Source organism: Candidatus Fusobacterium pullicola, from assembly GCA_018883725.1.
GTDB classification, from domain to species: domain Bacteria; phylum Fusobacteriota; class Fusobacteriia; order Fusobacteriales; family Fusobacteriaceae; genus Fusobacterium_A; species Fusobacterium_A pullicola.
In genome coordinates this window covers 1-50,554 of sequence record JAHLFN010000010.1, presented here as the reverse complement: position 1 = coordinate 50,554, position 50,554 = coordinate 1, and the positions used below count along the sequence as shown (strand labels likewise).

Sequence of the window (50,554 nt, the reverse complement as noted above, 5' to 3'; positions counted from 1 at the left end):
TGATAATACTACATCTTCAAAGGAAACTGAAGAAAGAACTGAAGAGGTTCTACTTGAAACTATCAACAATTAATTTTTACTTAATAAAGGAGTTTTTATGAACATAATTTTTAATGAAAAAACAAGAGAATTTCATATCTGTAACGATAATATCAGCTATATTATCAAAGTTTTAAGAAATGGACAACTTGGACAACTTTACTTTGGAAAAAAAATAAGACATAAAGATGATTTTGGTTACCTTATAGAAGCTAAAAATCGTCCTATGACTCAATACATTTATGAAAAAGACTATTCTTTCTCATTAGAGCATATTAAACAAGAGTATCCTTGCTATGGAACTACAGACTATAGATATCCAGCATTTGAGGTAAAACAAGAGAACGGAAGTACAATAACTGAATTTGAATATGTTTCTCACAACATATTTAAAGGTAAAAAAGCTTTAAAAGGTCTTCCAGCTACTTATGTTGAATCAGAAGATGAAGCTATGACATTAGAAGTTGTATTAGTAGATAAAGTTACACAAGTAGAGCTTACTCTATCTTATACAATTTTTAAAGATTTTGATGCTATCACTAGAAATGCAAGATTTAGAAACTTAGGTACTGAAGCTGTTGATTTAACAAGAGCTCTTAGCTTAAACTTAGATCTACCTGATTATGATTATGAATGGATACACCTTTCTGGAGCTTGGTCTAGAGAGCGTTACATAAAAACTCGTAAATTAGAGATGGGAATCCAAGCCATCAGCAGTACAAAAGGAATTTCAAGTAACAATCATAACCCATTTATAGCTTTAAAACGTCCTGAAACTACTGAAACTTTAGGAGAGGCTATTGGATTTAGCTTAGTTTATAGTGGTAACTTCTTAGCTCAAATAGAGGTTGATACTTATGATGTAACTCGTGTTTCTATGGGAATAAATCCTTTTGGATTCACTTGGCACTTAGCATCTAACGAAGAGTTTCAAACTCCAGAAGCTGTAATGGTTTACTCTACTTCTGGTCTTAATACAATGAGCCAAACTTTCCATAACCTGTTTGGAAAAAGACTTGCTAGAGGAGAATGGAGAGATAAAGTTAGACCTATACTTGTAAATAACTGGGAAGGTACATACTTTGATTTCGATGATGAAAAAATATTAAATATTGCTAAAGCAGCTAAAAATGATGGAATAGAATTATTCGTACTTGATGATGGTTGGTTTGGAACTAGAAATGATGACCACCAAGGACTTGGAGATTGGTTCTCAAATAGAGATAAATTACAAGATGGTGTTGAAGGGTTATCTCATAAAATAGAGGAACTTGGAATGAAATTCGGACTTTGGTTTGAGCCTGAAATGGTAAATAAAAATAGTGACCTTTTCCGTAAATATCCTGATTGGATTTTACATGTTCCTGGACGTCACCAATCTCACGGAAGAAACCAATTTGTTCTTGACTACTCTAGAAAAGAGGTTGTTGACTATATCTACAATATGATGGCTGAAGTTATTAGAAACTCTAAAATTTCATATATTAAATGGGATATGAACCGTTGCTTAACTGAGTGTTATTCTCCAGCTCTTCCTCCAGAAAGACAAGGAGAAGTTTTCCATAGATATGTATTAGGAGTTTATGATCTTTATGAAAGATTAACTACTGAATTCCCTCATATACTATTTGAATCTTGTTCAAGTGGAGGAGCTAGATTTGATGCAGCTATGCTTTACTATGCACCTCAATGTTGGACAAGTGATGATACAGATGCTGTAGAGAGATTAAAAATCCAATATGGAACTTCTATGGTTTACCCTGTTTCATCAATGGGAGCTCATGTTTCTGTAACACCTAACCACCAACTTCAACGTATGACTCCTATTGAAACTCGTGCTAATGTAGCTTTCTTTGGTGCTTTTGGATATGAGCTTGACATGAGTAAATTAAGTGAAGAGGAACATGCTAAAGTTCGTGAACAGGTAAAATTCTTTAAAGAATATAGAGAGATCTTCCAATTTGGTACTTTCTATCGTTTATTAAGTCCATTTAATAGTAATATCGTTTCTTGGATGGCTGTATCTAAAGATCAAAAAACAGCTCTAGTTGGATACTATAAAGTTCTTAATGATGTAAACTGTGCTTATAGAAGAGTTAAATTACAAGGTTTAAATCCTGAGTTTGAATACTCAATAGCTAACTTAAATAATCCAAATGAAGTTGCTACAAAACATGCTTTTGGAGATGAATTAATGAATTTAGGATTACTAACTACTGACCCTTCTTCTGGACAAGTATTAGATGGAACTAGAAAATCAAATGACTTTGATTCAACTATATTTATATTAAAAAGTAAATAATGAAAAACTAGAAATAGATATTGACTAAATTAAAACATATGTTATTGTGATTATTATGAATTAATTTATGCATAGGTATATTGTATTAGAAATTTGAAAAAATTTTAAGTACTCTATACCTTTTTTATTAAAAAAAAACGCCAAAAAGAAAAACTTTCTTTCCAGCATTTTTAATTACTTGAGCTATTAAAAAAATGTAACAATACCTTTTAATACTAAATACAAAAAACAGCATATAGAGGAATACTCTTTACTCCATTTTCAAAACCAAAATTTTTAGTTGAAATTTTAATAGCATATTCTGGCTGATATCTTTTTATATAGTAATCTAAGCTTTTAGACCTAGTATTATCAGCAGATTTTACCTCTATTGGAATTATTTTTCCCTCTCTCATAATAATAAAATCTATCTCGTATGCTCCCTTTGGTGCTTTCCAATAGTATTGAGTGTATTCTTTTACATTGAGTTGAATATTTACATAGTTCTCAGTCATTCCACCTTTAAAATCATTTAATTCATTTGAAAGATACAATATATCTTCTGGTATTATCTCTTTTTTAGCACATAAAAGTCCTATATCTGATACATAGATTTTAAAAGCTTCTGTATTCTTATAGTTCTCTAAAGGTTTCATAATATCTTCTAATCCATATATCCTAGAAGTTATCCCTGAAAATATTAGCCATTCAATAGCATTTTCAAATTCTGAAGCTCTTCCACCTGATTTTACTAATTTATATTGAAACTTTGTATTTTCCTTAGATAGTTGTACAGTAATATTATCATAAACTAATCTTGTCTTTTTTATCTCATTTGTAACATTGTATTTACTCATGTCATTTAAATAGCTTAGTAGTATCATATCTTGAGTGTGTCTAATCAAAGTATAGTTTTGTGTTTCTCTAAATTTACTTACACACTCTGGCATTCCGCCAACTACCAAGTATTTTCTATAATATTCTAAAGCAACATTATGTAGTACACTTGGCATGGGAATATTCTCTTCAAAGGATTTTTTAATAGATTTTATTAACTCCTCTTCTCCCATAGCTAATAAAAACTCCTCTAAATCCATCGGATATAAAGTTTTAATATCTACCTTCCCAACTGGAAATGAAAACTCTTGTCTATTTACAGTTATTCCAAGTAAACTGCCTGCCACAATAATATGATATTCCGGAGCTTGTTCATAGAAGTATTTTAATGATGTTAAAGCTTTTTCACAAAGTTGTATCTCATCAAAAAATATAAGGGTTTTATCTTTTATTATAGTTTGATTTGATAGTCTAGAAAGTATTGGAATTAAATAATCTGGATTTATATTTTCTTCAAATGTTTCTTTCAATCTAATATCAGTTTCAAAATTAAAGTATGCAACATTTTCATATTCATTTTTTCCAAAAGTTAGAACAGAGTGAGTTTTTCCTACTTGTCTTGCCCCTTGTAATATAAGCGGTTTCCTATATGGACTTTCTTTCCATTCTTTTAAATATTGAAAAATTTTTCTATACATCTTTAACCTCTTTTTTTAATATATTTAGTGTTAACTTTATTATAACATTTTTAGAAAAAAATGTAAAATTTTATATTTTTTTAACATTAAATACTGTGTTTTTTCAAAATAAAAATATATTTTTTAATATACTAAAAGGACAGGTTCAATTCGAAATTGCTACCTGTCCTTTCCACTATTTATCCCTATTTCCTATATAATCAGCTAAATCTAATAAAATTTGACTTCTCTCTTCTCCAAATTTATTTTTTACAATAGCTTTAGCCTCTTCTATTGTTTCATTTAATAATCTTTTACTCTCTTCCATTCCTAAAATAGATGGGTATGTTGATTTATCAAGTGCTAAATCACTTCCAACAGGCTTTCCTATTGTTTCAAAATCTCCTTCAATATCTAAGATATCATCTTTTATTTGGAAAGCAAGTCCTATCAATTCAGAGTATTTTATAAGAGTTGCTCTCTCCTCTTTAGAAGCTCCAGCTATTATACAAGCCACCTCTACAGGCAGTTTTATTAATTTTCCTGTCTTATTAGCATGTATATATTTTAAAGTTTCTAAATCAATCTTTTTTCCTTCACTAGCTATATCTACCATCTGTCCACCTATCATTCCATTGATTCCAGCATAACTAGATGTTAGCTTTACTATCTCAACTATCTTCTCTGGTGAAAGATGTGAATTTTTCTCTGTAAGTATATAGAAGGCATGTGTTAAAAGAGCATCTCCTATAAGTATCCCTTCAGCCTCTCCAAATTTTTTATGAGTAGTTAATTTTCCTCTTCTATAATCATCATTATCAAGAGCTGGTAAATCATCATGAACTAGAGAGTATGAGTGTATCATTTCAATAGTTGCAGCAGTTGCAAGCCCCTCTTCTTTTTTGCTTCCCAGTATATCTAAAGTCATAAATAGAAGTATTGGTCTTAATCTTTTTCCGCCATTTAGTACAGCATATCTCATACCTTCTGCTATTACCTCTGGATAAGTTAACTCCTCTAGATACTTATCAATTCCATCCTCTACCATTTTTTTTCCCATTCCAAGATACTCTTTAAATAACATCTTATACCTCCTCAAGTAGTATTTCATCATCTTTCTCTACTACTTTTAAAACCTTTCCCTCTGCCTTATTCAATAGATCAGAAGATTTTTTGAGTAACTTCATAGCTGTCTCATACTCTTTTATAGATTCAGCAAGGGATAGCTCCCCACTCTCTAATCTCTCTATTATCTCATCTATCTCTGCAAGATTTTCTTCAAATTTCATACTTCCTCCTATCTAGTATAGAAAGTTATACATTTTTTACCATATTTTCTCTCGTCAGCCTTCTTATACTCTCCAATATTATCAGCCATCTCTTCAAAAACATGGTGCTCACATATTATAAGTCCATCTTCAGCTAATATCTTATGTTTTTCTATAGCCTTCATAACCTTAGTACACACCTCATCTTTGTATGGTGGGTCCATAAAGATTATGTTGAACTTCTCTCCTTTTCTTCCTAAGATTTCAATAGCTCTTAAAACATCATTTTTATAAGCTCTACATCTATCTTCATATCCTAAGTTATTTACATTCTCTATTATATATTTTAAAGCTTCCGCATCTTTTTCTATCATTACAGCTCTTTTAGCTCCTCTACTTAAAGCCTCTAAAGATATGCTTCCACTTCCACTGAATAGATCTAAAAATACAGAATCAGGTACATAGGGAGCAATTATAGAAAAAAGTGACTCCTTCATACTTCCTAATGTAGGTCTTGTATCTGTTCCCTTTCTACTTTTTATTCTCTTATTTTTTGCATCTCCTGCAATTATTCTCATCACATCAACTCCATTAATAGATAAACATTGCATCTCCAAAACTGAAGAAATGATACTCCTCTTTTACAGCTGTCTCATATACATCTAACATAAACTCTCTACTTGAAAAAGCTGATACTAGCATAAGTAGAGTAGATTTTGGTAAGTGAAAGTTTGTAATAAGGGCATCTACCACTTTAAACTTATATCCTGGATATATAAATATCTCTGTACTTCCCTTTTGAGCTATAACCTTTCCATTTTCATCTACTGATGATTCTAAAGCCCTTGTACTAGTTGTTCCAACAGAGATAATTCTTCTTCCCTCTGCCTTTCCTCTATTAATTATATCAGCTGCCTCTTGAGGTATCTCAAAAACTTCCTCATGCATCTTATGGTCTAATACATCTTCAGTCTGTACAGGTCTAAATGTCCCTAGCCCAACTTCAAGGAATATATCAACAATCTTTATCCCTTTTTTCTCTATCTTCTCCAATAGCTCCTTAGTGAAATGAAGTCCAGCAGTTGGTGCTGCCACTGACTCTCCTCTTTGAGCATATACAGTTTGATATCTCTCTTTCTCTTTTAGAGCCTCTACTATATATGGTGGTAATGGCATATTTCCAAGTTTATCAAGTACCTCTTCAAAAGCTCCTTCATAAGTAAACTTTAAAACTCTATTTCCATCCTCTTTTCTCTCAATAAGTTCAGCTACTAGTTCATTATTTGGTCCAACATATAGTTTTTGACCTAGCTTCAATTTTTTAGCTGGTTTTAAAAGACACTCCCAAGTATCTAGATTTATTCTTTTAATAAGTAAAATCTCCAATACTCCACCAGTTTCTTTGTGTCCAAAAAGTCTAGCTGGGATTACCTTTGTAGAGTTCCTTACTAAGATATCTCCCTCTTGTAAATAATCTATTATATCATAAAAATGTTTATGTTCTATTTTTTTATTACTCTTATCTACTAACATAAGTTTTGAATGGTCTCTAGGCTCTCTTGGCTCTTGACCTATCAATTCCTCTGGTAGATGGTAATCATAATCACATAGTTTTGTAGACATTAGTTTTCCTCTCTTCTCTTTCCAATTACTACTCTATCTATTCCACCATAATCTTTTACTATTGATAGTACATCAAATCCATTATCTCTCATATATTCAGCTACCTTTTCAGCTTGATTATATCCCACTTCAAAGGCTAAATATCCATCCTTTGTTAAAAACTCCTTAGCCTCTTTAGATATTTTTTCATAGAAATAATAACCATCTCCTCCATCTGTAAGAGCATTCTTAGGCTCATATTTTAAAACCTCTGGCATCAGTTCTACATACTCTCCAGTAGGGATATATGGTGGATTTGAAACGATTAGATTAAATTTCACATTTTTGTATTTTTCATCTCTCAAAGTTGAAAATACATCTGATTTAAGAAATTTTACATTGGTAGCCTCATTCATATCTCTATTTTGAGTTGCTACTTCTAAAGCTCCCTCACTTATATCTAATCCCAATATATTGGCATTTGGTAACTCTTTTCCTAAAGATATAGCAATAGCTCCACTACCTGTTCCTATATCCATTATCTTAGGAGTTGGTAGCTCATTTACTAAGTATTTACACTGTTCTACCAATATCTCTGTATCAGCTCTTGGAATAAGAACCCTCTCATCAACCTTGAATGGATATCCGTAGAACTCCCATTCTCCAAGTAAATATTGTAAAGGTTTTCTCTCTTTTCCTCTAGCTACTAACATCTCTCTTATTCTATTTTTATCTTCATCTTCTATTTTTTTGTTCAGATTTAAAGTTAGTGTCACTCTGCTTACCTTCAAGATATGTGCAAAAATATACTCAGCATCAAGTCTTGCATTTGGCACTTGATACCTCTCTAGGTACTCAATAGATTTTTTTAGCAGCTCATAATTTTCCTCTTTATAACTTTTCATATCTAGCTCCATATCTCCCTTACTCTTCATAAGTTCATCAAAACCTATTCTACCTTTTGCCATCTCTCTAAGATATTTTTTTATTGTATCCTTCTGTTCTGTTGTAAGCTCCATATCAAAATATGCATAGAGAGTTATTCTATCCAATTTCAAAACTGTTGCTATTAGCTTTTCACTTTCAAGACGGGGTTTTGAAAAAGAGTATTTTTGCAAATACTCTTTTGAAAAATTTAATATTTCTAATAGATTCATCTTACTCTTCTGATGCACTAGCCAACATCTCAGCTTGGTTAAATGTGATAAGAGCATCTATCATCTCATCTATATCTCCATCTAAGAATGCATCTAATTGATATACAGTATACTTAATTCTGTGATCTGTAATTCTTCCTTGTGGGAAGTTGTATGTTCTGATCTTTTCAGATCTATCCCCTGTTCCTACTTGAAGTTTTCTTTCGCTTTCAACTTGGCTTCTTTGTTTTTCACATTCCATCTCATATAGTTTAGATGCTAAGTGTTTCATAGCTTTCTCTCTATTTTTTAACTGAGATCTTTCATCTTGACATTGTACTACTATTCCAGTTGGTAAGTGAGTAATTCTAACAGCTGAGTCAGTCATGTTTACGTGCTGACCTCCTGCTCCTCCAGATCTATATGTATCTATCTTAAGATCTTTTGGATCTATCTTAACTTCTTTTACGTCTTCTACTTCTGGTAATACAGCTACAGTTGCTGTAGAAGTATGTACTCTTCCTGCTGATTCTGTTTCAGGAACTCTTTGTACTCTGTGTACTCCAGATTCAAATTTTAATCTTGAGTAAGCTCCTAATCCATTGATACTGAATACTGCCTCTTTTAACCCTCCAATACCAATCTCTTGCTTCTCAATTATCTCTATCTTCCATTTTCTTCTTTCTGCATATCTGCAGTACATTCTGAATAGGTCTCCAGCAAATAGAGCAGCTTCATCTCCTCCTGCTCCTCCTCTGATCTCTACGATAACGTTTTTATCATCGTTCTCATCTTTTGGAAGTAAAAGAATTTTTAATTCTTTCTCATACTCAGGTAACTTCTCTTCAAGCTCCTTTTGCTCCTCATTCATCATTTCTCTCATATCAGGATCTTTTTCATTTCTGATATTCTCTTTTATGAACTGTAAATCTTCACTAAGAGTTTTATACTCTTTATATTTTTCTACAAGTGGAGTTATATCAGCTAAAGCTTTATTACATTCCATCATTTTTTTAGGGTCAGATAAAATCTCTGGAGACCCTAACATCTCATTAAGTTCATCAAATCTTCTTACAACCTCTTCTAACTTAGCGAACACTATCTTCTCATCTCCTTTTCTACACTATAACTTATTAATTATATCATATTTATATAAAAAAATCAATGTAAAGGGAGATTACTTGTCAAATAGGTTACTTTTCAAAAATAATTCTATTTTCTTTTAAAGGGATTTTAAATATGGATGGTAGAATAAATTTTGCTCATTTTAAAGATATTAACGAAATAATTATGGAAGAAGAGGAAGAGGATTTAAAAAAATTTAACTTTTTTTCATAAAAATAAGGGATTATTACACTTTTAAACACTTGTAATAATCCCTATTTACATTTTTTATTTATTCTCTTCTTTCATCATTTTTTCGATTCTTTTAACTCTTTTATCTATCTCATTCAATCTAAACTCTAATGAGTTAAGTATCCAAAATTGAAAGTGGTTTGCCCTTTGTGATTCATAGAACATCCAGATTATTTTAAATACACCTAAAAGAACAACTATTTCTAATGTTAAAGATAGTGTTATTTTCTGTAAAACAACTCCAAGTATCAATAAAACTCCTATCAATAGAACAAATATCATACTTATGATTTTGTGTTGTTTATTATTTTTTCCCCCTATCTCTCCTACTATGTTTCTTATTCTTTCTTTCTCTTTCTTAAATTCGTCGAGTTCCTGTCTTAAATGCTCATCTTTATTCATAATGCCAATCCCCTTCTTTTTAAATTTTCTATACTCCCCAATCTCTAGGGTATCTAAATCCAGCTCCTATCCCTCTTGGGAATACCTTTGCAATTACAGGCATAACTCTTTTATACTGCATCATTTTAGTTCTTCTTATAATTTTTTCTACTATCTCTTGAGAGTATCCCTCTTTCACTATCTCATCTGCACTCTTTCTCTCCTCAACAAATCTAAATAAGATCTCATCTGCCATCTTATATGAGTATCCCAGCTCTTGCTCATCTGTTTGTCCTTCCCAAAGGTCAGCACTTGGTTTTTTATCTATAAGCTCATTTGGTACACCCATATGTCTAGCTAAATCCCATACATGAGTCTTATAAAGATCTCCTATAGCATTTATAGCTGATGCAGAATCTCCAAATTGTGTTCCATATCCTAGTAACAGCTCAGTTTTATTAGATGTTCCTAAAACAAGAGCATTCTCTGCTGCAGAATGATCAAAGAGTATTGACATTCTTTCTCTTGCCATCTTATTTCCTTTTCTTAAGCTATTCATATCTGGATTCATAGCAAAGTAAGCATCTACCATCGGAGTTATCTCCACAAGTTTACTTCTCATTCCTGTTTTTTCTATAACTAATTGTGCATGTTCTACACTCTCTTTACTCGAACTCTTATAAGGCATCATTATTCCAAGAACATTCTCTGGACCAAAGGCCTTAACAGCTAAAAAAGCTACTAGAGCTGAATCTATTCCTCCAGAAAGTCCAAGTACAACCTTTTTAAATCCTACTTTTCCAGCTTCCTCTCTTAAAAAATTTACAAGCACCTCTTCTAAAACACTTAAATCTACATTCAGCTTTTCCATAAAATCCTCCACAACTATCTATCTAGTCCAAATTTTCCAAGTCTACATCCTCTATAATCTCTTAGTACAGTATAAGCTGCTTGCTGTACATTTAGACTCTCCCCTTTATTGAACATCTTACATCTAAGAGCTATCTTTTCTAAGATCTCTCCCATAATTTCACTCTTATCCTCATCTAAAAGTTTATATCTCTCTTTTAATGTATTCCACATCTCATATCTTATCATCTTAGAGATAAGTATTCCTGCTATCTCTTCTATTGGAAGTATCTCATCTTTTATAGCTCCTGTAATAGCTAAGTTTTGTCCTACTTCTTCACTTTCAAATTTTGGCCAAAGTATTCCAGGCATATCTAAAAGCTCCAATCCCTCTTTTATTCTTACCCATTGTTTTCCTTTAGTAAACCCAGGTTTATTTCCTACTCCAGCACTATTTTTTCCAACTATTCTATTGATCAATCTAGATTTTCCAACATTTGGAATACCTACTACCATAAGTCTTGTATTTACTTTTCTAAGACCTTTAGCCATCATTTTCTCTTTTTTCTCTGCTGATACCTTATCTATTATTGAGTATAATCCTTTTATATTAAATCCTGTTTCAGCACTTATCTCTAGCACTTCATCAGCAAAGTTATTCTCTTTAAAATATTTTTTCCAATAAGCTAACTCTTTTTTATCTACAAGGTCTGATTTATTTAAAACTATTACTCTCTTTTTATTCTTTGCAAAAACTGTAATATCCGGATTTTTACTTGATATAGGGATTCTAGCATCTACAACTTCAAGAACTATATCTATAAGTTGCATATTATCCTTTATCAAGTCTTTTGTTTTCTTCATATGTCCAGGATACCAGTTAATTTTTGTCATTGACATAACTTACTCCTTTTAACCTTTAAATTTTAATCTTCTAATCCTTTTATTAAAAGAACGATCTCTCCCTTTATAGGATTTTTAGATAATCTCTCTATAAGCTCAGTAGTAGTTCCTCTCATTATCTCTTCATAGATTTTAGTTATCTCTCTTATGATTACTACCTCTCTCACACCTATAAACTGCTCTATATCTCTTAAAGTTTTTTCAATTCTAAATGGAGATTCATATATGACTATTGTTCTTTCTTCTTCAGCTAAAGATTTTAAAAGAGTCTGTCTTCCCTTTTTCTTAGGTAAAAACCCTTCAAAACAAAATCTTCTCATACTTAATCCAGCTACTGAAGCAGAAGCAGTAAGAGCACTAGCTCCTGGAATTGGAACTACTTTTATTCCCTCTTTATGAGCCGCATCTACTAATTCATAACCTGGGTCAGATATACATGGTGTTCCAGCATCTGTAACTAATGCTATATCCTTTCCCTCTTTCAATAGATTGATTATATTTGTTATCTGATGCATCTTTGTAAACTCATCATATCTATATACAGTATTCTCTATCTCAAAATGATTTAATAATTTTTTTGTAACTCTCGTATCTTCAGCAAATATATAGTTTACCTCTTTTAGAATACGAATTCCTCTTAAAGTCATATCTTCAAGATTTCCAATAGGTGTTGCCACTATGTATAACATATCTCTTCTCTCCTATTTTTTCTCTAGTAGTATACCTTTTAAAATTCCTACAGCAGTATCAAGTTGAATATCCTTATGATTTTCAAACTCATTTGCCTCTTTCTCTCCTACTACTTCTTTTATTAACTCTTTTTTATTCTCTTTTGTTCCCTTTTCATCTATATTTGTAACTACACTATCAAATAGCATATATCCATTTTTTTCTTCCACTTTAACATCTGGCTCAATTCCTACTCCATGGATACACACCCCACTAGGTGTATAGTATTTAGCTATTGTAAGTTTTATTCCATCTCCATCAGGTAGAGTAACTAAAGTTTGTACACTTCCCTTTCCAAAACTCTTCTCTCCTACTAAGATACCTCTCTTATTATCTTTAATAGCTCCAGAAACAATTTCAGAAGCTGAAGCACTTCCACCATTGATAAGAATTACCAATGGAAAATCACCATAGTATTTTCCCTCTCTATTTGATACTTGTTCCTCTCCATCTTTAGATTTAACACTTACAACTCTTCCCTCTTCTAAGAACATAGATGAGATTTTTATAGCTTGATCTAAAGCTCCTCCTGGATTGCTTCTCAGATCAAATACCAATGCCTTCATTCCTTGTTTTTGTAGATTTTCTAAGGCCTTTGCTACATCTGGATATACATTTTCTCCAAATTGAGTAAGTCTTAAATATCCTATTTTATTATTTTCATCTATCATCTTACTCTTAACATATTTTAGCTCTACAACTGCTCTTGTTATCTCTATATCCTTAGATTCTTTGACTCCATCTCTTACTACAGTAACCTTAACCTTTGTATTCTCTTTTCCTTTTAACTTATCTACAGCTTCTTCACTTGTAAGATTATATGTAGATACACCATCTATTGCTATAATCTTATCTTTTGGTTTCATTCCAGCCTTGTATCCAGGACCATCTTCAATAGGAGATACTACTACTAATGGTTCATTTACTCTTTTTTGTACTACCATTCCAACTCCTACATATTTTCCTTTTATGTCCTCTTGGAAATTTTCTAACTGATCCTTTGTAAAATAGTTAGAGTGTGGATCTCCTAAAGAATCAATCATTCCTTTTAAAGCTCCCTGCATAAGAGATTTTTTATCTATCTCTTTATCTCCTACATAATTTTGATTTATTACATCCATAATATCAGAAAGCTCTTTTAACTGTCTGATATTTGATAAGAAACCTATTGACTCTTCACTTTTTTTATTAGCTGCCTTACTCTCATCTTTTCCAAAACAATTAGTAAAAATTAGAGCTGCTAATAATACCATTATAATTCTACTTTTTAGTATACCTCTCATACTGTACCTCCTAAATTTTTCCCTCTTCCCACTATCTCTTCTATCTCTATCTCTCTTTCTTTAGAAGAATCTCTTCCAAAAATAGATATATACTCTACATTACCTTTACTTCCTGTAATTGGTGAAAAGTCCAATCCTTCTAAATAAAGTCCTTCAGCTTTAGCATACTCTATTATATCTTTTATTACCTCTACATGTCTAGCATCATCTTTTACTATTCCACCCTTTGCTATATGCTCCTTATCCACTTCAAATTGTGGTTTTATAAGTGCCATAAGCTTAGTTTCTGGCTTAAAAAATTTAACTAAATCTCCAATTATCTTCTTTATAGATATAAAAGATACATCCATTACTATGTAATCAACTAGATTTCCATCTATATCATCTAAAGTCAAATCTTTTATATGCATATTCTCAATAGACTTTACCTGTGGATTATTTCTTAGTTTCCAATCCAACTGGTTAGTTCCAACATCTACGGAATAAACAAACTCCGCTCCATTTTGTAGAGCACAATCTGTAAATCCCCCTGTTGATGCTCCTACATCTAATACTTTTTTCCCATTAAAATCCATCTCAAAAACTGATACAGCTTTCTCTAGTTTCAATCCACCACGACTTACATATTTTAAAGACTCCCCTTTTATTCTAATATTAGGTTCTTTATCTAACTTTATCATTGTTCCACTTTTATCTATTTTTTTCTCATCTACTATTACAAGTCCAGCCATGATAGCTCCTTGAGCTTTTTCTTTATCTGGAAAAAAACCTCTCTTAACTAACAGAACATCTAACCTTTCTTTCATCGTACACCTCAGATTTTAAATATCTCCTCATCTATCATATATGGTAGTAGTGGGCTCTCTAGCATTATATTTTTAAACCCTTTTTTATCTACCACTCTTTTCAATTTCTCAGTCTCTCTCACTCTTTGAATAAAGAAATTATCTCCGATAGGAATCTTTTTATTCTTTTTATAATAGTTCAACAACTGTTTTGTTGTCTTTACTTTTAACTCCTGTTTTGCTCTTTTTAATCTATCCTTTACAACCCCTTGAGTGCAATTTAACTTCTCTGGAATATCATCTAATTGGACTCCCTTTGACATAAGTTCCAATATCTTATCTGCTCCTATAGGATTGATTCTATGATATTTAGCTGAATACATATCAGCTCTATGAACTATATGTGCCTCTTTACTATTAGGTTGTATCTTACCCCATTTCCCATGGTGAGATAATACTATATGGATAATATTTTTCTTAATATCGTCCTTTATCTCCGCTCCTATTTTTTCCTCTATCTCTTTTAAAACTTTTTCAGCCTCTTTTGTTATATATTCTGGCTTCTTTAACATCATTTGAGAATGGGAATACTTCTCCTCTGTCTTTCTTATACTCCCCTTACTCAAATCATGAATTATAATCCCAACTGTAAGAGCAAAAAAATCAACTCTCTCTTTAGCTTCTAAATATGTTCTATAATCTCTCTTTAGCTCATCTATCGAAATTTTTAAAACATCATATGTATGAGTAGAAACTTTTACTCCTTGGTCATCAAAAAGTTCTAAATCCTGTACCATCTCTAAATCCAAAAGAGAGGTGATAAAACCAAGTGCTCTCCTATTTTTTTCCTGCATCTATTTTTTCCTCAATTCTTCCTATTAAATTTTCGCCTCTCAAACCAAATTCTTCTAAAAGTTCACTTCTCTTTCCATGAGGAATAGCCCCCTCTTTTAGAGCTATCTTTTTTATCATAACATCTATATCTTTTTCATTGTAAAATTCCATTATACTGCTTCCAAAAGAATTTTTTTCATAGGCTTCTTCCAAAACAAATATATTCTTATACTCTTTTACACACTCTAAAAGATATTTCTCATCTAGGGGCTTTAAAGTTGAAGCATTTACTATGGTTCCCTCTATTCCTCTAGCTTTCAATCTATCCTCTATATCTAAAATCTCTTTTACCATACTTCCAGTGGCTATAAAAAGATTTTCTTTTCCCTTCTTTAATTCTCTCCATCTTCCAAACTCAAACTCTCTATCTCCCTCTATGTTATATTCTACCTCTCTTGGTATTCTTATAACAAGCGGACCATCTTGGAAATTTTTAGAAAACTCTAACATCTCTAGCAACTCTTTTGATGTAGCTGGTGCTAACACTGTATAATTTGGAATAGTTAAAAATATTGATAGATCATACAATCCATTGTGAGTTTTTCCATCCTCTCCTACTATTCCCGCTCTATCAACTATAAATCTAACTGGCAATTTCTGTAATGATATATCGTGAATAAGTTGACTATACGCCCTTTGTAAAAACGTAGAATAGATTACTACATACGGCTTTTTATCTTGAGTAGCAAGACCTCCTGCAAAGGTTACTGCATGTCCCTCTGCTATTCCAGTATCTATAGCTCTATCTGGGAATTTCTTAAAAAACTCCCCCAAGCCTGTTCCCTTAACCATACCAGAACATATAGCTACAATATCTTTATCCTCTTCTCCCAATTTTACAATCTCTTTTCCAAAGATTCCAGAATATATCTTTCCACTTAAATCTGTATCTCCAGTTTCCATATTAAATGGAGAAATTCCATGAAATTTCTCTTTATCTTGCTCAGCAAAAGAGTATCCTTTTCCCTTCTGAGTCTTTATATGAATAAATATTGGTCCCTCTATATTCTTTACTTTATTCAGTGTAGAAAGTAACTCTTCAACATTATGTCCATCTAATACTCCAAAAAACTTAAATCCAAAACTTTCTAACATATTTAGAGGTAAAAAGAAATTTTTTACAGAAAACTCCATTCTCTCTAGAGTATCTGAAACTCCTCCTGCAATCTTTATTTTCTTTATGAGACTTTTAACATCATCTCTAAAGTTCATATACTTCTCACTTACCATAAACTTCCCAAAAAATCTTGAAAGTGAGCCTACATTTTTTCCAATTGACATCTCATTATCATTTAAGATAATTATCATATTTTTTAACTTATGTCCACCAATATTGTTTAACGCTTCTAAAGAGTGACCATTGGATATAGAAGCATCTCCTACTACTACAATCACTTTCTTTTCTGGAGAAGCCATTGCTATTCCTGCTCCTGCAGAAAGAGCTGTTCCTGCATGTCCAGATATAAAAGGATCTGCACTACTCTCCTTTGGATCTGTAAATGGTCCTATTCCCCCTCTTTTTCTTAAGGTCGAGAAGTTCTTATCTCTTCCGGTAAGTAATTTGTGAACATAAGATTGATGCCCTACATCGAAAAGTAGTCTATCCTTTGAAAAATCAAATACCTTATGTAAGCATAGTGTTAATTCTACTATTCCAAGATTAGGGGCTAGATGTCCTCCATTTTTGCTTACTGTCTCTATCAATTTTTCTCTTATCTCTTGTGCTTTTTTATTTATATCTTCAATACTCATATCATGTATATTTTTCATCTATTCTACCCCTGTAAATAATCAGTAAAAATTAAACCTATAACTATCCCCACGATACAACCGATTAAAACTTCAAAAGGTGTATGTCCTAAAAGTTCTTTTAATTTTTCACCTTTCTCTTTTCCAAAATATCTCTCATATCTTTTTTCTCCTAACATAAGAGGTATCTTTTCAACAAATTGATTTATTACTCCTGCTTGTTTCCCAGCTGCTCTTCTTATCCCAGTGGCATCATACATCACTATCCCAGAAAGTATCATAGCAATAGCAAACATATCACTATTCATTCCATGACGAATTCCGATACAAGTAGTTAAACAAGACACAGTAGAGCTGTGGGAACTAGGCATTCCTCCCGTTTCCCACATTCTTTTTATATTTAATTTCTTATCTACAAAAATAGTTTTTAATACCTTATAGAATTGTGCTATAAACCAAGCTACAAATACTACATCTAATATCCTATTTCCTAGAATTATTCCGGGACTCATCACTCCATCCCCTTTCTTTTAATTAGATATTTTTTAACTCTAAAGATACAACTGGCTTATCTTTATTCTCTCTGAAAAGAATAATAGTTCTTCCAATTATTCCTACTACTTCAAACTCTTTACATTGTGATAATTGCTCCATTATCTCCATTTTTTCCTCTTCACAGTTTTGAAGTATCTTTACTTTTAATAACTCTCTTGATTCTATTGCATCTAAAATACTTTGAATTAAATTATCAGTTACTCCATCTTTTCCTATTCTTACTAGTGCATCTAAATCATGAGCCTTTTTTCTTAAATATGCTCTTCTTTTGCTTGTTAATTCCATTTTTTTCTCCTTACTATCTTTATTATATTTTTAATTTATTTAATCTTATTTAATTATACTTCCATAATTATCGGTAATATCATTGGATTTCTCTTAGTTTTATTATAGAAAAACTTAGCTGCTATATCTCTTGTTGTATTCTTTAATAATCCCCAATCCTTTGAATAATAATTAGAAGTATCATCTATCTTCTCTTTTATATTTTCAATAGCCTCTTTTATTATATCATCAGATTCTTTTGAGTAAACAAAACCTCTTGTTACAATATCTGGTCCTGCTACTATTTTACCTGTTTCTTTATCTAAAGTAAATACAATAACAACAACTCCATCTTGAGATAATTGCTGTCTATCTTTCAATACAATATTTCCTATATCTCCAACACCTAATCCATCTACTAAAGTGCATCCTGCATTTACCTTACCTTTTATCTTAGCCCCTGATTTTGTAACTTCTATTTTACTACCATTTTGAGCTATAATTATATTATTTTTAGGTATTCCAGTTTCCATAGCTGTGTCCTGATGTGCCTTTAACATTTTATGCTCTCCATGTACAGGCATAAAATATTTAGGTTTAATCAGATTTAGCATCAGCTTTTGTTCCTCTTTACTTCCATGTCCAGAAACATGAATTCCAGCTATCTTCTTAAAAACAACCTCTGCATCATATTTCAATAGATTGTTTATATTATTAGATACAGCTCTCTCATTTCCAGGTATTGGGGTAGCTGAAATTATAACAGTATCTCCCTCTTTTATTTTTATATGTTTATGCATATTTTTAGCTATTCTTGATAGAGCTGCCATTGGTTCTCCCTGTGTTCCTGTACAAAGAATTACAACCTTGTTATCCTTTAAAGTATCTACTTCAGAAAGTGGTACCATCATATCATTTGGAACTTTTAAATATCCTAAACTTCCAGCTATTTCAAAAACTTTAACTAAACTTCTACCATCAATAGCAATCTTTCTTCCATGCTCTTGAGCTACATTTACTATCTGTTGAAGTCTATGAACGTGGGAAGCAAAAGCGGCTACAATTATTCTTCCCTTAGCTTTAGAAAACTCTGCTCTAAAAGCCTCTCCAACACTTTTTTCAGATGGTGTAAATCCATCTACTTCAGAGTTAGTAGAATCTGATAACATCAGGTCTACCCCTTGCTCTCCTATTTGTGAAAGTCTAGCAAAATCTACTCCCTCTCCATCTACAGGTGTTAAATCTATTTTAAAGTCTCCAGTATGGAAAACTGTTCCTGCAGGTGTTGTTACAAGTATAGAGTAAGCATCAGTTATAGAATGAGTTATTTTTATAAACTCAACTGTGAAATATTTTCCTACCTTTATCTTACTTCTCCCTTTTACCTCTTTCATCTTAGGGATATCTCTACTAAATCCATTTTCAAATTTAGATTTAGCTAGTGCTAATGTAAGTTTTCCTCCAAACATAGGGACACTTTTATCTATTTTTTGATAAAGATATGGAATTGAACCTATATGATCCTCATGTCCATGAGTTACAAATAATCCTTTTATCTTATCTTTATTATTTTCTAAAAAGCTAAAATCTGGGATTACTAAATCTATTCCTAACAAATTCTCATCTGGAAATATTACTCCTGAATCAATTATTATAATCTCATCTCTATATTGGATTACAGTACTATTTTTTCCTACTTCTTCCATTCCACCTAGAGGTATTACATACATTTTTTCTTCTTTTTGAGCTTTAGCTTCCTTCGCCTCTTTTGTTTCAGTTAATACAGAGCTTTTCTCTTTTGCTACCTTCCCAGTAACTTTTTTTACCTTTTCAGTTTTTAACTCCTTTATTCCCTCTTTTATAGCTTTTATTTTCTCTTTTATTCCATCTACTTCACAAACAACATTTGCTGTTTTTAATTTTCTTTCAATTCTTTTTTTCTTCTCTTGACTGATACTCCCTTTTTCTGCTCTTAACATCGTCTCTCCTTTTTTTAATAAAATCTCCCTCCACCATTACAAACTCTCTTTATTACTCTCTATAATATTTTCACTTTTTGGATCATCTGTAGGTCTATTCTTAATCTCTAGATACTTATCTATAAATCTTCTCGTCATTCCTCCAGCTACAGCTCCCCCTCCGCCAGCTTCTTCTAGAATAGTAGCAAAAACTATCTCTGGATTATCAGCTGGGAAATATCCAGCAACCCATGCATGTGTTATCTTTGAGTGTGCATTCTGTGCCGAACCACTTTTAGCTGCGACCTTTATCCCATTTGTCCTCAACACTTTAGTAGTTCCATTATCTTGTGATACAGTTGCTACTAATGCATCGTTTAAAATATTGTAGTATGATTTTGGATATTTTCCAATCTCCTTTTCATGCAACTTTGTTGGAAAGATATTCCCATCTGAGTCATGAAATTCCTTAACTAGATGAGGTGTATATACTACCTCTCCTCTGTTGGCTATCGCTGCATATAAGTTTGCTATCTGTAATGGTGTTACTAAAAGATACCCCTGTCCTATTGATAACAATATAGTATCTCCCTTAAACCAACCACTTCCTATTACTTTCTTTTTCCATACTGTATCAGGAAGTAAACCTTTTTTTTCACCTGGAATATCTATTCCAGTTTTTTCACCTAGTCCAAAAGAAGCTGCTACATCTATAATTGGCTTATGACCAATTTTATCTGAATATCTATAGTAATATGGGTTAGCAGATTCAACAATAGATTTTTTCATATCTGTATATCCATGTCCTCCAGCTTTCCAAGCTCTCCACTTCCATTTTCCTATCTGATAGTATCCAGTTTTGTCATAGTACTGCTCTTTAGGATCTACACCATTTTCTAAAAAAGCAATAGCAGAAACCACCTTAAATACTGAACCAGGTGGGTACTCTCCAGCTATAGCCTTATTAGCAAGTGGCTTTCTAGGATCATTTATTATCTTATCCCATTCGTCATAGGATATTTGTGAACTAAACATATTCAATGAATAAGTTGGATAGCTTACCATTGTTAGAATCTCTCCATTTTTAGGGTTTAAGGCAATAAATGCCCCTGCTCTTCCATCTTCTTCAAATTGTTTCTCCATATATTCTTGAAGCTCCATATCCAGTGTCATGTACATATCTTTTCCTGGAACTGGATTCTTTTTTTCCTCTATCTTTCTTTGTAACTTATTTAGGGCATTTACTTCAATATACTCATACCCATCTTCCCCTTGAAGTTCCTTATCATATTCACTTTCAAGTCCATCTTTTCCAATAATATCTCTAGGTCCATATCCAGCATCTTTCAACCTTTCATACTCTTTTTCCGATATCTTTTTTACATATCCTATACTATGTGCAGCTACGTTATCATAAAGATATCTTCTCTTAGAATACGTTTGTACTTGAAGATATGGATAATCTATTAATTGCTCCATTAGCTTATGAGCTATCTCTGGTTTTAAATCATCTATTATAACATTTTCTCTTGTATATGGAAATATCTCTCCATATTTTATTTTTTTAGCAATATAATCCTCTGTATACCCAGTAACTTCACTAATCTCCTTCAATATCTCTGGGGTTTGTTTTCTCTCTTGAAGATAGACCAATCTATAACCTGAACCATTTGTTACTACAAGTCTACCCTTACTATCAAAGATCTTCCCTCTCGGTGCCTCTATCTCTTTTAATTTTATTCTATTTCTTTGAGAGAGATAGGAATATTTATCTCCCATTAAAACTTGTAGATAAAACATTCTCAACCCTACTAATAAAAAAACTATCAAAATAAAAGCTTTTAATATTATATCTCTAGTACTATTCTCTTCTCCAAGTTTTATGTTAATATTCCTTCTCTTCAATTTCTTCATACTTATCCTTTTATACTATCCTTTTTTCTTGAAATTCTCATATAAACATAATTTAAAATAATAAAAATACAAATATTTACAACAAAATATTCTCTTCGAAAATTATTGATTGAGAGTACATAATAAATGATTCCTTGTAAAAAAGTTATCAAAATTATACTAGTCTTTCCGTATGTTAGATGTGTAAATATGTAATAAAATATATAATAACTTACCAGTAGTATAATCAGTATTTCAAAAAAACTATTAGTCTGTAGAGAATGTAACAATGCTAATACTATCACTAAGAATACCTCTCTCTCTTTTTTCATACTCACTAGATAAGTTAAAAATGGTAGTGTTACCCCGTACATATTTCCAGCAAGAGGTAAACTTACCTCAATTATAATCATAAAAAAAGAGATTATATACAACATTTTTCTCACTACTTTGTTATTACTCTTATTTTATTTTTTAGGTTATTATTCTCTATAAAATTACTTATATTCAATTTTTTAGCTATTTTATAAGCTATAAAATAATCTTCTGAAGCATATTCCACGAAAGCATTATCTGCCTTTACCTTATCTTTTTCTATTTCAACCTTTTTATACCCTTCTCTTTTTAATTCATCACTTACATTTTGAATAGTTGTGCTATTCTCTCCAAGAACCTCTATCGTAAAATCTATATTTTTCTCCTGTCCTAAAATTACTACTACATTAGCTAAAGTTGGAATTGTTGGAACCTGTTGAATTTTGAAATATTTCTCATTAAGTTGCATAACTATCTCTTCAGCTTTTTCATTTGAGATATCATTTAATATGATATAACTTTCCTCTAAATTTTTCTCATAGTTAGCTGCATTATATTTCATTCCTAATTTATTTTTTATGTTTTCTCCAGTTCTTCTAGCATATCCATTTATACCATTAGCATTTAATACATCTACTATTATATTCTCATTTAATTCATTTTTATTCTTTTGTTCATTATATAAAGTTTCATACATTGAGTGTAAACTAGAAGTTACTATATATCTCTTATTATCAACAGTAGTTTCTGGAATATTTTTAGCATTTTTAACATTTAATTGAACTTGTCCGAACTTAACTCTCATATAGTTATTTAATGGAACTGGAAGAAGTTTATTTACAGTTTTTAAAATCTCCTCCTCATTCTTATTATCTACTAAATCTTTAAATGTTTTATCCTTATCTATATTGATTCCATAAGGTATTCTTACTGCTAACTTATCTTGATATACAGCTATTAGATTCTCTTTTCCTATTATCAAGTAACTGCTATTTTTATCTAATTCAGGATTCTTTCTCATAGAATTTATAAAAAGAAATCCACCTAATACAACTATTACAAAAATAACTGTAAATATTGCTCTTACCCTTCTATTCATCTGCTATCACCAACTCCTTCTCCAATGAGGTAATTTTTACTGTTATTATCTCATTAACTAATTTTTTATCCCCTTTTATTTTTACCCTTAAGTAATTCTCACTATATCCATACAGATACCCATCTATCTCTTCCTCTACTAAAACCTTTAGCTCTTTACCTATATAATTCTCCCTCGCCTTAGTAGACATCTCTTTTTTTAGCTCCTCTAATCTATCTGCTCTCTCTTTCTTTACTTTTGCATCAATCTTATTCTCTAATCTACTTGCAATAGTATTTTCTCTATCAGAGTATTGGAAAATATGAAGCCCTGAGAATCCTATTTTTCCTATCAGATTATAAGAATTTTGGAACATCTCTTCAGTTTCTCCAGGGAAACCAACAATTATATCAGCTGTGTACTCCATTCCTTTTACACTATTTTTTAACTTCAGAAGTCTCTCCTCTATTAAATCACTTCCGTATTTTCTCTTCATCATTTTTAAAACTGTATCATCACATGATTGAAGAGAGATATGAAGATGTGGCATAAGATTTTTATATTTAAATAGTTCTATAAATCTGTCTGATATCTTATCTGGATATACAGAACCTATTCTTACTCTTTCTAAACCTTTTACTTGTAAAATCTCCTCTAATAAATCTTCAAAGTCTATATCCTCTTCTAAATCTTCACCATAAGCTCCTAAATTTATTCCTATTAGGATTATTTCTTTAAATCCTTCACTTACAAGTTTCTCAATCTCTTTTAAGATATTCTCTCTCTTTCTTGATCTGCTTCTTCCTCTTGCAAATGGAATTTTACAATATGAACAGAAGTTATTACATCCATCTTGTATCTTTACATAAGCTCTTGACATCTCTCTCAAAGTAGCAAACTCATATTCAGTATACTCATACTCATCAAATATATTATCATTTTTTAATCTATCTAAAGTTCTATTTTCAATATCCTCTATGAAATTAACAATCCCTTTTTTATACTTATTCCCAATTACATAGTCTATATCTTCCATCTCTAATAGTTCTTTACTATTTGTTTGAGCATAACACCCTGTAACTATAACTTTACTATGAGGATTTACCTTCTTAGCTCTTCTCAACATATTTCTTGTTTTTCTATCTGCTACACTTGTTACAGTACATGAGTTTACAATATAAATATCTGCTTCCTCTTCAAAATCTTTCTCTGTATATCCCTTCTGAATAAGTTGATTCTTTATGCTCTCTGTCTCATATTGATTTACTTTACATCCTAAAGTATAAAAGGCTACTCTTTTATTGAAATTCATTGATTAAAACTCCTCCTACTACAATAGAAGCTGTTTCTGCCCTTAGAATCCTTTTACCCAGTGTAACTATATTAGCACCATTTTGTTTTAGATACTCTATCTCCTCTATATCAAAACCACCCTCTGGTCCTATTATATACAAAACTTTTTCTATCTCTTTAGTCTGTTTTTTTAAGAGATTTTTTAATGTATACTCCTCTTCACACTCATAAGGAACAATTACTAAGTCATAATCTTCCAGCTTCAATTTCTCAATTTTTGTTACCTCTTCGATAATTAAAGGCTTTACCCCTTGACACTGTTTCAAAGCCTCTTTTACAATTAAATCCCATTTATCTTTTTTTTCATTTACCTTTGCTATCCCTCTTTTTGTATTCAAAGGTATTATTCTATTTATCCCTATCTCAGTAAGTTTTTGAATAGTCAGATCCATTTTATCATTTTTTAAAATTCCAACGGCTGCATCTATTCTTACCTTTGTAGAAAATCTATCCTCAAAAATTTTATCAATAACAAGAGTCACACTCTTTTTTTCCAACTCTATAACTCTGCAAATATACTCTTTTTCACCATCTACAGCTCTTATTTTTTCATCTATTTTTACTCTAAAAACATTTTTTAGATGATTTACATCGCCCTTATCATCTATTATAATTTTATTATCTTGAATATTCTCTTCTGATATTATAACACTTATCACAGAATTCTCCTATATCATATCTTTATTTTTTATAAATTCATCTAAAGTTGTTTCCTCAAGTATCTTAGTCATTGCATTATCTAATTTTCCCCAGATACATTTTCCAGAACAAGTACCATCACTACACACTGCTTTATACTCTTCACTCTCGTTACAGTCTATTACCTTTTCCTCTTCATCTAATATTTTATAAAGTTGATGAAGTGTTATATCCTTTGGCTCCTTTGCTAATCTATATCCACCATTTGGACCTCTTTTTCCCTCTATTATATTTTCATTTTTCAATTTAAAAAGAATTTGCTCTAAATATTGAACTGATACTCCTTGCTCATCAGATATCTCTTTTATTCTAACTAATTTATTTTCACTACTTTTATCAGCTATATATGCTAATGCCTTTAGTCCATATCTAACTCTTGTACTTATCTTCATTACTTATCTTGCTCCTTCACTATCTTAAAATGTTCATAGGCTTTATCTGTAACGACTCTTCCTCTATTAGTTCTTTTGATATACCCAATTTTTACTAAAAACGGTTCATAGACCTCCTCTAAAGTTCTTCTATCCTCTCCTAATAAAAGAGATAGAGTCTCTATTCCTACAGGTCCTCCTCCATAATTATCAATTATTGCATTTATGATATCCCTATCTAAATCATCTAGACCTACAGAATCTATCCCTAGTATATCCAAAGCTTTCATAGAGATCTCCTTCGTAATTACTCCATTCCCTCTTATCTCACAATAATCTCTCACTCTTTTTAAAAGACGATTTGCTATTCTTGGTGTTCCACGACTTCTACTAGCAAGTTCTAAAGCTCCATCTTTTTCTACTCCAACTCCTAATATCTGTCCCCCTCTAAGAATTATCTGAGCTAACTCCTCATCTGTATAATACTCCATCCTATGAGTTACACCAAACCTGTCTCTAAGTGGTGAGCTCAAAAGTCCAGCCCTTGTAGTTGCCCCTATCAATGTGAAATTAGGTAACTCTATTCTTATAGAACGAGCTGATGGTCCCTTTCCTATTATAATATCTAGTTCTCCATCTTCCATTGCTGGATAAAGTATCTCCTCAACAGTATTATTCAGCCTATGTATCTCATCTATAAAAAGTATATCATTCTCCTCTAAAGAGGTAAGAATAGCAGCTAAATCCCCAGCTCTTTCAAGAACAGGGCCAGAAGTAATTTTTAAGTTTGCTCCCATCTCTGTGGCTATTACTCCAGCTAAAGTCGTTTTTCCCAACCCTGGAGGTCCATATAATAGTATATGATCTACAGATCCACCTCTTCTTTTAGCAGCTTCTATATATATTGACATCTTATCCTTTAATGATTCCTGCCCTATATACTCCTTAAAGCTCTTAGGTCTTAAGCTTTTTTGTACCTCTACCTCATTTTCAAACTCTTGATTAGTAATTACTCTATCCACTTAACTCTCCTTACATAATCATTCCAATAATAAACTGTGCAAATCCTATTATTGCTCCTAACACAGCTCCAACTACCTCTATGTGTTTAAACTCTTTCTTAGCTAAGCTATATGTTATCTCCTCTAGTTTCTCCAAGGAAAAAGCATCTACATTTCTAACTATGATACCTTTAAAATCTACATTCTCCTCTAAGTAATCTGAAAACATTGAGATTATTTTATCTTTATTCTCAAGAATTGAATTTTTTATTATCACTTTTATCTTATCTAACATATCACTACTTAAAAACATAGCTATCATTGGAAAGTTTTTAGTTATCTCTCTTTGAAGCTTCTCTTCTAAGATTTTATCTATAGCTTCACTCATCTTCTCTTCAAGTTTGTCTTTATCCATTGAAGAAACTATATCCTTTAAAGACACTAGTTCACTTTGAATTATCTCTGCTATACTCTCTCCTATCTCATGCTTTCTCTTAGGCAGTAACCCCTGTATCTTGAATAATCCAAAATTTATCTCTTTATATGGTCTAAATAGCATCTTTATTGCAACATAGTTTGTTATCCAACCAATTCCAGCTCCAATACCAACTATCAATACCAATTTAATCAATATATCTATATTCAATTTTTACTCCTTCTCTTCATTTTTAGCTCTTGATTTTCTTCTATTTTTTTACCATTACAGTAAACTATTTTATCATAAAAACGGGATTTTTTCAATTATATTATCCCCTAATCTATTCTAAACTAACTTTTTTCTAAGCAATATTTTTAATAAAAAAAGAGGAAAAATATCCAACTAATATCGCAAAGTATAGAGTTAAGATAATAATTTTTCCTCTTTCAATATCTATTTAATTTTAGTAAATCAAAACTATTTTTTCTCAGCTATTACTTTATTGATTTCAGCTATTACTGCATCAGCATCTAAACCATGAGCTGATATTCCTTCTCCTAAAGTCTCTCCAGCTGCGATCATACATCCTACACATCCAAGTCCATATTTTGCAAATACTTCTCTTATTACTGGATAGTTTTGAACTGCTACTAAAATATTTGTATCTCTTGTTACCATATCTTATCACTCCTACAATTTTTTAATATTTACACTAATATTATAATAAAATTTACTTATTATGTCAACTTTTATTCTTAGAATTATTTTTGTAGATTATCCTACTACATTCAATAGGTCATGCACTCTTACAATACCTACTAATTTATTATCATCTATAACTGGAAGTACTGTTATCTGACTTGGTCTGTTCTCCATAAGTTCTAAAGCATCTATTGCCATGCTCTCTGAATCTGTCTTTGTAAAGTTTCTCGTCATTATATCCTTTGCTTTAAAAGTAAAAAACTCTCCCTCTTTTGTTAAGGCTCTTCTTATATCTCCTTCGGTGATAATTCCAACCATCAGATCTCCATTCATAACACATACAGCTCCTAAACTCTTATCTGTCATTGTAAGTATTACATTTTTTATTGGAGTCTCCTTATCACATACTGGTATTTCTTCACCTTTTTTCATTATATCTCTAACTCTCATAAGAAGTCTTCTTCCTAAACTTCCTCCTGGATGATATACAGCAAAGTTTTCTGGTTTGAAATCTCTTCTCTTTATAAGTATAGCTGCTAAAGCATCTCCCATAACTAAAGTAGCTGTTGCTGATGACATTGGAGCTAGATTTAAAGGACATCCTTCTCTACTAACCCCTATATTTAATACATAATCTGCTACTCTTCCTAATTTCGAATTTCTATTTCCTGTCATAGCTACTAGTTTTGCTCCTATCTTTTGGATAGATGGAAGAAGAGAGACTATCTCATCACTATTCCCACTATTTGATATAGCTAGTACCACATCATCAGAAGCTATCATTCCCAAATCCCCATGAAGTCCCTCAGCTGAATTCATAAATATAGCTGTTGTTCCTGTTGAAGCTAGTGTAGCCGCTATCTTTTTACCTATCAATCCAGATTTACCTATTCCTGTAACTACTACTTTACCCTTAGATTCTAGTATTAAGTTTACAACTTTTTTAATATCTCCATCTAAAGAGTTTTTTACTCTTTGTAACTCCTCTATCTCTGCATCAAATACACTTCTTGCATAATCTACTTCATTAAATTCCATAATTATCCCCTATCTTCCTTTTACTAAATCATCTATCTTAATAGCTACCTTTAATATCTCTTCTAAGTCATCTAAGAATAGCATATTTGGTCCATCTGATTTAGCTTCATTTGGATTAGGGTGTACCTCTGCAAATATTGCATCTACTCCTATTGCAAGTCCAGCTCTCATAAGTGGAAATACATACTCTCTATCTCCAGAAGTTGCTGTTCCTAAACCTCCTGGTCTTTGTACCGCATGTGTTACATCAAATACCACAGGGTATCCAAATTTTCTCATTTCCATAAAACTTCTCATATCTACTACCATGTTGTTATATCCAAAAGTACTTCCTCTCTCACATAGTAATATATTTGGATTATTGCTCTCTTCCATCTTTGTTACAACATTTTTCATATCCCATGGAGCTAAAAATTGTCCCTTTTTAATATTTACTGGTAATCCTGTTTCTGCTGCTGCTAAAAGTAAATCTGTTTGTCTGCATAAGAAAGCTGGTATCTGTAATATATCCACTACCTCAGCTACTTTTTTACACTGCCAAGTTTCATGTACATCTGTTATTACGGGTAGATTGTATCTCTCTTTTACCTTCTTTAATATTTCTAATCCCTTTTCTAATCCAGGTCCTCTAAAAGAGTGGATTGATGATCTATTAGCCTTATCAAATGAAGCTTTAAAAATATATTGGATTCCTAGTCTATCACATATATCTTTAATTTTTCCAGCTATCTCCATCACTAACTCTTCTGATTCTATTACACATGGTCCAGCTATTAGAGCAAATCTTTTATTTCCTCCAATCTCTACCTTATCTCCTACTTTAACTACTTTTACCTTATCTATCATATTTCCCCCTTATCCTCTCATCTTTCTTCTTACTATCTCTCTTCTCGCTATCTCTCTATCATCAAAGTGAATCTTCTTTCTTCCAAGTATCTGGTAAGTCTCATGCCCCTTACCAGCAATTAGAATTATATCATTCTTTTGTGCTATCTCAATAGCTTTCATTATAGCTTTCTCTCTATCCTCTTCTACTAAATAATTATCTCCACTCATACCCTTCTTTACATCTTCTATTATTGAGTGCGGATCTTCAGTTCTTGGATTATCTGATGTAAGTATAGCTATATCACTCAATCTTTGAGCTATTCCTCCCATAATTGGTCTTTTAGTAGCATCTCTATCTCCACCACAACCAAAAACAGTTATAACTCTTCCTTTTTTTAATTCATTTATGCTATTTAAAATATTCTCTAAGGCATCTCCAGTATGAGCATAATCAACTACTACAATAAAATCCTGCCCACAGTTTACTAACTCAAATCTTCCAGGAGCTCCCTTTGTATCTCTTATTCTTTCTAAAATTCTCTCTTTCTCTATTCCTAATTGAAGAGCTATTCCTATTACTCCCAATACATTGTACAGATTGTATCTTCCTAATATAGATAGTTTCTCTTCAAATATATCTCCTAATAAATTCAATCTTACTAATTGGCCATCACTATGAAACTCTAGTATCTCTCCCGTTAAGTCTGCTGGCTTAGTCAATGAGTATGAATATCCTCCAAACTCTTTATAAAGCTTATCTCCATACTGATCATCTATATTTATAGAGTCACTTCCACTCTTTTTTAACATTGTAAAAAGTTTTCTCTTAGCTTCAAAGTAGTTATCCATATTTTTATGATAATCTAAATGGTCTAAAGTAAGGTTTGTAAATGAAGCTACATCAAACTCCAACATATCAACTCTTCCTAAAGATAGTGCATGTGAACTTACTTCCATAACTAAATATTCTAATCCTTTATCTACAGCTTTTTTACAAAGCTTAACTACATCTAGAGATTCTGGAGTTGTGTTTGGAGCTTCTATTATCTCATCTCCTATCTTATATTCAACCGTTCCAATTCTAGCAACCCTCTCTGCTCCTAAAATAGATTCTAAAAGATAAGTAGATGTTGTTTTTCCGTTTGTCCCTGTTATTCCTATAATCTTTAATTTCCTTTGGGGATAATTATAAAAATTTGAAGCTATCTTTCCTAGATTTTTTCTTAAATCTTTTACTAAAATGCATTCACAAGGAAAATCTGTTTGAACTTTTTTAGAAACTAATACTCCCTTTGCTCCTCTTGCTATTGCTTGGTTTATATAATCATGCCCATCAGATACAGCTCCCTCTAAAGCAACAAAAATATCTCCCTCTGTTACTTTTCTAGAGTCATACTCCATTCCACTATAATCTACCTTGCAACTTCCTTTTTGTAACACCTCATACTCTAATCCAAGCAGTAATTCTTCCATCTTTCTCCTCTCTAATTTACAATCTCTACATGTATATTTTGAACTTTCTCTTTATAATCAGACATTCCCTTATTCAATACATTTTGAATTGTAGAATACTCTTTATTTAATTTTTTAATCTCATTCCAATCTGGATTTTCTTTTCTCATCTCATTCTGAGTTTCTATCTTTATTGATACAAGCTTATTCTTCATCTCACTGAAACACTCTAAAAACTCCGTTCTCATCTTCACAACCTCTTCCTGTTGCTCAAAAGTCAAACATTGAATAAAAACAACTTCATCATTTTTACTTGTATCTTTTCCCCCAAAAATATTTAGTGTAGATATGAAAAACATTGTACACATACCTAAATATTTCATAGCAAGCCTCCACTTTACTCTATTTTTAACATTATTATATTAAAATAGTGTGGCATCTTTGTGGCATATCCTATAGAGAAAATTTATAGATTTTTTATTTGCCAATTTATCTCTACTTTCCCAATATTTTTTAAAATTTCATTTATTTTTTTAAAATGTCCACAACCAAAAAAACCTCTACTTGCAGAGAGTGGACTTGGATGTGGTCCCTCTAACACAAAATGTTGACTATTATTAATAAAAGCTTTCTTTTTCCTAGCATTATTTCCCCACAATACAAATATAACTGGGTCTTCTCTATCATTTAAATGTTTGATGATATTATCTGTAAATATCTCCCATCCCATTCCTGAATGAGAGTTAGCCTCTCCAGCTCTTACTGTTAAAGCTGTATTTAAAAGAAGTACCCCTTGCTCTGCCCAGGGTATTAAATATCCATTATTAGGAATATATAGTCCCAATTCATCTCTTAGCTCCTTATACATATTAAGAAGAGAGGGTGGTATCTTTACTCCCGGATTTACAGAAAAGGCAAGGCCATGAGCCTGATTTGGTCCATGGTATGGATCCTGCCCTAGAATTAATACCTTAGTATCTTTATAACTTGTAAGCTTTAATGCTGAGAAAATATTCTCCATTTTAGGATAAATAACTCTTGTTCTATACTCACTTATTAAAAACTTTCTTAAACTTTGATAATACTCCTTATCAAATTCTCCCTTTAGTATCTCATCCCAATCATTTCCCAAATTCACCATTGCTTTTCCTCCTATTTTGCAATTACCATACAATTAGGGAATCTCTTTCTTATACCACAGTTTGAACACTTAGTTCTACACTCTGGTGTAAGAGCTACATTTTCAGCTTGCTTCAACTCTCTCTTTAAGAAATCTTTGTCAACACTTATATCCACCATATCCCAAGGTAATTCTTCATCTAGTTCTCTAGCTCTTAGATACTCATTCTCTCCCATTCCTACCTCTTCCATAGCTCTTTTCCAAATATTGAAGTTATCCTTATAGTCATCTAGTTTTGCTCCACCTTTCCAAGCTAACTCTATTAGTTCTCCAGTTTTTTCATCTCCTCTTGATATAAATCCTTCTAAATAAGATTTTTTCATATCATGAATTTTTAGGTTACAATTTTTTTGTCCCTTAAATAGATCTCTCAATAGGGCATGTTTTCTTTTCATTTCTGCAAAATCCATCTGCTCTGTCCATTGGAAAGGAGTATGAGGTTTTGGAACAAAGTTTGATACACTGACAGTTACATTAAGTCTCTTATTTATTGGTCTACATCTATCCACAACTTTTTTAGCTAGATCATATATTCCTTTTACATCTTCATCTGTTTCAAAAGGAAGTCCTATCATAAAGTAGAATTTCAATGTTTCCCATCCACCTTTTACAGCTGCTTCTGCTGTTTCTAATACATCCTCTTCATTTACTCCCTTATTGATTATATCTCTCATTCTTTGAGAACCAGCCTCTGGAGCAAATGTAAACCCTGTTCTCTTTCCTCCACTTATATCCTCAGCTACTTCAACAGAGTGAGTATTCATTCTTAATGATGGAAGTGACACCCCTAAATTTCTATGGAAATCTTTACTTTTTACCCCTTTTATAAGTTCATCTATCTTGCTGTAATCACTACTACTTAATGATGATAGAGATACCTCTCCATATCCTGTATTTTTTATCATCTTCTCTATTAACTCAAGATTCTTTTCTAAACTTCTCTCTCTAACTGGTCTATACACTATTCCAGCTTGACAGAATCTACAACCTCTTGAACATCCTCTTTGAATCTCAACGGTTGCTCTATCATGAACTATATTTATATATGGTACTATTTGGTCTTCATAATACTCTGTATTATTTAAGTCAGAAACAATAGCTCTTCTAACTCTCTTTTTTCCTTTATGAAGTGCAGGAACATAAACACCATCTAGGCTTTCTATTAATTGTAATTTTTCCATTTTACTCTTATCTTTATGAGCTACTAAGATTTTGGCAATCTCTACCATTACCTCTTCTCCATCACCGATAACAATAAAATCTAAAAATCTTTCCATAGGTGTTGGGTTCATCATACATGTTCCCCCTGCCATTACAAGAGGATACTCCTCTCCTCTATCCTCTCTTCTCACTGGTATTCCAGCAAGGTCAAGAGCATTTAAAACATTTGGATAACACATCTCATAAGAAAGAGAAAATCCTACTACATCAAACTCTTTAAGTGGTGTTTTACTCTCTAGTGAAAACATTGGTATCCCATTCTCTCTCATCAATTTTTCCATGTCCTCCATTGGAGCAAATCCTCTCTCCAAAGAAAACCCTTCTACTCTATTCATAAGGCTATATAATATTCTAATTCCTAAGTTAGACATTCCTACTTCATAGATATCTGGGAAAAATAGACACATTCTAGCTTTATACTCATCTTTATGAATACTATTTATCTCATTTCCTAAATATTGTGCTGGCTTTTCTACTTTTAATAAATACTTATCTAAATTTACTCTCATTTTCTCCTCTTTCTATCTTAAATTTATTTATCGTCTAATTCTTGAAATCTCTGCATATAAATATCATCTGAATAGAAGTGGTGCTCTCCTGCTAGCCTAGCCAAATCCAAATTGATATCCTTTAATTTATTGTATGAGATTTCACTATGATTATTTAAAGTTTTCTCTCCTATTAAAACTTTTTTTACCCTTCTATATAGAGATGCATGGTACTTTCCACAATCATGTAATAGAGCTAATTTTTTGTATATCTCCTCTTTTCCTAAAAGCTCATCTTCTAATACAAGTTTATACAATCTATATGAGTGTATCCTATCATACTCACTCATCTCATTAAATACAGCAAACTCTCTCTCATCTAAAACTTGCTTAATCTCTTTATTCCACTCCTCTTTATATCTTCCAAAAAGAAAAGTGAGCCCCTGTCTTATTCTAGCTAACATATCTCTTTTACCACTATATCCCCATAAATTTTCTTTAAGGCTTTTATATTTTTACCATTCTTTCCTATCAATTCACCTTTTTTATCTTTAGAAGTATAGAATATGTATAAAGTTCTCTCAGGATTAGCCTCTACTCTCTCTACTCCCTCAACTTTGATATCATCAATCTGTTCAAATATACTAGCTTTTAACTCTTCACTTAAAACAATTTTAGATAAAGTCAGATATTTTCCCTCTAAAGCTTCCTTTTTTCCAGTAAGAATATATCCAGACATTATTCTCACTTGTTTTGGCATAAAAGAGTTTCCTGAAAAAAATAATTTTCCATTTTGGAATTTTATCTCTACCTCTCTTATATGCTCTTTTAATTCTAAACCTTTTTTATCAGTAAACTCACTTACATCATACTTTCCTGAAAGCTCTTTACAATATTTTTCAATCTCTTCTAAACTATTCTTTACTCTTTTTTTAGGATATTCATATATATACTCTCTTCTTGCTATCATTTCAGGAAATACTAAATTTGGAATAGTTTTCTTTATCATTGTTATCTTCAAACTATCATCAGATAAAAAGTTAAATCTCTCCTGTAACTTTTTTCTATCTCCATCAAATTTGCTACTTACATATAAAATATTCTCTGTGGCACTAACCTTGGCATCTGTTCTTCCACCTTGCTGTATTCCCTTTGCCCAAGTGAAACCTAATTCATTCATAATCTCTTTAAATCTTCCTTTAACACTTCTTTTTCCACTCATCTCATCAAAAGAGTGAAATTTAGTTCCATCATATTTTATATAGAACATATATCCCCATTTATCATTTCTCTCTATGGTTCTTATATCCATCTTATCTCCTTATATCTAATAACTATACTTTTTAGATTATACCACAAAAATCCTCTTTTATATATTACAATTTTATCTTTAATACCTATTTCATAAAATTTTTTATACAAAAAATCAAGAGACTATTGTAACTATCAATTACAACAATCTCTTGATTCTCCTAAATTTAATATGTTTTTTAATTAATATTTTGCAAAAGCAATTACTTCTTCTTTTGGAGCAAGTCCTACAGTTTTATTTACTACCTCTCCATCTTTGAATAGTAAAAGTGTAGGAATACTCATTACTCTGAATTGAGCTGCTAACTCTTCCTCTTCATCGATATTGATTTTTGCTACTTTTACTGTTCCAGCTAATTCAGCATCTACCTCTTCTAATATAGGTGCTAAAGCTTTACAAGGTCCACACCATGCTGCCCAGAAATCTACAACTACAGGCTCTTTAGATTGTAATACCTCTTTTTCAAAATTTTCTTTTGTTATATGTAAAATTGCCATGTTTCTTCCTCCTCTTATGGAATTGATATTCTTTCAAATTTATACTTCAATTATATACTATTTTTTCTATTTTGTCTACATTTTCTTTATCTTTTTACTCAACTTTATTTTCTCACTATTCTGTCAGCTACCATAGCTGCTCTTTTATTAGTAAGTACATCATGAACTCTTACTATATCTACACCTTTTTCTATACCTATCACAGTTGTAGCTATAGTTCCCTCCACTCTCTCTTGAGGTGGTAAGTCATTTAAAATAGTTCCTATAAATCTCTTTCTTGAAGCTCCTAAAAGGATTCTTCCTTCCTCTCTTAATTCCTCTAATCTAGAAAGAACCTCCAAGTTCTCATCTATTCCCTTTCCAAATCCTATTCCTGGATCCAGTATCACACTTTCTTTTAGAATACCATTTTTATGAGCAATTTCATAGGTTTTTTTAAAAAATTCTTTTATAGAAAATATTATATCTTTCTCATACTCTTTTTCCACTTGGTTATGCATAGCTATTACAGGCACATTATACTTTTTTACAACTTTAGCCATCTCTCCATTATCATATTGTAGCCCCCATATATCATTTAAAATATGAGCCCCAGCCTCAAAAGCTGCTTCAGCCACCCTGTATTTATATGTATCAACAGAAACAATAGCTCCCAATTCAACAACTTTTTTTATAACAGGAACAACTCTAGCTATCTCCTCATCATCACTTATCTGAGTATGTCCAGGTCTTGTTGATTCTCCACCAATATCTATGATATCTGCTCCCTCATCTATCATTTTTTGAGCATGTTTTATAGCTTCTTCCAAACCATTGTGCTCTCCACCGTCTGAAAAAGAGTCTGGAGTTACATTGAGTATTCCCATTATCAGAGTTCTCTTTCCTAACTCTAACTCTTTATCTCTACATTTTAAAATCTGTACCTCTTTCTTATCTCTTTCATATACCATAGGAATAATAACTATTCCATTTATATTTTGCTCACTATCAGTTGGAACAAAACCTAGATTTTTCATAACCTCTACAGAGCAAGGTGGAGCACTTACAGTAATCTCTTTTTCCTTGGTAATTTTTAAAACTTTTTCAAACAGTTTTCTTCCTAGTCCACGTTTTTGATAGGAGTTTTTTACAAAGAAAAAACAGATATGTTGCCCATCTTGAAGGGCAATTACTCCAATTAACTCCTTTTTATCATAAGTTCCATAGATATCAAAAGTATTTATCAAATCTCTATAATCTAAAAATTTTCTAAACTCCTCTACTCCTTTTCTATTGTAGTTAAAGGCCTCACTTTCAGAAAAAACATCCCATACTAATTTTAAAGCTTTATTTATCTCATTCTTCTCTAATTTTTTAATCTCCATTCCCTTTACCACTCTCTTTCAATTTTCTAGCTAACATCATTATAGTTTTTCTCTCTAATGGATGTACATAGTTAGGTGCTATTTCAGATAATGGTTCTAAGACAAATTCTCTTTCACATATCCAAGGATGAGGAACAGCTAAATTATCCTCTTGAATTATCTCAGCATCATAAAAAAGTATATCTATATCTATTACTCTAGGTCCCCATTTTATCTCTCTTACTCTTCCCATATCTAGCTCTATTTTTAATATAGAGCTAAGAAACTCTTGAGGTGTCAGTAGCGTTTTTACCTCTAGACATGCATTTAAAAAATTATCCTGTTCTATATATCCAAATGGCTCTGTTTCTAATATTGTACTACTCTTTACTACCTCTGTATTCTCTAGTTCTCCAACTCTTTTTATAGCTTCTAGAAGATTTTCTCTCTTATCTCCCATATTACTTCCAAGAGATAGATAAACTTTATGCCATTTTCTACTAATCTCTACAGCTACATTTTCAAAATGCATCTGTAGAGGAGCCCAAGGTTTTTTTACTGTAACCTTAACCTCCTTCACTAGCTCATATTTCTTTAATACCATCTCTGCTATATTTTCAGCACATGTCTCTATTAAATCTATACTCTTCTCTAAGAATACTCTCTCCACATCTTGAGCTACCAGTCCATAGTGAACTGATTTTGTTAAATCACCTGTTTTCCCAGCCTCTTTTGTATCTACAATAAGCTCTAAAGATACCAAAAATTTTTGCCCTAATTTTTTCTCCTCAGGAAATACTCCATGAAATCCTATAAACTCTAAATTATTTATATATATTTTATCCATTCTATCACCATTATTTTAACAAAGTTAGTATTTCAACTCTCTTAGCTGTATCTTTCTCCAAAATACCTCTATAAGCTGTAGTTACTATTTGAGTATTCTCTTTTTTAGCTCCTCTCATTGTCATACACAGATGTTTTGCCTTTATTATTACCATCACCCCTTGACAATCAAGAGCCTCATATATTGCATCTGCTAATTCACTACCTAATCTTTCCTGAATTTGAGGTCTTTTTGCAAGTATCTCTATACTTTTTATTATATCTCCAAAGCCTACTATTCTTCCATTTGGAATATATGCTACATCTATAGTTCCGAAAAAAGGTAGAAAATGGTGTTCACACATAGAATAAAAGTCTATTCCCTTTTCTATTATCAGGTCGTCTCTATCCACTGTAAAGTGACGAAGCAATGGTTCTTTTGGGTCCTTTCCTATCCCTGAAAAAAGCTCCTGATAACTTTGAGCTACTCTTTTAGGTGTATCTATTAATCCCTCTCTATCTCTATCCTCTCCAATACCTTCTAATATCTTTTCAAAAGCTTCTTCTATCTTTTTTAACTCCATTTTCTTTTCCTCTTTCTATATATTTACTATAAATCTAATTTTAAATCTCCATCTTTTATCCAACCATATTTTCTCATAATTTTTGCTACTATTAATGTAATTATAGCTGGTAGTAAAAAATGTAGTAAAAATATTCCCAAATAAAGTTTTATTCCATTAACACCTATGCTATTCATAGCTGTGATTGTTCCAAATTGTCCTACAAATCCACTTGTCCCCATTCCTGAAGCTATTGGGATATTTTGAAATTTGAAAACCATTGTTGAAACAGGACCTAAAATAGCTCCAGCAACTGTTGGTGGTATCCATATCTTCCAATTCTTAACTATATTTCCTATTTGAAGCATAGATGTTCCAACACCTTGAGCTACTAATCCTCCCCAACCATTCTCTTTAAAACTCATTACAGCAAAACCTACCATCTGAGCTGAACACCCTACTGTTGCAGCTCCTCCTGCAAGTCCACCTAGCCCTATCATCATACATAGAGCCGCACTACTAATTGGAAGAGTTAGTGCTATTCCTACTATAGTTGAAACAAGAATACCCATAGCAAAAGGTTGTAATTCTGTAGCATAAACTACCATAGCTCCAAAAGTTTGCATAACTTTAGCAACAAATGGTCCTACTAAATAAACTACTATAGACCCTGTTATTATAGTTGTAGCTGGAGCTACTATTATATCTACCTTTGTTTCCTTAGATACTATTTTTCCAAACTCTGCTCCCACTACTGCTCCTATAAAAGAACCTACAGGTCCTCCATACATAGCTCCTATCGCTCCTGTTATAGTTGAAGAAAAAAGTACTAGGTGAGGTGCCTTAAGTCCATAGGCTACAGCTAATCCTATTCCTGGTCCTGTCATATCCCTAGCTACCTTCCATACCACATCAGTTAGAAAAGCTATTCCCAATTTTTCTCCAATAGTGTTAAGTATCGTTCCTATCAGTAACGTAGAAAAAAGTCCCAATGCCATATAACTAGATGCATCTACTAAGTATCTTTTTACAGATAATTCCACACCTTTTCTTTTTAAAAACTCTCCCATTTATCTCTCCTCATTTTACACATACAAAATATTTATATAATATTAAATATCAGAAATAATAAATAAAGCAAGTCAGCAAAGACAACCGCTAAAAAACACAACTTTTTTAAGCGAAAGCATCTTTTGTGTTTTTAGTGAGCTAAGCCAGACTTGCTCTTTATTCTTAAATAAAAATATCCATTAAGTTATTAAAGTTTTACCCTTTATTATAATAATTCAACTATTATCTTTCTTCTATTTGATTTAAATCTGCCATCTTAGTAAAGATATCAGTTAAAAATCTCATTTGAGATAATCTATTATTTTTAATAGCCTCATCTTTATCCATTACTATTACTTTATCAAAATAGTTGTTGATTATATCTTTTCCAGCTGTTATCTCTTGTAGATATTTAGCATAATCTCTTTGCTCAATAGCTACATTTACTTTACTATTTAATTCAGTAGAGAATTGATATAACTCTTTTTCAATCTCTTCTTTGAATAACTCTGGATTAACTTTTGTATCTGTATGATCTTTAGAGATATTTCCAACTCTTTTTAATACTGGTAATAGTTTTCCAAACTCTTCCTCTTTTGCAAAAGCTTCTAATGTTTTTACTCTTTCTAATGCTTCTACTAAGTTGTCACAATCTTTATCTAATACAGCTCCAATAACATCTCTACTATATCCCATATCTCCAAAAATATTTATAGCTCTTTGTTTAAAGAACTCTAATACCTCTGCTTCTACAGTAGCTCTATCTCTTTTTAATACTCCATCAGCTACTAATGTATCCAGTGATTTATTAACTAGAGCTTTTAATGATATATTTAATTTAGAATTAACTATTATATTTGCTATTCCTAATGCTGCTCTTCTTAAAGCGAATGGATCTTTTGAACCACTAGGGATAACTCCTACTCCAAAGCATCCTACTAATGTATCTACTCTATCAGCAATACCAGCAATTATACCTTCCATCTCTGTTGGTAGTAAATCTCCTTGGAATCTTGGATAGTAGTGTTCTTTTATTCCTAGAGAAACTCTCTCATTTTCTCCAGATTTTAGAGCGTAGTCTGCTCCCATGAACCCTTGAAGTTTTGTAAACTCCTTCTCCCCTATCATATTTGATACTAAGTCAGCTTTAGCTAAATATACAGTTCTTAAAATATCATCTCTTCTATCTGTACATCCTAATACATCTATTAAATAACTAGCTAACTCTTTACTTCTCTCTATTTTTTGGTAGATAGTTCCTAAATCTTTTTGGAATACAACAGTTTTTAACTTTTCTACATTATCAACTAGTGGATGTTTTAAATCCTCTTGATAGAAGAATCTAGCATCTGCTAGTCTAGCTGATAGAACTTTTTCATTTCCTTTTCTTACGAAATCTGATGTTTCTACTCCATTTCTTACAACTACAAACTTAGGTAATAGTTTTCCATTTGTATCTAGAATAGGGAAATATCTTTGGTGAACTTGCATAGAGATTATTAATACATCTTGTGGTACTTCTAAGAAGTCAGCATTGAAGCTTCCAACTATTGGGCATGGATACTCTATTAGGTTAGTTACCTCATCTAGTAACTCATCTTCTATGTGCACTTGCTCTCCTGCTTCTGCACATTTAGCTACTAACTCTTTTACTAACTCTCTTCTCTCAGCTATATCTACTATTACATTATTTTCTCTTAATTTTGTAAAGTAATCTTGTGCATTTGATGCCTCAAACTCTTTTCCAAAGAATCTGTGACCTCTTGATCTATTTCCACTTACTATTCCCTCTATTTCAAATGGTACTACCTTTGAATCACATAGAGCTAAGAACCATTGTACTGGTCTTGCAAATCTTAATTTTTTATCTGCCCATCTCATAGATTTAGGGAAGTTTAACTCTAATACTAATGATTTTAATATCTCTGGTAAAAGCTCCTTTGTAGCTCTTCCTTTCATAAACTTTCTAGCTGCTATATATTCTCCCTTTGGAGTTGATATAATCTCTAATTGTTCTGGCTCTATTCCTTGAGATTTTGCAAATCCAAGACCTGCTCTTGAAATCTCTCCGTTTACATAGGCAACACTCTTAGCTGGTCCCATATTTACTAGGTCTAAATCCTCTTGATTTTCAGCTAAGTTTTGTACATCAAGTACAAGTCTTCTTGGTGTTCCATAAGTTTTTATCTCATCAAATTTTATTCTTTCATTGTTTAATTTTGTTTCTAAATTAGATTTTAAATCACTTAGTGCCTGATTAAGAAATCTTGCTGGCAACTCTTCCATTCCTATTTCAAATAGTAATCTCAATGTTCTTCCTCCTCTATTATTATCCAATAAGAAAACCTAAAATTATTTTTAACTCCAAGAAGTTGATTAACTTCTCTTTATAAATACTACAGTTCTTTAAGTTTTCCTCTCATCCTTTAAATTACTTCTTTAGTAGTGGATATCCTAAATCTTTTCTGTTTTGAACGTAAACTTCAGCACATCTTCTTGCTAAGTTTCTTACTCTTAATATGTATGCCATTCTCTCAGTTGTAGATATAGCACCTCTTGAGTCTAATACATTGAATACATGAGAACATTTTAAAACGTAGTCATAAGCTGGTAATACTAAACCTTCATCTAGTATTCTGCTAGCTTCCTTCTCAAATTCATCAAACCATTTGAAATGTTTATCTAAATCAGCTAATTCAAAAGAGTATTTTGAGTTTTCATATTCAAATTGGAATCTCATATCTCCATATTTTACTCCTGGAGCCCACTCTAAATCATAGATATTTTCTTTATTTTGAATATATAGAGCTATTCTTTCAAGTCCATAAGTTATCTCAACAGGAATAGGATCTAATTCAAGTCCTCCTACTTGTTGGAAATACGTGAATTGAGTTACCTCCATTCCATCTAACCATACTTCCCAACCAAGTCCCCAAGCTCCTAATGTTGGTGATTCCCAGTCATCTTCTACAAAACGAATATCATGCTTTTCTGGCTCTATTCCTAATACTCTTAAACTTTCTAAGTATAGTTCTTGAATATTTAATGGAGATGGTTTCATTATAACTTGGAATTGGTGATGTTGATAAACTCTATTTGGATTCTCTCCATATCTTCCATCTTTTGGTCTTCTTGATGGCTCAACATATGCCACACTCCATGGCTCTGGTCCCAATGACATAAGGAATGTATTTGGGTTAAATGTTCCAGCTCCCTTCTCAATATCATAAGGGTTTCCTAGTACACACCCTTTTGAACTCCAGTATTTTTGAAGAGCAAAAATTATCTCTTGAAATGTCATTATTTATCCTCCTCGGTTTCTCTCTTCTTTCTAAGAATTAATTGATCTAATAGTACAAATACTACTCCCATATTTATCCAGACATCTGCTAGATTAAATACATAACTCCAGATACCTCTAAAGTCTACCATATCTACTACATATCCTCTAAAAGCTCTGTCTATCATATTTCCAATAGCTCCTGCTAAGATATAGATAAATCCCATCTTCTCTACTACAGATAGTTTATTTCTCTCTCTATACAGGTAATAAGCAATAGCTACAATTGCTATAATTGTAGCTATACTTATTATATCTAGTTTTCCTTGAAACATTCCAAAGGCAATACCCCTATTTTTTACATAAGTAATGTGAAAAAAATTACTTATTAAAGGTATTGTCTCTCCCTCCAACATATGACTATCTATGAGGTATTTTGAAAGTTGGTCAGCACCAACAAGTATCAAGATTAAAACTATATATATCATAATATCTCCTAATTATTTTTTAATACAGAAGCACATCTTGGGCAAAGTGTAGGGTGTTCAGCATCTTGTCCAACCTCAGTTGAATATTTCCAACATCTTTCACACTTTTCTCCCTCTGCATGTACAACTTTTATGTAAAGCTCTTTTAACTCTTCACCCTCTACAAATGTCTCATCACAATTATCTACAATTTCAACATTTGAAACAATTAGAGCTAACTCTAATCTATCTCTATTTTCTACTAAGAATTTTTGCATCTCAGCATTTTTAGAGCATAACATAACCTTAGCATCAAGAGAGTTTCCAATTATTCTATTCTCTCCTTGTCTTGCTTTTTCTAATGATTTATTAGCTTCTTTTCTGATTTTTACTATATCTGCCCATTTAGCTTCTACTTCTGAGTTTAAGTACTCATCATTTTCTTCATACCAAGAAGTTAATAGTACTGATTCCTCATCTTTTAAAGCTTCTGGAAGTGTATCCCAAATCTCCTCAGCTGTGAATGAAAGGATTGGAGCTATCATCTTAGTTAAAGTTAATAGTATCTCTGTCATTACAGTTTGAGCTGATCTTCTATCTAATGAATCTGTTCCTTCTGTATATAATCTATCTTTTATAATATCTAGATAGAAAGCAGACATATCTACACCAGCAAAATAGTGAATATCTTGGAATAGGTTATAGAACTCATATTTTTCATAGTTTTCTGTAACTTTTCTCTTTAATATCTCTAATTTATTTAATGCCCATTTATCGATTTCCATTAAATCTTTATAAGCGACTTTATCAGTTGCTGGATTGAAATCATTGCTGTTTCCTAAAATATATCTAGCTGTATTTCTTACTCTTCTGTAAGCTTCTGCCATTTGTTTTAAGATATTATCAGAGATTTTTACATCCTCTCTGTAGTCTACTGAAGCACACCAAAGTCTTAAAATATCTGCTCCATATACTTTTATAACATCAGCTGGAACCACTACGTTTCCTACTGACTTAGACATTTTCTTACCTTCTCCATCATTTACAAATCCGTGAGTTAAGATTTTTTTGTATGGAGCATCATGTGTAGAACCTATTGAAGTAAGAAGTGATGTTTGGAACCATCCTCTATGTTGGTCAGATCCCTCTAAGTACATATCAGCTGGTCTATGTAGTAACTCTCCTCTAGTTTCTAAAACTGATCTATGAGATACTCCCGAGTCAAACCAAACGTCCATAATATTTGTTTCTTTTCTTAGAGTTACTCCTTTTAAGTTATATTTCTCTAATAACTCTTCTCCTATTAACTCTTCAGCTGTATAAGTTAGCCATGCAGCTGTTCCCTCTTTTTTAACTATCTCTATTACTCTTGCTAAAATCTCTTTATTATAGATCTCTTTTCCAGTTTCTTCGTTATAAAATACAGGAATTGGTACTCCCCATACTCTTTGTCTAGAGATACACCAGTCAGGTCTTGTTTCTAGCATAGAACCTATTCTATTTCTTCCCCATGCTGGTACAAACTCTACATTATCAAGAGCTCTTAATGCTTTCTCTCTTAAGTCTGAACCTTCAGCTTTTACGAACCATTGCTCTGTAGCTCTGAATATTACTGGAGTTTTTGATCTCCAATCGTGTGGATATGAGTGTTCTATATTTTTTAGTTTTAATAGGTGCCCTGTCTCTGTTAAGAAAGCAACTATCTCTTTATTTGCTTTTAAGTAGAATAGTCCGGCAAATTGTCCTGCTTCCTCTGTTAATACCCCTTTATTATTGATAGGAGAAACTACCTCTATTCCATATCTTGTTCCAACAACATAGTCGTCTTGCCCATGTCCTGGAGCTGTGTGTACACATCCTGTTCCTGCGTCAGCAGTTACATGTGTTCCTAGAATTATCATACCAGTTCTATCTAAGAATGGGTGCTTATAAGTTGCTCTCTCTAACTCACTTCCTACAAACTCTTTTACTAGTTCATATTCAGCTATTTCCATCTCAGCAAAAGCTTTTTCAGCTAACTCTTTAGCTAGGATTAAATTTCCTTTTTCAGTTCTATATACTCCATACTCAAAGTTAGGATTTAATGATATAGCCATATTTGCTGGTAATGTCCATGGAGTAGTTGTCCAAATTACTACCCAAGCTTGCTCTGTAAATCCAAGTCTCTCTAATAAATCAGCATTAGCTTCCATTTTTACATAGATAGATGGAGATGTTACATTTTTATACTCTATCTCTGCTTCTGCTAGAGCTGTTTCTGTAACTGGTGACCAGTAAATTGGTTTTAGTCCTTTGAAAATATATCCATTTTCATATAACTCTCCAAATACCTCTAATTGTTTTGCCTCATACTCAGGTTTTAAAGTTAGATAAGGATTTTCCCAATCTCCTAAAACTCCTAATCTCTTAAATCCTTCTCTTTGGATATCTACCCATTTTAGAGCATACTCTGTACAAAGTTTTCTTATCTCTAATGGAGACATATCCTTTGCCTTCTCTCCTAGTTGCTCTGTTACTTTTAACTCTATTGGTAGACCGTGTGTATCCCATCCAGGAACATATGGTGCATTATATCCTCTAAGTCTTTTATATTTTAAAATTATATCTTTTAAAATTTTATTTAAAGCATGTCCTATATGGATATCTCCATTTGCATAAGGTGGTCCATCATGTAATATAAATGACTTTGTTCCCTTTGTTAATCCTTTCTCATAAATCTTATCTTCTTCCCATTTTTGAATGATTTTAGGTTCCTTATTTGGAAGATTTGCTTTCATTTGAAAACTTGTCTTCGGAAGGTTTAGTGTAGCTCCGTAATCCTTTTCACTCATTATAAAATCTCCTCCTTATATATATTTAAAGTTATTTTTACCTCTGTTCCCTCACCTAATTGAGATGAGTATTTAATCACCCCATGATGATCCTTTATTATTCTTGATACTATTGAAAGTCCTAGTCCTGGAGCATTCTCATTATATCCTACAAAAGGTTCAAATATATTTTCCAACTGCTCCTGTGTCATTCCAATTCCATTATCAATTATATTTACTCTTATTTTATCGACATTTTTTTCCTTTGTCACTATTACATTTATTTTTTTATTATCATCATTCTTTTTTTCAAAAGATTCCTTAGCATTCTTTATTATCTCATAAAAAGCTCTTTTAAGCCTAGCTCTATTTCCTAAAACTTTGCCATTATAGTTTATAAAAACTGAGATATTAATCCCTAATTTTTCCAATTTTGGCTCAACTTCTGATATTATTTCTGCTAAAATTGTCTCTATCTCTATAATTTCAAGAGGATTATTTTTCTTAATATCTACATACTCATTTAAAATCTCTCTCTCTCTTCTAAGCTTATTTATCTCCTCTTTTATCTCTTGAATCTGAATTTTAAATAGAGTATTATTTGAATCATAGGCATGCATCTTTTCTGTAAACTCAAGCATTTTTTCAAAGGAAGTTTCACGACTTTTAAAAAATCTATCTACTAACTTTCCTATTGTTGCAGTTCTCTCTAAATCTATCTTCTCCTCTTCTAGATTTCTATTCTTTATCCTAATTGAAATATTTAGGAAAAGAAGTGTGAGTAACTCAACCTCTTCCTGTGTTACCAAATTATTTTTTCCAAAATAATCAACTACTATACACCCATAATTTCTCTTCTCTGTATATATTGGCATTATTAAGAAATTATTTATTCCCAAACTTTTAAATAGCTCGTTTCCCAATTCATGTTTATATCCTTTATCATTTTGAAAGATAATTCTCTTTTCAAGTAATGATTTGGCTATGAGATTACTATTTTTAAATGGTATCTTAATGAGTTTTATAAGTTTATTTAGCTCCTCTATCTGAAACTTAAAACCTCTACCATTCTCTATCACATTTGATATATCTCTTTTTATCTTATTATTTATAACAGCAAACTCTCCAACCATAGTATCAATTTCTCTACTATATCTAAAATACATTGCTCTACTAAACCCTAATCCCATCTCTGAGGTTAGTGCCGACATAATCTCTTTCACTGTTATATTCATATCATTCTCTATCTGAATATTCATTAGAATTTTTTCTACTGCATCTATTCTCTTTAAGGTACTCACTAATTTTCTATTTTTACTCTTAGCTTGCTCCTCATTGGCTCTGATATCCTCTGCCATTTTATTAAAGGTTCTAGAGAGAGTTCTCATCTCATCTACACCCTCTGGCTTTACAAAAATTCTATAATTTCCCTTACTTACCTCTTCCGCCGCTTCCATTATTCTCCCTAATGGTTCTAAAAGTTTACTAAACATTCTAGAGGATATAGTTGTACTTATTGCAATAAAAACTAATACAATTACTATTACCGAAAGAGAGATAACTAATTTTAATCTCTCTATATTCTCATAGTATATTGCTACTCCAAAACTTCCAATATACCTATTTTGGTAATCATATATATCTGATAGAGCTATATAATAAGCTTCATTATCAATATTTTTTCTTCTGTAGATATAATTATAACCTTTATTAGCCATTCTATTGACATCTCTTTTGCTCAAAAATTGAGTGTTTTTTTCTAAACTAAAATTACCCATCTTGTATTTTTCATCCACTATTAAGAAAATTTTATCATCTTCTCCTAAGCTTGATAGACTTGCTAAATTTTTAATAGTTTTTTCAGTAATTGGAAAGGTTAAAACTAAGTATAACTTTCTATTACTCTCATCATTATATCTCACAATTATTTTATTATAAATTCTATCATCTATTTTTGAGAAGTAGCTTGTTTTTATATCATTATCTGCATTAGATACATTAGCCTTAAAAGTCTCTCTATCTATTTTATTTGGAATTCCCTTTCTCTTGGTTTCACCTAAAATAAAACCATTTTCATCTACTATTGATAAGATAGAGTCAGAGTAAAGCTCATAATTCCTTCTAGTCAGTTGATTTCTTATTATAGCTACTTTTTCATTATAGCTAGCTATATTTTTTAAACTTCTATTACTTAATGTAGAGATATTTCTTAAAGTTTGATTTAAATCATCCTTCGCTCTTAAAATCTCTCCATTATATGCTCTATTCATTAAAACAATTTTATCTCTTGCCGAGTCTATAACTCTAGATTCTAGGTTTTGAAAAGCTATGAATGTCAAAAAAAGAGCTATTGTAGTAGAAGCCACTATTATAGCAATATCGTTATAAAATATCATTCTGACTAAAAGAGAATTTTTATTTACTCTCATTCTGACTATTTCTCCTTTTTAGTTAATCCTACTCTCTCTCTTTCTTTATCTATATCCTTAATTCTAACTTTAACAATTTGTCCTACAGATAATACCTTACTTGGATCATCTATAAATTTATCTGATATTTCAGAAATATGTAAAAGAGCATCATTTTTTAATCCTATATCTATAAAAGCTCCAAATTTTACAACATTTCTAACTGTTCCTTCTATCTCCATTCCTGGTTGTAAATTCTCTATATTTAAAATATCTGATTTTAGAAGAGGTTTTTCAAAGTTGTCTCTCGGATCTCTTCTATCCCTTATTAAAGCCTCATAAATATCCTTTACTGTCTCTTCTCCATAACCATTTTCCTTAGCAAAATTACTATAATTAAAATCCTTTAATCTCTCTCTAGCAGCATTTAAGTCCTTTCCATACTCTTCAACACTTAATCCAGCCTTTTGAAGTAACTCTTTTGCTATATGATATGATTCTGGGTGAATAATTGTATTATCTAATACATTTTCTCCATCTACAATTACTAGGAATCCAGCCATCTGTTCATAAGCCTTTGCTCCTATTCCTTTCACCTTTAAAAGCTCTTTTCTATTTTTAAAGTTTCCATTCTCTTTTCTATAATCAACTATATTTTTAGCTATATTTTTCTTTATACCAGAGATATGTGAAAGTAGTGCCCAAGAGGCAGTATTTAGATTAGCTCCAACACTATTTACAACATATGTAATAACAGCATCTAAAGACTCATCTAATTTACCTTGATTTACATCATGTTGATACATTCCTACACCTATTGATTTAGGATCTATCTTCACTAATTCAGCTAGTGGATCTTGTACTCTTCTTCCTATTGATATAGCTCCTCTAACTGTTACATCAAGATCTGGAAACTCTTCAGCTGCTATTTTTGAAGCAGAGTAAATTGAAGCTCCCGCTTCATTTGCAATAAGATACTTTGTATTTAGATTGTTTTTTCTTATAACTCCTGCCACAAAACTCTCCGTTTCTCTTGAGGCTGTTCCATTTCCTATTACAATTATATCTATATTATATTTTTTCACATAATCTATAATCTTCTTTTCAGCTGTCTCTAACTGTTTTGGAGTATGCATATCAGCAACCAAGAAAAATACATCATTTTCTCTATAAAAACCATTTTTATCTATAACAGCAACTTTACAACCAGTTCTATATCCTGGGTCTAAAGCTAAAATATTTTTCTCTTTTAATGGAGCTTGCATCAATAGATTTTTTAAGTTTTCCTTAAATACTCTAATAGCTTCCTCTTCTGCCTTATCTGTCAGAATATTTCTTACCTCTCTTTCAATAGACGGAAGAATTAATCTATCTAAAGCATCAACTACTATCTTTTTATAAGTTTCTTGTAAGTTTTTATTTTTAAAATCCTTTAAAATAATCCCTTCAACTCTTGCTCTTACATCATCTTCAAATCCGATAGATACAGATAGTATCTCCTCATTCTCTCCTCTATTTACAGCTAAGATTCTATGAGATGGCATCTTTGAAATTGGCTCACTATATTGATAATAATCTGAATAAACCTTCTTTGCATCTAGCTCTCTTGCTTTTTTAGTCTCCTTTGTTGTAATAACTCCCTTAGTCAACATTATCTCTCTGATTTTTTCTCTATATATCGGAGTTTCAGAGATATTTTGAGCTAGTATAAGCATAGCTCCTTCCACTGCTTCCTCTGAAGTTGTTACTTCTTCATTAAAAAACTCCTCAGCTTTTTTAATTATAGCTTCCTCTGAAGTTGCCTCTAATATATAGTTAGCTAAAGGCTCCAATCCTCTTTCTTTTGCTATGTCAGCCTTCGTTTTTCTCTTTTTTCTATATGGGAAATATATATCTTCTACCTCTTGAAGTTTTGTAGCTAGAGCAACCGCTTTGACTATTTCATCAGTCAGTTTCCCTTGCTCTTCAATAAGTCTTATTACTTCCTCTTTTCTCTTTTCTAAGTTTCTTTGATATGTAACTGTTTCTAATATCTTTCCTATCTCTATCTCATCTAGATTATTAGTAACTTCCTTTCTATATCTTGCTATAAAAGGCACTGTAGCCCCTTCATCTAAAAGTTGCATAGTATTTGTTACTTGAACTAGAGATAATCCCAATTCTTTAGCTACTTGTTCAAATATCTTTTCCATATTTCACCTTTATTTTTCTTTTAATATTTTCTGAACTTCTTTATATTATACCAAAACTTTACTAGCTTGTCTAACAAAAAAGAGTTTTATATTGGGTGTATAATTTTTGGTGTTGGTACCTATAGACATTTAGGTATTAACACCTTTTTTACTTTTTTCCCAAAAAAAATAGTGAGACAAGTAAATTTTCCTGCTAAAATTAAAGTTACCACACACTAATCTAA

46 protein-coding genes are annotated in these 50,554 nt (G+C 31.6%); 1 reads left to right on the top strand and 45 read right to left on the bottom strand.

The genetic code is table 11. From position 1 onward, the window contains the following. The first annotated feature begins 97 nt into the window (after positions 1 to 97). Positions 98 to 2,341 (top strand): alpha-galactosidase, encoded by a 2,244-nt coding sequence (locus IAA47_00700; GenBank protein ID MBU3841515.1) that lies wholly within the window; start codon positions 98 to 100, stop codon positions 2,339 to 2,341. A gap of 215 nt (positions 2,342 to 2,556) precedes the next feature. Here the strand turns inward: IAA47_00700 and IAA47_00695 are convergent, their stop codons facing one another. The 45 genes from IAA47_00695 to IAA47_00475 all read right to left on the bottom strand — a co-directional run bounded on the left by IAA47_00695 (position 2,557) and on the right by IAA47_00475 (position 50,330). Then, positions 2,557 to 3,855 (bottom strand): ATP-binding protein, encoded by a 1,299-nt coding sequence (locus tag IAA47_00695; GenBank protein ID MBU3841514.1) that lies wholly within the window; start codon positions 3,853 to 3,855, stop codon positions 2,557 to 2,559. 175 nt (positions 3,856 to 4,030) lie between these two features. Beyond that, complete coding sequence (locus IAA47_00690) at positions 4,031 to 4,918, bottom strand: polyprenyl synthetase family protein (GenBank protein MBU3841513.1); 888 nt, start codon at positions 4,916 to 4,918, stop codon at positions 4,031 to 4,033. A 1-nt stretch (position 4,919) separates the two neighbouring features. Next, positions 4,920 to 5,123, bottom strand: coding sequence for an exodeoxyribonuclease VII small subunit (xseB, locus tag IAA47_00685; protein ID MBU3841512.1), 204 nt, complete (start codon positions 5,121 to 5,123; stop codon positions 4,920 to 4,922). An 8-nt stretch (positions 5,124 to 5,131) separates the two neighbouring features. Next, the gene (gene rsmD, locus IAA47_00680) at positions 5,132 to 5,680 is read right to left on the bottom strand and encodes a 16S rRNA (guanine(966)-N(2))-methyltransferase RsmD (GenBank protein MBU3841511.1); all 549 of its coding nucleotides are present in this window, start codon (positions 5,678 to 5,680) and stop codon (positions 5,132 to 5,134) included. A 13-nt stretch (positions 5,681 to 5,693) separates the two neighbouring features. Then, positions 5,694 to 6,725, bottom strand: coding sequence for a tRNA preQ1(34) S-adenosylmethionine ribosyltransferase-isomerase QueA (queA, locus tag IAA47_00675; GenBank protein MBU3841510.1), 1,032 nt, complete (start codon positions 6,723 to 6,725; stop codon positions 5,694 to 5,696). Further along, on the bottom strand, positions 6,725 to 7,861 hold the full coding sequence (gene prmC, locus IAA47_00670) for a peptide chain release factor N(5)-glutamine methyltransferase (protein MBU3841509.1): 1,137 nt from the start codon (positions 7,859 to 7,861) through the stop codon (positions 6,725 to 6,727). Before prmC ends, queA begins: the two co-directional genes overlap by 1 nt. Before the next feature lies 1 nt (position 7,862). Beyond that, entirely contained in the window at positions 7,863 to 8,939 is a 1,077-nt protein-coding gene (gene prfA / locus IAA47_00665; protein ID MBU3841508.1) for a peptide chain release factor 1, read from the bottom strand. Positions 8,940 to 9,232: 293 nt separating this feature from the next. Beyond that, positions 9,233 to 9,598, bottom strand: coding sequence for a hypothetical protein (locus IAA47_00660; protein ID MBU3841507.1), 366 nt, complete (start codon positions 9,596 to 9,598; stop codon positions 9,233 to 9,235). A 28-nt stretch (positions 9,599 to 9,626) separates the two neighbouring features. Then, positions 9,627 to 10,448, bottom strand: a complete 822-nt coding sequence (locus IAA47_00655) for an NAD+ synthase (protein ID MBU3841506.1) — start codon at positions 10,446 to 10,448, stop codon at positions 9,627 to 9,629. A gap of 14 nt (positions 10,449 to 10,462) precedes the next feature. After that, the gene (gene ylqF / locus IAA47_00650; protein MBU3841505.1) at positions 10,463 to 11,326 is read right to left on the bottom strand and encodes a ribosome biogenesis GTPase YlqF; all 864 of its coding nucleotides are present in this window, start codon (positions 11,324 to 11,326) and stop codon (positions 10,463 to 10,465) included. A gap of 26 nt (positions 11,327 to 11,352) precedes the next feature. After that, a complete protein-coding gene (gene rsmI, locus IAA47_00645; GenBank protein MBU3841504.1) occupies positions 11,353 to 12,018 on the bottom strand; it encodes a 16S rRNA (cytidine(1402)-2'-O)-methyltransferase in 666 nt (221 codons plus the stop codon). Between the two features lie 12 nt (positions 12,019 to 12,030). After that, positions 12,031 to 13,341: a S41 family peptidase gene (locus IAA47_00640; GenBank protein ID MBU3841503.1), complete on the bottom strand. Its 1,311-nt coding sequence runs from the start codon at positions 13,339 to 13,341 to the stop codon at positions 12,031 to 12,033. Then, positions 13,338 to 14,147, bottom strand: coding sequence for a TlyA family RNA methyltransferase (locus IAA47_00635; protein ID MBU3841502.1), 810 nt, complete (start codon positions 14,145 to 14,147; stop codon positions 13,338 to 13,340). Before IAA47_00635 ends, IAA47_00640 begins: the two co-directional genes overlap by 4 nt. 8 nt (positions 14,148 to 14,155) lie before the next feature. Continuing rightward, complete coding sequence (locus tag IAA47_00630; protein ID MBU3841501.1) at positions 14,156 to 14,980, bottom strand: HD domain-containing protein; 825 nt, start codon at positions 14,978 to 14,980, stop codon at positions 14,156 to 14,158. Continuing rightward, on the bottom strand, positions 14,964 to 16,790 hold the full coding sequence (gene dxs, locus IAA47_00625; protein MBU3841500.1) for a 1-deoxy-D-xylulose-5-phosphate synthase: 1,827 nt from the start codon (positions 16,788 to 16,790) through the stop codon (positions 14,964 to 14,966). The genes IAA47_00630 and dxs overlap by 17 nt, the downstream gene beginning before the upstream one ends. A 5-nt stretch (positions 16,791 to 16,795) precedes the next feature. Beyond that, entirely contained in the window at positions 16,796 to 17,281 is a 486-nt protein-coding gene (locus IAA47_00620; protein MBU3841499.1) for a divergent PAP2 family protein, read from the bottom strand. Positions 17,282 to 17,303: 22 nt separating this feature from the next. Further along, entirely contained in the window at positions 17,304 to 17,609 is a 306-nt protein-coding gene (yhbY, locus tag IAA47_00615) for a ribosome assembly RNA-binding protein YhbY (GenBank protein MBU3841498.1), read from the bottom strand. Positions 17,610 to 17,662: 53 nt separating this feature from the next. Continuing rightward, positions 17,663 to 19,567: a ribonuclease J gene (locus IAA47_00610; GenBank protein MBU3841497.1), complete on the bottom strand. Its 1,905-nt coding sequence runs from the start codon at positions 19,565 to 19,567 to the stop codon at positions 17,663 to 17,665. 36 nt (positions 19,568 to 19,603) lie between these two features. After that, positions 19,604 to 21,460 carry a penicillin-binding protein 2 gene (gene mrdA / locus IAA47_00605; GenBank protein MBU3841496.1) on the bottom strand — a complete coding sequence of 619 codons (1,857 nt, stop codon included), beginning with the start codon at positions 21,458 to 21,460 and terminating at the stop codon, positions 19,604 to 19,606. A gap of 424 nt (positions 21,461 to 21,884) precedes the next feature. Continuing rightward, the gene (locus tag IAA47_00600) at positions 21,885 to 22,853 is read right to left on the bottom strand and encodes a LytR C-terminal domain-containing protein (GenBank protein ID MBU3841495.1); all 969 of its coding nucleotides are present in this window, start codon (positions 22,851 to 22,853) and stop codon (positions 21,885 to 21,887) included. Further along, positions 22,846 to 24,144 carry a tRNA (N(6)-L-threonylcarbamoyladenosine(37)-C(2))-methylthiotransferase MtaB gene (gene mtaB, locus IAA47_00595; GenBank protein MBU3841494.1) on the bottom strand — a complete coding sequence of 433 codons (1,299 nt, stop codon included), beginning with the start codon at positions 24,142 to 24,144 and terminating at the stop codon, positions 22,846 to 22,848. Before mtaB ends, IAA47_00600 begins: the two co-directional genes overlap by 8 nt. Then, positions 24,131 to 24,844 (bottom strand): 16S rRNA (uracil(1498)-N(3))-methyltransferase, encoded by a 714-nt coding sequence (locus IAA47_00590; GenBank protein ID MBU3841493.1) that lies wholly within the window; start codon positions 24,842 to 24,844, stop codon positions 24,131 to 24,133. Before IAA47_00590 ends, mtaB begins: the two co-directional genes overlap by 14 nt. Positions 24,845 to 24,853: 9 nt before the next feature. After that, complete coding sequence (locus IAA47_00585) at positions 24,854 to 25,276, bottom strand: Rrf2 family transcriptional regulator (protein ID MBU3841492.1); 423 nt, start codon at positions 25,274 to 25,276, stop codon at positions 24,854 to 24,856. Beyond that, positions 25,276 to 26,277: a Holliday junction branch migration DNA helicase RuvB gene (gene ruvB, locus IAA47_00580; GenBank protein MBU3841491.1), complete on the bottom strand. Its 1,002-nt coding sequence runs from the start codon at positions 26,275 to 26,277 to the stop codon at positions 25,276 to 25,278. The genes IAA47_00585 and ruvB overlap by 1 nt, the downstream gene beginning before the upstream one ends. Positions 26,278 to 26,287: 10 nt before the next feature. Continuing rightward, positions 26,288 to 26,887, bottom strand: a complete 600-nt coding sequence (locus IAA47_00575) for a DUF445 family protein (GenBank protein ID MBU3841490.1) — start codon at positions 26,885 to 26,887, stop codon at positions 26,288 to 26,290. Between the two features lie 264 nt (positions 26,888 to 27,151). Next, positions 27,152 to 27,352 carry a DUF1858 domain-containing protein gene (locus IAA47_00570; protein ID MBU3841489.1) on the bottom strand — a complete coding sequence of 67 codons (201 nt, stop codon included), beginning with the start codon at positions 27,350 to 27,352 and terminating at the stop codon, positions 27,152 to 27,154. Between the two features lie 96 nt (positions 27,353 to 27,448). Then, the gene (locus tag IAA47_00565; GenBank protein MBU3841488.1) at positions 27,449 to 28,417 is read right to left on the bottom strand and encodes a KpsF/GutQ family sugar-phosphate isomerase; all 969 of its coding nucleotides are present in this window, start codon (positions 28,415 to 28,417) and stop codon (positions 27,449 to 27,451) included. Positions 28,418 to 28,423: 6 nt separating this feature from the next. Then, entirely contained in the window at positions 28,424 to 29,260 is an 837-nt protein-coding gene (gene kdsA, locus IAA47_00560; GenBank protein ID MBU3841487.1) for a 3-deoxy-8-phosphooctulonate synthase, read from the bottom strand. Positions 29,261 to 29,269: 9 nt separating this feature from the next. Next, complete coding sequence (locus IAA47_00555; protein ID MBU3841486.1) at positions 29,270 to 30,715, bottom strand: UDP-N-acetylmuramoyl-L-alanyl-D-glutamate--2,6-diaminopimelate ligase; 1,446 nt, start codon at positions 30,713 to 30,715, stop codon at positions 29,270 to 29,272. A gap of 11 nt (positions 30,716 to 30,726) precedes the next feature. Continuing rightward, on the bottom strand, positions 30,727 to 31,077 hold the full coding sequence (locus IAA47_00550) for a hypothetical protein (GenBank protein ID MBU3841485.1): 351 nt from the start codon (positions 31,075 to 31,077) through the stop codon (positions 30,727 to 30,729). Between the two features lie 83 nt (positions 31,078 to 31,160). Then, positions 31,161 to 31,835 carry a uracil-DNA glycosylase gene (locus IAA47_00545; GenBank protein MBU3841484.1) on the bottom strand — a complete coding sequence of 225 codons (675 nt, stop codon included), beginning with the start codon at positions 31,833 to 31,835 and terminating at the stop codon, positions 31,161 to 31,163. 11 nt (positions 31,836 to 31,846) lie between these two features. After that, on the bottom strand, positions 31,847 to 33,604 hold the full coding sequence (locus tag IAA47_00540; protein MBU3841483.1) for a TIGR03960 family B12-binding radical SAM protein: 1,758 nt from the start codon (positions 33,602 to 33,604) through the stop codon (positions 31,847 to 31,849). Between the two features lie 23 nt (positions 33,605 to 33,627). Beyond that, the gene (locus IAA47_00535; protein MBU3841482.1) at positions 33,628 to 34,047 is read right to left on the bottom strand and encodes an HD domain-containing protein; all 420 of its coding nucleotides are present in this window, start codon (positions 34,045 to 34,047) and stop codon (positions 33,628 to 33,630) included. Next, complete coding sequence (locus IAA47_00530) at positions 34,041 to 34,895, bottom strand: pseudouridylate synthase (GenBank protein MBU3841481.1); 855 nt, start codon at positions 34,893 to 34,895, stop codon at positions 34,041 to 34,043. The genes IAA47_00535 and IAA47_00530 overlap by 7 nt, the downstream gene beginning before the upstream one ends. A 182-nt stretch (positions 34,896 to 35,077) precedes the next feature. Next, positions 35,078 to 35,392: a thioredoxin gene (gene trxA / locus IAA47_00525; protein MBU3841480.1), complete on the bottom strand. Its 315-nt coding sequence runs from the start codon at positions 35,390 to 35,392 to the stop codon at positions 35,078 to 35,080. 104 nt (positions 35,393 to 35,496) lie between these two features. Continuing rightward, on the bottom strand, positions 35,497 to 36,756 hold the full coding sequence (gene folP, locus IAA47_00520) for a dihydropteroate synthase (GenBank protein MBU3841479.1): 1,260 nt from the start codon (positions 36,754 to 36,756) through the stop codon (positions 35,497 to 35,499). Further along, positions 36,746 to 37,582, bottom strand: a complete 837-nt coding sequence (folK, locus tag IAA47_00515; GenBank protein MBU3841478.1) for a 2-amino-4-hydroxy-6-hydroxymethyldihydropteridine diphosphokinase — start codon at positions 37,580 to 37,582, stop codon at positions 36,746 to 36,748. The genes folP and folK overlap by 11 nt, the downstream gene beginning before the upstream one ends. A gap of 10 nt (positions 37,583 to 37,592) precedes the next feature. After that, positions 37,593 to 38,144, bottom strand: coding sequence for a GTP cyclohydrolase I FolE (gene folE, locus IAA47_00510; protein ID MBU3841477.1), 552 nt, complete (start codon positions 38,142 to 38,144; stop codon positions 37,593 to 37,595). Between the two features lie 26 nt (positions 38,145 to 38,170). Further along, positions 38,171 to 39,193: a PTS sugar transporter subunit IIC gene (locus IAA47_00505; protein MBU3841476.1), complete on the bottom strand. Its 1,023-nt coding sequence runs from the start codon at positions 39,191 to 39,193 to the stop codon at positions 38,171 to 38,173. A gap of 223 nt (positions 39,194 to 39,416) precedes the next feature. Continuing rightward, positions 39,417 to 41,483, bottom strand: coding sequence for a glycine--tRNA ligase subunit beta (gene glyS / locus IAA47_00500; protein MBU3841475.1), 2,067 nt, complete (start codon positions 41,481 to 41,483; stop codon positions 39,417 to 39,419). Positions 41,484 to 41,604: 121 nt separating this feature from the next. Next, complete coding sequence (glyQ, locus tag IAA47_00495; GenBank protein ID MBU3841474.1) at positions 41,605 to 42,477, bottom strand: glycine--tRNA ligase subunit alpha; 873 nt, start codon at positions 42,475 to 42,477, stop codon at positions 41,605 to 41,607. After that, positions 42,474 to 42,941, bottom strand: coding sequence for a signal peptidase II (gene lspA / locus IAA47_00490; GenBank protein MBU3841473.1), 468 nt, complete (start codon positions 42,939 to 42,941; stop codon positions 42,474 to 42,476). The genes glyQ and lspA overlap by 4 nt, the downstream gene beginning before the upstream one ends. A gap of 8 nt (positions 42,942 to 42,949) precedes the next feature. Next, positions 42,950 to 45,751: an isoleucine--tRNA ligase gene (gene ileS / locus IAA47_00485; GenBank protein MBU3841472.1), complete on the bottom strand. Its 2,802-nt coding sequence runs from the start codon at positions 45,749 to 45,751 to the stop codon at positions 42,950 to 42,952. Next, positions 45,751 to 48,159 (bottom strand): HAMP domain-containing protein, encoded by a 2,409-nt coding sequence (locus IAA47_00480; GenBank protein MBU3841471.1) that lies wholly within the window; start codon positions 48,157 to 48,159, stop codon positions 45,751 to 45,753. Before IAA47_00480 ends, ileS begins: the two co-directional genes overlap by 1 nt. Before the next feature lie 5 nt (positions 48,160 to 48,164). Continuing rightward, positions 48,165 to 50,330, bottom strand: a complete 2,166-nt coding sequence (locus tag IAA47_00475; protein ID MBU3841470.1) for an RNA-binding transcriptional accessory protein — start codon at positions 50,328 to 50,330, stop codon at positions 48,165 to 48,167. Between the last annotated feature and the right edge of the window lie 224 nt (positions 50,331 to 50,554).

Excerpts from the sequence above, each read along its gene's own strand:
- IAA47_00700 (MBU3841515.1), top strand. The coding sequence starts at position 98 with ATGAACATAATTTTTAATGAAAAAACAAGAGAATTTCATATCTGTAAC.
- IAA47_00695 (MBU3841514.1), bottom strand. The coding sequence starts at position 3,855 with ATGTATAGAAAAATTTTTCAATATTTAAAAGAATGGAAAGAAAGTCCA.
- IAA47_00690 (MBU3841513.1), bottom strand. The coding sequence starts at position 4,918 with ATGTTATTTAAAGAGTATCTTGGAATGGGAAAAAAAATGGTAGAGGAT.
- xseB (MBU3841512.1), bottom strand. The coding sequence starts at position 5,123 with ATGAAATTTGAAGAAAATCTTGCAGAGATAGATGAGATAATAGAGAGA.
- rsmD (MBU3841511.1), bottom strand. The coding sequence starts at position 5,680 with ATGAGAATAATTGCAGGAGATGCAAAAAATAAGAGAATAAAAAGTAGA.
- queA (MBU3841510.1), bottom strand. The coding sequence starts at position 6,725 with ATGTCTACAAAACTATGTGATTATGATTACCATCTACCAGAGGAATTG.
- prmC (MBU3841509.1), bottom strand. The coding sequence starts at position 7,861 with ATGAATCTATTAGAAATATTAAATTTTTCAAAAGAGTATTTGCAAAAA.
- IAA47_00660 (MBU3841507.1), bottom strand. The coding sequence starts at position 9,598 with ATGAATAAAGATGAGCATTTAAGACAGGAACTCGACGAATTTAAGAAA.
- IAA47_00655 (MBU3841506.1), bottom strand. The coding sequence starts at position 10,448 with ATGGAAAAGCTGAATGTAGATTTAAGTGTTTTAGAAGAGGTGCTTGTA.
- ylqF (MBU3841505.1), bottom strand. The coding sequence starts at position 11,326 with ATGTCAATGACAAAAATTAACTGGTATCCTGGACATATGAAGAAAACA.
- rsmI (MBU3841504.1), bottom strand. The coding sequence starts at position 12,018 with ATGTTATACATAGTGGCAACACCTATTGGAAATCTTGAAGATATGACT.
- IAA47_00640 (MBU3841503.1), bottom strand. The coding sequence starts at position 13,341 with ATGAGAGGTATACTAAAAAGTAGAATTATAATGGTATTATTAGCAGCT.
- IAA47_00635 (MBU3841502.1), bottom strand. The coding sequence starts at position 14,147 with ATGAAAGAAAGGTTAGATGTTCTGTTAGTTAAGAGAGGTTTTTTTCCA.
- IAA47_00630 (MBU3841501.1), bottom strand. The coding sequence starts at position 14,980 with ATGCAGGAAAAAAATAGGAGAGCACTTGGTTTTATCACCTCTCTTTTG.
- dxs (MBU3841500.1), bottom strand. The coding sequence starts at position 16,790 with ATGAAAAATATACATGATATGAGTATTGAAGATATAAATAAAAAAGCA.
- IAA47_00620 (MBU3841499.1), bottom strand. The coding sequence starts at position 17,281 with ATGAGTCCCGGAATAATTCTAGGAAATAGGATATTAGATGTAGTATTT.
- yhbY (MBU3841498.1), bottom strand. The coding sequence starts at position 17,609 with ATGGAATTAACAAGCAAAAGAAGAGCATATTTAAGAAAAAAGGCTCAT.
- IAA47_00610 (MBU3841497.1), bottom strand. The coding sequence starts at position 19,567 with ATGTTAAGAGCAGAAAAAGGGAGTATCAGTCAAGAGAAGAAAAAAAGA.
- mrdA (MBU3841496.1), bottom strand. The coding sequence starts at position 21,460 with ATGAAGAAATTGAAGAGAAGGAATATTAACATAAAACTTGGAGAAGAG.
- IAA47_00600 (MBU3841495.1), bottom strand. The coding sequence starts at position 22,853 with ATGAATAGAAGGGTAAGAGCAATATTTACAGTTATTTTTGTAATAGTT.
- mtaB (MBU3841494.1), bottom strand. The coding sequence starts at position 24,144 with ATGAATTTCAATAAAAGAGTAGCCTTTTATACTTTAGGATGTAAAGTA.
- IAA47_00585 (MBU3841492.1), bottom strand. The coding sequence starts at position 25,276 with ATGAAGATAAGTACAAGAGTTAGATATGGACTAAAGGCATTAGCATAT.
- IAA47_00570 (MBU3841489.1), bottom strand. The coding sequence starts at position 27,352 with ATGGTAACAAGAGATACAAATATTTTAGTAGCAGTTCAAAACTATCCA.
- kdsA (MBU3841487.1), bottom strand. The coding sequence starts at position 29,260 with ATGATAGATAAGGTAAAAGTAGTTAAAGTAGGAGATAAGGTAGAGATT.
- IAA47_00555 (MBU3841486.1), bottom strand. The coding sequence starts at position 30,715 with ATGGAAGAATTACTGCTTGGATTAGAGTATGAGGTGTTACAAAAAGGA.
- IAA47_00550 (MBU3841485.1), bottom strand. The coding sequence starts at position 31,077 with ATGAAATATTTAGGTATGTGTACAATGTTTTTCATATCTACACTAAAT.
- IAA47_00545 (MBU3841484.1), bottom strand. The coding sequence starts at position 31,835 with ATGGTGAATTTGGGAAATGATTGGGATGAGATACTAAAGGGAGAATTT.
- IAA47_00540 (MBU3841483.1), bottom strand. The coding sequence starts at position 33,604 with ATGAGAGTAAATTTAGATAAGTATTTATTAAAAGTAGAAAAGCCAGCA.
- IAA47_00535 (MBU3841482.1), bottom strand. The coding sequence starts at position 34,047 with ATGTTAGCTAGAATAAGACAGGGGCTCACTTTTCTTTTTGGAAGATAT.
- IAA47_00530 (MBU3841481.1), bottom strand. The coding sequence starts at position 34,895 with ATGGATATAAGAACCATAGAGAGAAATGATAAATGGGGATATATGTTC.
- trxA (MBU3841480.1), bottom strand. The coding sequence starts at position 35,392 with ATGGCAATTTTACATATAACAAAAGAAAATTTTGAAAAAGAGGTATTA.
- folP (MBU3841479.1), bottom strand. The coding sequence starts at position 36,756 with ATGGAGATTAAAAAATTAGAGAAGAATGAGATAAATAAAGCTTTAAAA.
- folK (MBU3841478.1), bottom strand. The coding sequence starts at position 37,582 with ATGGATAAAATATATATAAATAATTTAGAGTTTATAGGATTTCATGGA.
- folE (MBU3841477.1), bottom strand. The coding sequence starts at position 38,144 with ATGGAGTTAAAAAAGATAGAAGAAGCTTTTGAAAAGATATTAGAAGGT.
- IAA47_00505 (MBU3841476.1), bottom strand. The coding sequence starts at position 39,193 with ATGGGAGAGTTTTTAAAAAGAAAAGGTGTGGAATTATCTGTAAAAAGA.
- lspA (MBU3841473.1), bottom strand. The coding sequence starts at position 42,941 with ATGATATATATAGTTTTAATCTTGATACTTGTTGGTGCTGACCAACTT.
- ileS (MBU3841472.1), bottom strand. The coding sequence starts at position 45,751 with ATGAGTGAAAAGGATTACGGAGCTACACTAAACCTTCCGAAGACAAGT.
- IAA47_00480 (MBU3841471.1), bottom strand. The coding sequence starts at position 48,159 with ATGAGAGTAAATAAAAATTCTCTTTTAGTCAGAATGATATTTTATAAC.
- IAA47_00475 (MBU3841470.1), bottom strand. The coding sequence starts at position 50,330 with ATGGAAAAGATATTTGAACAAGTAGCTAAAGAATTGGGATTATCTCTA.